The organism is Tautonia sp. JC769 (genome assembly GCF_040717455.1).
GTDB lineage: Bacteria > Planctomycetota > Planctomycetia > Isosphaerales > Isosphaeraceae > Tautonia.
Window position 1 is genome coordinate 401,494 of sequence record NZ_JBFEFH010000001.1, and the last position, 57,554, is coordinate 459,047.

The following is a 57,554-nucleotide window of genomic DNA, read 5'->3' on the forward strand; positions in this document are numbered from 1 at the left end:
TTCGAACGGATCGAGGTCGTCGCCGAGGGTCGGAACGATCGATCACCCCCCTGAGTCGCAGCGACCCTCGTGATTCCGAGGGGGTCCCGACTCGTCGTGTTTCCCTTCCCCGCGAGCCCGATATCGATGGAACAGCTCACCACCCCTCACGCCGATGTCCGGAGCCCCAGCCCGGCCGTCGCCCCCACCGGAGCGACTCCGCCCATGGCCTCCAAGCGCAGTGCCTCGTCCGACGCCGTCGCCCTGCCCGCCGCCAGCAAGAAGGTCCCCGAGGGGGTCTGGATGCGCTGCGACGGCTGCTCGGCGACCCTCTTCCGCAAGGAAGTCGAGCGCAATCGCCACGTCTGCCCCCAGTGCAGCCATCACTTCACCCGGTCGGCCCGCGACCGGATCGCCGACCTGCTCGACGCCGACACGTTCGAGGAATGGTTCGCCGACCTCCGGCCGGGCGACCCCCTGGGCTTCAACGACCGCCGGCCGTACCCGACCCGGGTCGAGGCCGAGCAGCGTCGGACGGGCCTGACCGAGGCCGCCGTGGTCGGCCAGGGGTTCATCAAGGGGATCCGGACCGTCTTCGGCATCACCGACTCCGGCTTCATCATGGGGAGCATGGGCTCGGTCGTCGGCGAGAAGCTCACCCGGGCGATCGAGGAGGCCACGCGCCTGAAGCTCCCCCTGGTCATCGTCTCCGGCTCCGGCGGCGGGGCCCGGATGCACGAGGGGATCTTCTCCCTGATGCAGATGGCCAAGACCTCCGCCGCCCTGGCGCGATACCACGCGGCCGGTGGCTTCTTCGTCAGCGTCCTGACCCACCCGACGATGGGGGGCGTCGCCGCCAGCTTCGCCAGCCTGGGTGACGTGATCCTCGCCGAGCCGAAGGCCCTGATCGGCTTCGCCGGGCCGAAGGTCATCCAGCAGACCGTCCGCGTGAAGCTGCCCGAAGGGTTCCAGCGGAGCGAGTTCCTGCTCGACCACGGGTTCATCGACCGGATCGTGCACCGCCACGACCTGCGGAGCACCCTGGCCCAACTGCTCAATTACGTCACCCCCTGACCGCGATTGACGCGGAAGGCATCGCATCCGGCGCTCACCGGCCCCTTTCCGCGACCGCTTGGGGCAAACCCCGCGGGCCGATTCGTCCCGGTCCGCCCGTTCTCTTGATCGCAGGCGAGACCGATGACAAGGCCCCGGGCTGTCCTCTTCGATTTCGACGGCGTCATCGCCGACACCGAGAATGTTCATGTGGCGTCCTGGGAACGGGTCTTCGCCACGATGGGCCTGGAGGTCACCCCTGAGCAGTGCTCTCGGGCGGCCGAGATCGACGACCGGGCCTTCCTGGGCGAGATCCTCGCGGCCAAGAAGCTGGAGGAGGCCGCGATCGACGGCTGGGTGGGGCGGAAGCAGGATCTGGCCGCGGCGATGCTGGGCGACGAACCCCGACTCTATCCGGGAGTCGTCCCCTTGGTGCGGCGGCTGGGACCGCAGGCAATACTGGCGGTCGTCACCTCGGCCCGGCGGGAGGATGTCGAGAGCGTGCTCAGGTCGGGCACGATCGCGGCGGCATTCGCCACGATCGTGTCCAAGGAAGACGTCGCCCGGACGAAGCCGGACCCCGAGCCCTACCGGACGGCCCTGGAACGGCTGGGGGTGTCCGCTCACGAGGCGGTGGTCCTGGAAGACTCGGCGGCGGGGCTCGCCTCGGCCCGCGCGGCGGGGCTCCGGAGCCTTGCCATCGGCCATCGCCATGCGAGAGGGGTCTGGGTCGGGGAATCACCCTTCCTGGACGACCTGGCCGACGTGGACGCGGTGCTGCTCGCCCTCGGCTTCGGCGACGATTGAGGACCGGGGCACGGCCTCGCCCTTCAACGAGAACGGAACCAGGAGACGAAGCGGTCGAGCCCGACCTCGAACGGGGTCGAGGGGTCGTAGCCGAGTTCGCCACGGGCGCGGGAGATGTCGGCGAAGGTCTGGCGGACGTCCCCCGGTTGCTCGGGTTGCCGGTCGATGACCGGCTCCTTGCCGAGTGCCCGGCCGAGGACGGCGATCATCTCCCGCAGCTCGATCGGCTCGGAATGGCCGAGATTGTAGATGTGGTAGCCCTTGCATCGTTCCGCGGCCCGGACGACCCCATCGACGATGTCCCCGACGTAGGTATAGTCGCGCCGGGTCGTGCCGTCGCCGAACATCGGGATCGGCCGGCCCTGTTCGATCAGGTTGGCGAACTTGGCGATGGCCAGATCCGGCCGGTTCCGAGGGCCATAGGCCGTGAAGAAGCGGAGCCCGGTCACGGGCAGGCCGTAGAGGTGGTGGAAGGTGTGGGCGATCAGCTCGCAGGCCTTCTTGGTGGCCGCGTAGGGGCTGATGGGATGGTCCACCCGGTCGTCCTCTCGGAAGGGGGCATCGGGGCGGTCGCCGTAGACGCTGGAGCTGGACGCGAAGACGAACCGGGGCATGGGGTCGAGCCGCCGGGCGGCGTCGAGGAGCGTGGTCGTGGCCGAGACGTTCACCTCCGTGTATCGCAGCGGATGCTCGATGCTCGGCCGGACCCCGGCTCGGGCCGCGAGGTGGACGATCGCCGCCGGCCGCGTCTCCAGGACGAGCCGGGTGGCGGCGTCGAAATCGCAGAGGTCCAGCTCGACCAGGCGGAAGCCGGGGTGCGACCGGGCACGCTCGAGGTTCCGTCGCTTGATCCGGGGGGCATAGAACGAATCGAAGTTGTCGACCCCAACGACCTCGACTCCCTCGTCGAGCATGCGGTCGACTAGATGCGAGCCGATGAATCCGGCCGCGCCGGTGACGAGCATTCGGGACATCAGCGTCATGATCCTACATGATTGCTCACTTAAGCTTGGCCGTCGTGCCCCACTCAGGGCGAGCCGACGACGAGCTCCCAATGAAGATACCCGTCGCGGCGATCGAGCACAAATCGCCGGCCGTTCCCGGCCGCGGAACCCTGGATTTCCGCCACACGGCGCCCCGAGTGGTCGAGGGCGTAGACCGTCGCCGAGTCGCCTCGGGACCAGGTGATCGAGGCCCGCATCGGCTCCACCCGCAGCGGGGGCCGACCGGGGTTCGCGACCTCTCGCCTCCAGGAGTCGACCCAGGTCAGATCCGTGGGTTGCACCCGAGCCACCGCCGTGATCAGGAATCGATCGGCCTCGGCGATCGCCTCGCCGGAAACGGTCGAGGCCACGACGGCCCCGACCGGCTCCTCCGACCGGATCGAGAGCCCGTCGCGCGACGCGGCAGCCCCCTGGAGCACGCCGGCCACCCCGATCGTGTGGGCGGACTCGATCGTGAACCGACCGATGCGGCGGTCCCAGTTGCCGGGGAGCGCCGAGGCGTCTGCCCCGGTCGTCCCCCGGAGCAAGAGGGCCGCGGCGTGGGGAAACAGGGCGAAGACCTGGGGGTTGCCGTTGACGATGGCGGGCAGGACGAAGACATCCTGCCCCCCTCCGGTGCCGGACGCGGCCGATCCCCAGGGGTCCGGGAGCCGGCCGACCGCCCGGCGAACCAATGCATCCCACCCCCCGGCCCGGGCGAGGCCGCTGGCCAGGAGCAGGTCGGGGCCCTCGAACGGGAGGGCCCAGGCACCTTCGGTGTACGAGGCATATTGACCGACCACGTAGGGCCGGTCGCGATCGAGCTTGGCGGTCGCCTGAGGGGTGAGCTCGTCGGTCGGGCGCCGGATCATCGAGCGCAGCTCGGGGGCGGCGAACCGAGGGGGTTGCCAGAACAGGCGGTCCTCGATCAGGTCGAGGCCCTCGGCCCGCTGGGCCGCGGCGAATTCGGGCTCGCGGCGGAAGTGGGAGGCCCCGGCGATGGGCACCCGAAGGCCCATCGCCCGGAGATCGCCGGCCAGGCTCGACCACTGGGCCGCCTCGGTCGCCTGCCAGAACGGCCGGCCCGCGCGTCGATCGGCCCGGGACCGTTCGCGGAGCGCCTCCGACTGGGTCGGGGGCAGGGCGTCCGGGTCCTCGATCAGGTTGAACAGCGACAACTCCCCGGCGATCGTGACCCAGGCGAGGACCGGGTCGTCTCGCAGCGCCAGCCCGGTCTCGGGGTTGATGCGGGTCAGCAGCGCCTCGGCCAGGCGTCGCGTGCGATCCCTAAGGTCCGGGTCGAAGGCCGCCGCGGGGCCGCCGCCGGGGGGGAGGGCTCGGCCCTGGGAGACGGGGTCGCCAGACCGGAACCGGGCCTGGCTTTGCAGGGTGATCGCCACGTAGATCCCGCGTTCCTTGAACGCGGCGATGGAGCGATCGAAGTCGGCCAGGGCGAGCGGGTCGAGCGATTGGGTTTCGTTGGCGGCGTCGTCGATCAGGCTACCGCCGGGGCCGAAGGGGGCGTCGAGGTCGCAGAGATTGACCAGATTCACGCCCGACCGGGCCAGGCGATCGGCCAGCGCCTCGATCTGGTCGGGGGAGGTGAAGGGTAAGGGGGGCAGGAGCGAGACGCCGAAGAATCGGGCCGGGGTGCCGTCCTCGAACCGCAGGTGACCCCGATCGGCGGTGACGAATCCGTGGGAGCCGGCGGGAGCCTCAAGTATGTTGGAGAAGTCGAGCGCGGAGCCTGGCTCGATCGCCTCCGCCGCGGCATAGGGGGGCCATGAGTCCCCCGCGCCCTCGACCTGAAACGGGGTCCAGGTGCGGGCCCCCAGCAGGCCGCCCTCGCCGATGACCTCGACCTCATCGACCAGGAGGGTGCCCTGGCGGTCGACCTTGGCCAGTTGCAGGACCGCGCGGACGGCGGCGGCGGGGACCGGGACGACCGAGCGATCGACCCGCCAGGGGAACGAGCCGGACCACCGGACGGCCCGGGCACCCGAGGCCGCGCCGGGCAGGGGGCGGCCGTCGTCGCCGAGGAAGAAGACCACGGCCTGGGCCCCCCCGGAGCCGCGAAGCCCGTTGCCTCGTGCTTTCAAGGAGATGGCCAGGCGGTCGAGCCCTCGGACCGGCAGGCCGATCGGCGCCAGGGCCAGGTCGCCGGTCGTCGAGAGCTCGATGGCCGACTCGGAGCGGTCGCCCGGGTGGACCCGGCGGGCGTTGCCCTCGATCACCCAGTGATCCGGCGTCAGGCCGCCCAGTTCGAAGCCGGGATTGACGATCAGGTTCGTCGTCGACTCGCCCCCGACCGGTTCCTGGGCGATGGTCAGGCCGTCGATCTCGAGGGTCCCCGTGCCCCCGAGCAGGCCGACGGTCATGATGGCGTCTCGCGTGGCGCTGGGGACGGGGACGCGGGTCACCCAGCGGACCCAGCGGCCCTCGGGGAGGTCGTCCCAGGGACCGAGGAACCCTCGGGAGGTCGATCGGAGGTTCTCGTCGAGCAGGTCGATCAGGAGGGCCGGCTCCTCGCCGACCCGCTCGCCCGGCAGGATCCGGTCGCCGACGCGACGGACCCAGACGCCGACGATCAATGCGTCCGTCTGCCGCCCGTCGACGCCGAAACCCCGGCTGATCCGGGACGGCCGGGAGGGCTCATCGGCCTCGAATCGGAGCAAGGTCGGGCCGACGATCCCCCCTTCGGGGACCAGGGTCGCGTCCCGGAGGTTGTACCACCCGTCGGGGGTGCCGTCGCCGTCGGTGTCCTCCTCGAAATCGATGAGGGGAGGGGGGCCGGGTCGGACGATCAGGCCCTCCGCATCCTGGGCGGGCGACACCCGTGGGGCGAGCATCGCGCACGCGACTAGGAGGAGCCGGACAACTACCTGGAATCGTCGAATGAGAATGTGCTCTCGGGCGGGATTCATGGATCGGCTCACGGGACGTTCGGCTCCGGGTCTTCGCCCCGGGAGCGCCGTTCGGCGGCCTCGCGCTGGGCTCGACCGGTCATCGGCACGAAGAGGGTGGGTCGGATCGCGTCTCCCACCAGCTTGCCGTCGACCTTGTCGAAGACGTAGACCTTCTGGTCGAACCGGGAGCCGATCGGGATGACGATGCGTCCCCCCTCCTTGAGTTGCTCGACCAACGGCGGCGGGATCGACTCTGGGGCGCAGGTGACGATGATCTTGTCGAACGGGGCCGCCTCGGGCCAGCCGAGGTAGCCGTCGCCGTGGCGGGTGTGGATGTTGTCGTATCCGAGTTCCTCGATGACCTTCGCCGCCTGCGTCGCCAGCGGTTCGTGGATCTCGACCGAGTAGACCTCGGCCACGAGCTGCCCGAGGATCGCCGCCTGGTAGCCCGACCCGGTGCCGACCTCGTAGACGACGTCGGTCGGTTCCGGCTTCAGGACGTCGGTCATGAAGGCCACGTCGAACGAGGCGGTGATGGTCTGGCCCTCGCCGATCGGGATCGACTCGTCTTCATACGCGAGCCGTTGATACGCCTCGGGCACGAACTCGTGCCGGGGGACGGTGCGGAAGGCGTCGAGCACGCGCTCATCCTTGATCCCTCGCCCGTCCAGATGCCGCTCGACCATCCGGGCCCGCGCCGGGGCGAAGGGGTCCTCACGAGGCTCCGGCTCGTCGGCCAGAGACGGGCCGAGAGGGCAGAACAACAGGCCGAGCAGGATCGCCAGTGGGATCGAGGGCAAATGCAATCGCATGGACGTTCTCCGCAAGCGGTGGCCGTCGCCGAGGGCTGATTGAAGGGAGGCGAAACGGGGGCGTTGCGTGCCGGCCAACCGTGGCCCCGAGGCCGGAATATGGATCACTCTACCCGGTTTGGGAACATCCGTGAAGCGGTCGTTGGGGACCGTTCCCCCGACGTTGAGTGACGCCGGGACGAGGGAAGGCATGGTGGCCCGGGTCATGGGAACCGAGGGATCGAAACATCAATGATTCGGGAAAATCAGACGCGGTCGCGTCTTGATGCTTGTCGCGGTCTGGCGGGCCTGGCAGAGTGTTCCAATTGCATGAGTGATCGGTGGTCGTCAAGGTGGATTCCTCGGTCGGATCGAGACGCCCTCGGGCGGACGGTAGGCGTTTTGCTTATCAAGGACCATCCACGCTCGGATTACAAGTGGCTGAACCGAGGGCAGCAATGACTCGTCGAAACGCGATCAGGATGATGGGTGGGCTTGGATTCTCTTCCATGGGGAGTCCATTCTGTTCCGCCCAGATTCAAGGTGAGGGGTTTCGCAACAAGGTAGCGCTTCCAATCGCGCCCCCTCGCAAACTGTCGGAAGGTGCGATCGGACGGCGGAGGTGGTATGACGTGGCGATCAGCCCGGACGGTACCTTCATCGCGGCCGTTGGAGAAGACTCGACTCAAACACAAGAAGCCTTGGTGTGGCTTTGGGACGCGGAGAGCGGACTTGGATTGCGGACGTTTTCGGGTTTCAAGGCACCGATCATGGCTGTTGCATTCGGGCCGGAGGGGAGAAGAATCGCCGCGGGAGGGATTGCCCGATGGAGGGAGGTTGATCGGGGGCTCGGGGTGACGAGTGTCGCTGAGGATGGGTCAGTTATGGTTTGGGATGTGCAATCCCGGCATGAGATTCTTCACCTTTCCCAGTCCATCAGGCCGATGCGAGCGGGGGTCGCGGTCGGCCGAGAGGTCGTAAGCATCATCGACGAAGAATATGGATGTCGATTCTCGCGTCTGGAAGATGCTCAGACCATCTTCGAGATGACCGCCCCGAGTGGCTCTCAGAAATGGGGAGGGATTTCGTTACTTCGCCGTGTTTCCTTCAGCAGAGACGCGGCGAAGGCCGTAGTCATTGCCCGTGGAGCCCCGCGAGGAATGAGCGATCTTCTTATCTATGATTTGAAATCCAGGCGACCTCGCGTTCATCGGATTGGGGCAGCAGCCTGTGTTGCCCTCAGTCCAGACGGCTCGCGATTCGTGACTGCGGGCCGAAGCGGAACATTGGTTCTGCATGATTTCGAGACTCTCGATGGTGTCCGAACATTTGACGGCTTGGCCAGACCCCTGCCCCTGATGATGGAGTTCAGCCCCGACGGGCGGCACGTCGCTTCAGGCGATGACTCGGGCCTGGTCCACGTTTGGTCAGTGAGGACGGGACAAACGATCCTGACGGTTCAGGGGCCGGGAATGTCGACACGAGCGCTGACTTTCCTTCCCGAAGGACGATTGCGCGTCGTCTCCGGGGGCATTGATCCGGGTGACGATCGTGACCCGGACACTGGCCTCAGGCTCCGAGAACCGCTCATGGTCTGGGAGGCTGATTTGGAGCAGAAGCGATAAGGTGACCTCCTGCATTACCATCTCGTTCCTCTCTGGGTGGTTTCTCGAGATTTGCTGATTCCTCCAATCGAATCCAATGCCCCTCCGTCTCATGCATGTAACCCACGCATGCTACCTCGACGACGCCAGCGGCGCGGCGGTCGCGAGCAGGGGCACGATGGGGGCATTGGCGCAGCGGGGGTTCCGGGACGAGGTGCTCTGTGGGGCAGTGCTCGACCAGGACCGCGAGGTTGATCCGGCGCATTGGCTCATGAGGCGGGGAATCGCGTTCGGGACGAGGGGAGGGGGGAGCTGGTCGATCGACGCGAGGGGGGGCCGGGCGGGGGAGCCGTGGCATTTCCGGCTGGAAGACCGGGGGGTGCCGGTGACGATGCATCGGAGCCCTTCGACGCGGCTGCATGCGCCCGGGGAGGAGGAGCGGCGGGAGTTCCTCCGCCTCTTTGAAACGGTCGCCGATCGGTTCAGGCCGGACGTGATGGTGACCTACGGCGGGGGACGGCTCGGGCCCGAACTGTTGGCGAGGGCCAAGGCCCGGGGGAGCGCCACCGTCTTCGCGCTGCACAATCTCCGGTACGATCGGCCCGAGGTGTTCGGCCATGCCGATCGGCCGATCGCCCCCTCCCGGTTCGCGGCGGAGCATTATCGGGGGGTGCTCGGTCGGGAGATCGAGGTCCTGCCGAACCTGGTCGATTGGGAGCGGGTGCGGGTCGAGCGGCCCGAGCCGAGGTATGTCACGTTCGTGAACCCGTCGGTCGAGAAGGGGGTGTATGCCTTTGCCCGGATCGCCGACGAGCTGGGTCGGCGTCGGCCGGACATCCCCTTGCTGGTCGTCGAGGCGCGCGGGACCGAGGCCGACCTGGCCGCGTGCGGGCTCGACCTGCGGCGGCTCGGGACGGTCTCGCTGATGGCGAACACGCCCGACCCGAGGCGCTTCTGGCGGGTCGCTCGGATCTGCCTGATGCCCTCGACCGTGGCGGAGACCCAGGGCCTGGCCGCCGTCGAGGCGATGATCAACGGCATTCCCGTGGTCGCTTCCGATCGCGGGGCCTTGCCGGAGACGCTGGGAGCGGCCGGGGTCGTCCTGCCGTTGCCGGGACGCTTGACCGCATCGGCAAGGACCTTGCCGGATGCCTCGGAGGTCGCTCCCTGGGTTGAGGCGGTGATTCGGCTCTGGGATGATCGGGAGGCGTTCGAGGCCCAGCGGCGCCGGGCGTTGGCCGAGGCCCGGCGTTGGTCGAGGGAAGTCCTGGGACCGCGTTGGGAACGATTCGTCCGCGAGGCCGGGGCGGTCAGGACAGGATCGAGGTGAGCACCTGGCCGTGGACGTCGGTCAGGCGGCGGTCGAGGCCGTTGTGGTAGTAGGTGAGCCTCGTGTGGTCGAAGCCGAGCAGGTGGAGGACGGTGGCGTAGAAGTCCCAGACGGTGACCGGATCGACCTCGGCGCGGCGGCCGAAGGGGTCGGTCGCGCCGTGGCTGGAGCCGCCCCGGACGCCGGGGCCCATCATCCAGCAGGTGAAGCCGTCGGGGTTGTGGTCGCGGCCGGTCGTGCCCTGTTGATGGGTGGGCATGCGGCCGAACTCGGTCGTCCAGAGGACGAGGGTCTCGTCGAGCAGCCCTCGGGCCTTCAGGTCGGAGATCAAGGCGGCGGTCGGCTGGTCGAAGACGGGGACGTGGCGTTCGTAGTCGGGCTTGAGGGTCCGGTGGGCGTCCCAGTTCAAGAGTCCATCGACCCCCGAGGCGCGGCTGGCGCAGTAGAGGTTGACGCATCGGACGCCGCGTTCGAGCATGCGGCGGGCGAGCAGGCAGTTGCGGGCGTAGGCGGCCTTGAGCGGGTTCGGGTCGTCGGTGCCGTAGAGGCGGTGGATCGAGGTCGGTTCGGAGCCGAGGTCGGTGACTTCGGGGGCCGAGACCTGCATCCGGCCGGCCAGTTCGTAGGCGGCGATCCGGGCGCGCAGTTCCTCGTCGCCGGGGCGGGCGTCGGCGTGGCGGGCGTTGAGCGTGTCGAGGAAATCGAGCGTGTCGGCCTCGGCCTCGGCGGAGATGGATTCGGGGCGTTCGAGGTTGCGGATCGGCTGGTGATCGGCCAGGACGATGGCCTGATGCCGGGCCGGGAGGAAGCCGTTCGACCAGTTCGCCTTGCCGTTGGGCGGCTCGCCGCGGACGTCGGGCAGGGCGACGTATGCAGGCAGATCCTCGTTCTCCCGGCCGAGCGCGTAGCTGAGCCAGGCCCCGGTGGCGGGGAACCCCTCGGTGTCGTGCCCGGTGTTCATGAAGACGCAACCGGGGCCGTGGGTGTTCGTCTTCGAGGTCATCGAGTGGACGAAGGCGATGTCGTCGACGTGTTTGCCCAGGTGCGGCAACATCGACGAGATCATCTTGCCGTCCTCTCCCCGGGGGACGAACGGCCAGGGGCTGCGCATCAGGTTGCCGTTCTTGCCCTGGAAGGAGAGGAAGTCTTCCTCGCCGGGGAGCGGGGTGCCGTGGCGGCGGTCCAGCTCGGGCTTGTGTTCCCAGAGGTCGAGGTGGGAGACGCCCCCCGGGCAGAAGACCTGAAGAACGCGCTTCGCCCTGGCCGGGAAATGGGTCATCCCCTGGCCGGGGACCCAGGACGGGGGAGCGTCGGCGTCGTTCGACCGGGCCGAGGGGCGGGCCGGGAGATCCTGGGCCAGCAACCCGGCCAGCCCGATCCCGGCCAGGCCGCTGAACGAGTTTCCGAGGAACCCGCGACGCGAGAGGACGCGGCCGAGCAGCGAGCGGGCGCTCGCGTCGTCGCTGGGGAGGGGCATGGCGGCGACTCCTTCTTTCGGATCGAGGGGCGATCTCGGTCCCTTCGCGTCGATCGATCGTGGTGGCGTCGATCATAACCGTTCTGGACGCGGACCGCACGAGGGATGCTCCGGTGCTCACGCTTGGCAAGTGAGTTGCTGTCTTCATCGGGGAGAGGCCCGGCGTCTGCGGCCGTCGACACGGTCGGACGCCCGGCGACTCGTCAATCGACGGGGAGGAGCCCTCGGTCATCGAGGCCGACTCCCCGGGAGCCGAGGGACACCCGATGCGCAGCCGAGCCAACTTCAAGACGCACCCGATCCATCCCATGCTGATCCCGTTCCCGATCGCCTTCATCGTCGGGGCGTTCGCGTTCGACCTGGCCGGCCTGCTCGGGGGCGGGACGGCCTGGTGGACGACCGGGGGGTTCCTCAACATCGGGGCGTTGATCACCGGGCCGCTGGCCGGACTCTTCGGCTTCATCGATTACCTGTACACGGTGCCCCCGCGCAGCTCGGCCAAGAAGCGGGCCACGAACCACGGTGTGATCAATGTGGCTGCATTGGCGGTCCTGGGATCTGCGTGGTTCTTCCGCGATGGGAGCACCTGGGAGCCGGGTTGGGCGGCGGTGGGGCTGGAGACGGCCGCCGTCGGGCTCGTGATGTGGGGCGGCTGGCTGGGCGGGACGCTCTCGTTCCGGAACCAGATCGGCGTGGATCACCGCTACGCGAACGCGGGCAAGTGGGCCGAGATCAGCGTCGACCCGAAGCCGGGCCAGGCGGTGACGGTGGCGAAGTCCGACGAGCTGGAGGTCGATCAGATGAAGCTGATCCGGCTCCCCGATGGCAAGCGCCTGGTGCTGGCCAGGGCCGAGTCGGGCTATGCCGTCTTCGACGACCGCTGCCCGCACAAGGGGGGATCGCTCGCCGGGGGCCTGATGACCTGCGGGACCGTGACATGCCCCTGGCACGGCTCGCAATTCTCGGTGACGGACGGGGCGGTCAAGGCAGGCCCCGCCCACTCGCCGATCGGGACCTACCGCGTGGAGCAATCGGACGGCGAGGTCCGGTTGATGCTCTGATCGTGCGAAAAGAGAGCGATCCGGAATTATCGACCGCCACGCGGGGCTGCAGCATCGAGCCACTCGGCGGCGTTCTGATGGAGGATCTGCGCCTTCAGGGCGTCGTCGGGGGCGAGGACCTCGATCTTGGCCAGGGCCGGGTCGGGGTACTGGAAGGGCATCCCGGTGCCGAACATCAGGCGATCGGGGCCGAGGTTGGCGATCAGCGTCTCGACCTCGTCGTTCAAATGGACGTTGAGCAGCGAGATCTCGATCCGGTAGTTCTCGGGCAGTCCGTTCTCCGGCTGCCCGAGGACCGAACCGGCGAACCCCCGTCCATTGACGAAGTGGAATCGCGCCCGGGGGCGGGCCGCGACGACGTCGGCCAGCTCGGAGACGGGCACGTTGGGGACGTCGACCAGCCAGCTCCGCTGGCGAGGGTCCTCGACGCGCATGGGGATCGAGATGATCATGCCATCATCGGTCGCCCGGTCGATCAGGTCGAGGCAAGGTTCCGACATGAGATCATAATTATGCCATTTCGGGTAGAGGCGAAGGCCCCGGAAGCCGAGGTCGAGGCACGCCTCCAGGTCGTCGGCCCAGCCGGCATAGGAAGGGTTGATGACCGCGAACGGGATGAAGCGGTCGGGGTGGGGGCCGATCTCGGCGATGAGCTCGGCGTTGGCGGGCTGGGGGTTGCGGTAGGTGATCGCGGCGGCACCGGAGACGACGGCGCGGTCGATCCCCCGGGAATCCATCAGCCCGAGCAACTCGCCGGCCGTCCGATGGCGGAGGTGGCGGAAGGCGAAGGGGCCGAGATAGGCGTTGACGTCGATGATCATGATGCTCGCCGTTTCAGGAGGGCTAGCATGTTCGTGCCGAGGATGCGTGCCTTGGCCTCGTCGTCGAGTCTGGCCGCCCGGATGCGGCCGATGCCGGCGGTCATCGACATGTCGCAGCCGAAGAGGAGCCGATCAACGCCGAGCACCTCCGCGGCCAGTTCGACGACGCCGTCGTCGATGACGCTCCCGCTCAGGTCGAGCATGACGTTCGGCGCGTGACGCAGGGCCTTGATCGTCCATTCCCAGTCGCCTCCGCCGCAAACATGCGCGCAGATGAGCATTGCTTCGGGGTAACGCCGGGCCAGGTCGGCAAGGTGGCCCCCGTCGGAGATCAGGGGTTGCTCCGGGGGTACGAAGTGCATGTGGCCGGCGTGGTGCAGGATCGGGACGCGAAGCTCGATGGCCAGTTCGACGATCGGGAAGACGACCGGGTCGGTGCATCGGTGTTCGTTGTAGAGCTTCACCCCCATGAAGCCGCGGCCCTCGACGCAGCGTCGGATCTCGTCGAGCGCCTCGGCCTGGTGCCCCGGATTGACGTAACAGTATCCGAGCACGCGATCGGGGTGGCGGCTCATCGCCTCGGCCACCCAGGCATTGCACCGGCGGAAGCCCTCGGGGTCCGCCGGTCGCCGAGGGGTCAGCATCGAGCAGCAGAGCCGGTCGATCCCGAGCCGGTCGGCGACCTCGATCAGGTCGCGATCCCGCCGTTCCCAGTCGGGCTGGCCGTGGTGGTGGAGGTGTCCATGACAGTCGATCACGATGTTCGCATGTTTCGAGGGGTCGCCCGCAGCCGCCCGGGGGGCGGCGATCTGCGAGGCGCCGACGACTGCGGCGGCCGAGGACTGCAAGAGCGTCCTTCGGGTGATCGGCGGGATCGTGCGATCGTCGGGCGGCATCGGCTCGTCCTGAATGTTCGCGTCCCGGGCTGTCCCGCGGCCCCGGCTTCTCGCCCGGTCGCCGCGAGGGAAGCCGAGGGGGCAGGCAGACGCGCGAACAAGAGAATATGGATTAATCGACGTAGATCAATTCGTTCGTGTTGATCAGGGCGCGGCAGAACGCGTCGAGTCCGTGGCGCCCGATCAATGCCAGAGACGCGGATCGCTCGGCGTCGCCCGGCTCTCGGGAGAAGGCGAGGGCGAAGGCCCGGTCCACCTGAGCAGTCGGGTCATCCCCCGCGTCCCGGCGGAGGCGGCTTGCCAGCGCCGCGGCCATGTCGAGCGTGAAGCGGTGGTTGAGCAGCGTGAGGGCCTGGAGCGGAGTCGTCGTGGCGTCGCGACTCGGGGCGGCGGAGGCGGGGTCGGGACAGTCGAAATCGGTGAGCACATCCACCCGCATCGCCCGGGCGTTCTGGTGATAGACGGCCCGGCGGTAGGTCTCGGGGCCGGGGTCATCGAGCGGGACGTACGTGGCGACATTGTCCTGGATGTAGCGGTACAGGCGGAAGCCGGGGCCACCCATCGCGGGGTCGAGCACGCCGGCAATCTGGAGGGTGGCATCGCGGATCTCCTCCCCGGAGAGCCGGCGGGCGGGGAACCGCCAGAGCAGGCGGGAGTCGCCATCGAGGGCAGCGGCCTCGGGGCGATACGCCGAGGATTGCTGATAGGCCTGCGAGGTCATGATCAGCCGGTGCATCGGCTTCAGCCGCCAGCCTTCGTCGAGGAGGCGGCGGGCCAGCCAGTCGAGCAGCTCGGGGTGGGTCGGACGACCGCCCATCACCCCGAAGTCGCTCGGGGTGTCGACGATGCCCGTCCCGAAGTGATAATGCCAGAGGCGGTTGGCGAGCACCCGGGGGGTGAGCGGGTTGTCCTCGGCCACGATCCAGCGGGCGAGGGCCAGCCGGCGATCGGCCTCGGGGGCGTCGAGGGCCATCGAGAAGCTCGAATTGAGCCCCGACAGCGCGGACAGGCCGCCGGCGGGGACCGGGTCGCCCCGGCGCTGGGGATCGCCCCCGATCAGGAGATAGGCCGGCTCGTCGGGCTGCCGGAACGAGCCGATCCACCAGTTCGGCAGCGGCTCGATGGCCGCGAGCGCGGCGTTCGCCCCGTCCCGCTGGCGAGCCAGCGTCGCCAGTTGGGCAAGGTCGTCGGGGGTGGCCTCGCGGTCGAAGAGGCGCTTCTGGCGGTGGCTCTCGTTGACCGGGAGCCGGTCGTGTGAATCGGCGACCTCGATCCACGAATCGCCGTCCGGGGACACTTCGATGCGATACTCGCTGGCGAAGGTCGCCTCGCCCAGGCCCGCGGCGGCCCCGGCCCTGTCGCTGCTGAACCAGACCCGGTCGATGGTCTCGGGGTCGGCCAGCCGGATCGTCAGGGTCGTGCCGCCGGCGATCCATCGGGAGCCGAAGCGGCCGTCGATGGTCAGGTCGGCGCTGTAGGCGTCGGCGAAATCCTCGGCGACGCGACTGGGGCCGTCCGCCTGCCCACCGTTGGCGGCGAGGGCCACGTTGCGGGGCGTCTCGTCAGCCGTCCAGACCTCGAATTCTTCCAGGCGGCAGCCGACCGATTGATCCGGGTCGGTGTCGAGCCCCTCGATGACGAGGCGGACGAAGCGGGCCTCGACCGGCCCGAATCGCTCCTCGGTCCCGGTCCGGGAGGCGGCGGGTCGGCTCCAGGTGGCCTCGACCTCGGCGGCGTCCCCTTCGGCCCGCGACCGGATGGACTCGCGGAGCGTGGCGATCTCGGCATTGAGGCGGTCGCGCTCGGCGATCAAGGGGGCGCGGCGTTCGGCGTCGAGCCGTCGCTGCTCTTCCGTGGCGACGACCCTTCCCCCGTGGTGGACCCCGGCGACCGCGGCGGAGAAGGCGTAATAATCGCGCTGGAGGATGGGGTCGAACTTGTGGTCGTGGCAGCGGGCGCAGCCGATCGTCAGGCCGAGGAACGACTCGCCGGTCGCCCGGATCATGTCATCCAGGGCATTGGCCCGGATCTGGGCGGCCTGGACCGGGTCCTGATTGCCGACATCGTCATACGGGCCGCAGACGAGGAACGCCGTGCCGATCTCGCTGCCGGGGTCGCCCGGCCCGATGAGGTCGCCGGCGAGGTGCCCGAGGGCCAGGCGGTCGAACGGCGCGTCCTCATTGAAGGAAGTGATGATGGCATCGCGGAACGGCCACACGTTATTGATCAAGACATTGCGCTCGTATCCGTTGCTCTCGCCGAAGCGGACGACGTCGAGCCAGTGGCGGCCCCATCGCTCGCCGTAGTGGGGAGACGCGAGGAGCCGATCGATCAGCCGTTCGAACGCGTCGGGGGCCTCGTCCTCGACGAAGGCCCGGACCTCCTCGGGGGTCGGCGGCAGGCCGAGCAGATCGAAGGTGGCGCGACGGATCAAGGTCCGCCGATCGGCCGGGGGAGAGGGGGATAGCCCCGCTTCAGCGAGTTTGGCGGAGAGGAACCGGTCGATCGGGTGGGTTTGCCAGGCCCCGGGGATGGTCGGCGAGTCGGGCGGTTCGACCGTACGGATCGGGCGAAACGACCACCAGGTCGAGGCGGCATCGGGCGAGAGCACGACCTCCGCGGGCCAGTCGGCCCCCCCGGCGATCCATCGGCGGAGGGTGTCGACCTGCTCGGGGGCGAGCGGGTCCCCCTTGATCGGCATCCGGGGGCGTTCCCCCCCGGCCCCGGGGGTGACGAGGGTGATCAGGTCGCTCGCGTCGGGGTCGTCCCGGACGAGATAGGCGAGGTCGATCAGATCCGCGCTCGTGGTCAGGTCGATCCCGCCCTTGCGATTCTCGGGCGTGTGACAGCCCAGGCAATGCTGTTCGAAGATCGGCGCGACGTCTCGCGAGAAGTCGATCGGCGGCGTGGCCTGATCCTCGGCAGCGGAGACCGAGGTCATCATCAGTAGCAGCATCAGCGGCAGGGCTGCCCAGCCCCAGCGGGTGGTCGACGAGGCGGCTGTGGGCATCGGATCGTTCCTCTGCGGTCAAGGGCCGGCCGATCGGAGGAGGGCCGTCGCATCACGGGGTCGCCGGCGATTCGGGGCTGGGCGGCGGGAGCCAGTCGAGCACGAGCAGGAGGGGGCGGTGATCCGAGGCCTCGGGGGCGTCGAGCGCGCGGACCTCGACGATCGACCAGCGATCGGCAGGAGCGACGAACAGGTGGTCGAACGCGGCCCGAGGGGCATCGGCCGGGACCGTGGGCAGCGGCCTGAGGCTGGCCGGCGTCCATCGTGAGCCGAGCGTCTGCACGGTCGGGCTCGCGGGGCTCGCGTTCAAATCACCCGCGAGGATCGTCGGCAGGGCGTCAGGGCTCTCGGCCAGGGTCGCGAGCCAGTCGGCGGACGCGAGGCGGTTGCGATCGTCCTGCCGGTGATCGAACTGGGTGCTGATGATCCGGATCGCTGGGCCGCCGTCCGACAACGAGACGGTCGCGCTCAGGGCACCGCGCGGCTCGCCCCCCGAGGGAGCGGGGAGCGGGTGGTTCTCATGATCGGTGATCGGACGGCGAGACAGGACCGCGTTGCCGAACGAGCCGCCGAGGAACGCGAAGTTCTCGCCGAAGGCATGCTCCATGCCCAGCCGGCCGGCGAGCAGTCGCGCCTGGTCGATCCGGCCGGTCCGGGCCATGCCGCGATCGACTTCCTGCAGCGCGATCAGGTCGGGCTGCGCGGCCTCGATCGCCGCGGTGATGCGGTTGAGGTCGATCCGGGCGTCGATCCCCTCGCCGTGATTCATGTTGTAGCTGAGCACGCGAAGCCGGATCGGTTCTTCGGCCTGGACCGAGAGGGGCCCGCAGAACGACCCCAAAACCAGGGCGGTCGCGACCCAAAACCAGGACCGAGTCATTGATTCGAACACGAGGAGCCTCCGGGCAATCGAGTGGAGAAGGTCGATGATCCCGGACTCCCGAGGCCCCGTCAAGGTTCGAGGAGTGTTCGGCGCCTGGAGCGTGGCCCAGGCGGCGCCTGGACCACGGCCCAGGCGGGGAGTCATCCCGTCAATCGAGCCGACCGGCGGCCGTGAGTGACTTGATGGCTGCGACCGCGAGCCGATCGACGGCCTCGTTCTCCGGGTGCCCGCGGTGCCCGCGCACGTGCTCGACGCGGACCTCGTGGGCGGCCACGAGTTCATCGATCCGACGCCAGAGGTCCTCGTTGCTGACCGGCTTGAGCTGGCCCCGTTCCTTGCGCTTCCAGCCGTTGCGCTTCCAGTTCGGCATCCACTCGGTGATGCCCTTGGCGACGTACTGGCTGTCGGTCACGAGGGTCACGGAGCATCGGCGTTGCAGGCTCTCCAGCCCTCGGATGGCCCCCATCAACTCCATCCGGTTGTTGGTGGTGCGGGGCTCGGCCCCCGAATCGCACCGAACGGTCCCGCTGGCGGGATGACGGACCAGGAACCCCCAGCCGCCGGGGCCGGGATTGCCGCTGCAGGCCCCATCGGTGAACAGCTCGACGAGATCGTCGGGGGCCTCGGGGCTGGCCGCATCGGGATCGAGCGACGTGGTGACCAGATCATCCGAGGAGATCGCGAAGGGGACCATCCGTTTCCTCAACGCCGGACCAGAACGAAGGACGCGAGCGGACCGGGCAGCAGGGCGCGGTCATGCTCAGGCACGCCAGGGACCCGAGCATAACCAGGAGACCACGACGCGGACAGGCGAATCCCGACGCCTCCGCGTCGAGGTCCGCGCAGCGGGAGGGCGGGCGGGGTCAGTACTTGCGGACCACGCCGACGAGGACCCCGAGGATGTCCACCTTGGTCCGGTAGATCGGCTTCATGCTGCTGTTGGCCGGTTCGAGGCGGACGCGGTTTTTCTCCTTGTAGAGTCGCTTGAGGGTCGCCTCGCCGTCGTCGTCCCGGACGGCGACGATCTGGCCGTCCCGGGCCGTCTCGGCCTTCTTGATGATGACGTAGTCGCCGTCGGCGATGTGCTCCTCGATCATCGACTCGCCGGTCACGCGGAGGGCGAACTTGTCGTCGGTCCCTTCCCAGTCTTCGAAGTCGACGACCTCGTCGGCCTGCTCGATGGCCTCGATCGGGGCACCGGCGGCAATCCGACCAAGTAAGGGAACACCACCGCCACCGACGGCCCGGGGGGCGGTCGCCGATTCCTGGAGCAACTGAATGGCCCGAGACATGTTCGGTTCCCGGGAGATCAGGCCTTTCTTCTGGAGCGCCTTCAGGTGGCACATGACCCCGTTCGGGCTCTTGATCTCGAAGGCTTCGCCGATTTCCCGGACGGTCGGGCCGTAGCCCCGGCCGTGGATTTTGCTGCGGATAAAATCGTAAATCTCGCGCTGACGGGGTGTCAGAGAATCGAGATCGGCCATCGCTTATGCCTCCACTCGCGAAAAGGGGCGCATCCTGCCTGGGTCGCCGGGGCCGGTCGGACCGTCCTTAGCGTTGCGCCCGCGAGTGAGTCGCGGCAGTCACGGCAAGCGTGGGGCAGCAACCACGACACGGACGATCACCAACTGACCCTTTGAATGGCAAGTGTACAATGGTCGTCTAGCGCACGCGAGAACATTTTCCCGATTTTTTCGACACGGCGGTCCCGAGAACCCCTGGCGTCGCCGCCGAACATGAGTCAGGATCATAGCAGCACGACGGTTCGATTCGGCTTCCAGGCCTTCTCGGAGTTGGATGTTCATCATGGCCGAGCCAAACGTTCGCGTCCTGGCGATCCACGCCCACCCGGACGACATCGAATTTCAGTGCGCTGGCACGCTTGCCCTGCTCGGGAAGGCGGGATGTCATCTGACCCTGGCGACGATGACGCCGGGCGATTGCGGCTCGGTCGAGCATGATGCCGAGGCGATTGCCGCCATCCGGCGCCGGGAGGCGAAGGAGGCGGCCGAACTCGTCGGGGCCTCGTATCACTGCCTCGAATTCCGCGACCTCTCCATCTTCAACGACGACCTCTCCCGGCGGCGGGTCGTCGAGTTCCTCCGGAAGGTCCGGCCCGACCTGATCCTCACCGCCCCCCCGGCCGATTACCTGGCCGACCACGAGGCGACGCACCTCCTGGTTCGCGATGCCTGCTTCATCGCCCCGATCCCCAACTACGCGACCCGCCAGTGGGAGCCGGCCCCCGCGCTCGACCGCATCCCCCACCTCTACCTGGTCGACCCCCTCGAGGGCAAGGATCGGGACGGGAACCCCGTCCCCCCGCACTTCTCGGTCGACGTGACCGAGTCCTGGGACCTGAAGCGCCGGATGCTCGAATGCCACGCCAGCCAGCGAAACTGGCTCATGCGTCAGCACGGCATTGATGAGTACATGAGCATTCAGGAGGAATGGTCGTCTCACCGGGGGGAGGAGATCGGCGTGGCCCATGCCGAGGGGTTCCGCCAGTACACCGGCCATCCGTACCCCCGGTCGAATCTCCTCCTCGAGTTGATCGGCCAGGACGGCCGAGGGGCGTCCTCGGCGGGTGGCTGATTCCGCCGACGTTCGGTTTGGGATCTCCTGCAGCTCGCGGCGTGAGGGCTCGAGGGATGATGGGGGCGTGGGTTCTCCTCGGCGTCATGACGCTGTGGGCCTCGCAGGAGCCGGCAACCCCGACCGATCGGGCCGACTTCGAGGAGGTCGTGCGCCGATCGCCCGTGATCCTCCCGACCGATCCCGGGGTGTCGAGCGTCGCGTTCCGGGTTGGCCTCGCGTTGCCGAGCGGGGCGATCACCATGCGAGGGGCCTTCCGGAAACCCGACGGGGTCGTGCTGGTGGTCTTCGACGACTTCGACCAGACGCCGATCGCCTGGTCCGATGGCCGATCGGTGACGGTCTACGACCCGGTCGGCAGTCGCCTCGTGCTGGGTTCGACCGCCGGAGTGGCGGTGCGGATGCTGCAAGTGGACGATCAAGGGACGTTCGATGTGTTCCTCGCCGCGACCCCCGAGGACCACAGGGCCCGGCTCGACGAACAGGGCGGGGCGTTCCTCTTCGACCTGCGATCGATCGTCGAGGCCGACCGCCGCGACCAACCGCAGGCCGAGCGGGCCGCGGGCGGATCGCTCCGGACCCGGATCCTCGCCCCTTCCGGCCGGCAGATGACCGTGACGATCGACGAGGTGGGAGACGCAACCCGATGGGCCGCCGAGTCCGCCCCCGGTCCCGACGGCTCGGCCCTGTCCCTGGCGGTCCTGGTGAATGGCCCTCCGGATGATCGGCTGTTCGAGCGCTCGGGCCAGCGCCCTCTGATCGCGGGCCTCCCGGTGGTCGAGCTGGTGGATGCCGTGCAGCCCGGCGGTCGTGCGCCGGCCGATCGGCTCGTGCCGATCACGGAGCTGGACCGGGTCGTGCTCCGGGTGGTCCAGGCTCGGGCGGCGATCCGGCAGGTCAGGGATCGCGACCCGCTGACCCCGATCATCGGCGACCTGGGCACCCAGGGGGGGCTGCGTCTGCTGCAGGATCAACGTGCCTCGGCCGGGCTCCGAGCGTTCTGGGGGCTCTCGGCCGGTCGCGTCCTCGACCCGTGAGGCTGGCTCAGCCTCGTCGGCGTCCTCCCTTCGCCTCGGGGGCGGCGGTCCACGGGTCGTCGGGCCAGGAATGGCGGGGGTATCGGTTCCGGAGATCCTTACGGACCTGGTGATAGGTCGTCGTCCAGAAGCTCCGGAGATCGTCGGTGACCTGGACCGGTCGGTAATTCGGGCCGAGCAGGTGGAGCAGCACCGGCACCCTGCCGCGAGCGAGTCGCGGCGTCTCGGCGAGCCCGAACAGCTCCTGAAGGCGGACGGCGAGGACCGGGGGGCCTTCGGATTCGTAGTGGAGGCGGTGTCGGCTGCCGCTCGGCACGGGCAAGGCGTCGGGGGCCTCGGTGTCGAGCAGGCGGAGCTGATCCGCCGTGAGACGGCCCTGGAGTAGCGGGACGATCGCCGATCGGCGCACCTCCTCCTCCGAGCGTTTGCCCAGGCAGGCGAAGTGGAGGACCTCGGCAAGGGCCTCGTCATCCATCTCCGGGAGATCGACTTCGGGCATCGCTCGGCGGAGGAAGGCGAGGCGGTCGAGCCATCGGGCCGCCGACTCGTCCGCGCGGACGATGGCCTCGGCCCGCGGGGCGAGCGCCTCGGCCAGGGCCTCGGCTGCCCGATCGGGGTCGATCGATCCGGTCGGGGCTTCCCGGAGGATCAGGTCGTGGTAGCTGACGGTCGCCAGGCCGACGACTCGGCCGGAGGAAGGATCGAACCGGACGACCTCGGAGCGTCGGGAGGCGTCGGGGAAGTCCTCCCGGAGCCAGTCGGCCTCGATCGCGCTGGCGATCCGGACCCGGAGCTCCAGCGGGCCGGAGCCCCGGCGGTCGTCCCGGGCGTCGAGCGCCAGGAACAGCTCGGCCTCCCTCACGGCCGACTCCGGGTCAAGCCGGAGGCCCCGACCGCCGACCATCAGGCCCCTCGCGTCGCCCGCGACCCGGCGGCGGGCGACCCGGTCGGGATAGGCGAGCAGCAGCGATCGCAACACCGCGGACTCGGGGTCGCTCGTCGCCCGGCCGGCGTCCTGCCCGACCACCCGGCGAGCCGAGCGGATGAGGTCGTCTCGCACTCGGGCGATCGTTCGCGCGGCCCTCGGATCGACCCGGGGGTCGATCCGCCTCCGATCGAAGGCGTTCCGCTCCGCCTCGGCCAGCAGATCGATCCGGACGAGCAGATCGGATCGAGCGTGGACCTCGGGGGATCGGGCCCCTCGATCGGGGGCGTGGCGCGGCACGAGCAGATCTTTCTCCGAGAGCAAGGCCGCCGCGGTCGCCCCGAGTTCGAGCGCCCCTCGCTCTCCGGAGGCGAGGATCAGTCGGGCCAGGCGGGGATGGACCGGGATCGCGAGCATCGCCTCGCCGAGCGGCGTGATCCGGCCCGTCCCCGGGTCGATCGCCCCGAGCTGCCCGAGCAACGCCTCGGCCGCCGCGAGGCGGTCGGGGTCGGGGGCCTCGAACCAGGAGAAGGCGCCGAGGTCGGTCGCTCCCCAGGCGTGGAGCGTCAGCACCGCCGCGGAGAGATCGACGCGGCGGACCTCGGGGGGGGCGAACGGGGGCATCCCCCTCGTCTCGCGGTCGGCCCAGAGCCGGACGCAACGGCCGGGGGCGGTCCGCCCGGCCCGCCCGGCCCGCTGGTCGGCCGAGGCTCGACTGATCCGGGTCAGCTCCAGGCGGTCGAGCCCGCGAGCCGGATCGAGCGAGGCCTGGCGCGCCAGGCCGCCGTCGATGACCGTCCGGACCCCCTCGATCGTCAGCGAGGTCTCCGCGATGTTCGTCGCCAGGACGACCTTGCGACGGGGGCTCGGGGCCAGGGCGCGATCCTGCTCGGCCGCCGAGAGGGCGCCGTGGAGCGGCAAGACCTCGATGCCGAGGCGATCGGCCGCCGGGGCGAGCGCCTGAGTCGTGCGGCGAATCTCCTCGGCTCCGGGAAGGAAGACGAGGATGTCGCCCGGGTCTTCGGGATCATTGAGCACCTCCAGGACGGTCTTCGAAACGCGGTCGGGCAGGGGGGTGCCGTCCGACGCTCGATAGGCCATCGTCACCGGGAACGTCCGTCCTTCGACCGACAGGATCGGGGCGTCGAGGAATCGGGAGACCGGCTCGGCGTCGAGCGTGGCCGACATGACGACCAGGATCAGGTCGTCGCGGAGGGCGTCGCGGACCTCTCGGAGCAGGGCCACGGCCAGGTCCGTATGGAGGCTCCGCTCGTGGAACTCGTCGAGCACGACCGCGCCGACGCCTTCGAGGCCCGGGTCGTCGAGCATCTGGCGGGTCAGGACCCCTTCGGTCACCACCCGGAGGCGAGTCCGGGGCCCGATCCGACGATCGAATCGGACGAGGTAGCCCACCTCGTCGCCGAGCGTACCGCCCCGTTCCTGGGCGATCCGGGCGGCCGAGGCCCGGGCGGCCACCCGCCTCGGCTGCAGGACCATCAGGTTGGGATGGCCCGGATCCAGCAAGCCGGAGTCGAGCAGGGCAGGGGGGACCCGGGTCGTCTTGCCCGCGCCGGGCTCGGCGACCAGCACGAGCGACCGATGCCGCCCGATCGCGTCGAGAATCTCGGGGAGTCGCGGGTCGATCGGCAGGGGACGCATCAAGGGGAGGGTTCGGTGGGGACGATGGGCAAGGCAAGGGGCCGCCCGATCACTCGGCTTCGAGCGCCTCGATCAGGCGTTTCAGGCCCTCGTCGTGCGGCTGGATAGCGAGCGACCGTCGGTAGGTTTCCAGCGCCAGATCGGGGCGGCCGAGCCTCAAGTAGCACTGGCCGAGTCCGCCGAGCGCCCCGAAGTGATAGGGGTTGAGTTCGAGCGCGCGATTGCAGTCGGCGGCGCTCTCGACGAATTCCCCGAGCACGAACGAGGCGATGGCCCGCTGGTTGTAGGCCTCGGCGAAGTCGGGGGCCTCGTCGATCAACCGGGTCGCCTGGCGCCGGGCCTCCCGGGTCAGTCCGCGGTTGTTCAACTCGACGACGAGGCGGAGGGTCGCGTTCTGCTCGTCGGTCCCGCCTCGGAACCAGACGGACCAGAGCGCCTGCACGGCCAGTTGCCTGACGACCGGGTCCTCGTCGGCCAGGGTCGGGCCGAGCACGCGGTTGGAGTCGAAACCGCCGATCAGGCCGAGCGCCGAGACGGCCCCCCGACGCGCCCGGACATCGGGCGACGACACCAGGCGCCGGAGGGTCGCCTCGGAGTAGCGTGCCTCGACACGATCCTGGAATGCGTCGAGATCGCCGTCGCGGTCGAACTGCTCGTAGTAGAACGCGAGCAGCGGCTGCCGGCCAGGCTCATTCATGGACAGGGAGGCCTGATCGGGCCGAGGGGCGAACCCCGGGCCGATCGAGGAGGCGATCAGGGCCATCGTGATCAGCAGGACCCGGGGCGGGGCCATCGGGCGACCGATCCGATCGACAGCAGACGCGAGGGGGATCACGAGGGGCTCCGTCACGAGTTTCGGGGCCGGGCCCTTCAACCATCGTGACTGAGTCTAGCAAGCGGGCCCGCCCGGTCCAAGTCCCGGGACAGGACGAAGGGGGTGGGGGCCCCTCGGCACACTCCGTGCGCCTCCCCCACCCCCTTACCGAAGCGCGACGACACCCCTCCCCAAAGGTGTCGCCACCGATGCGTCTCGCCGGCCAGAGCCGACGATTCCCGGAGCGGCGAACCGCTTCAGGGTCGGGGGCAACCAATGTCCCCGGCGACAGAACCCTAGTCCGCCGCTCATCGCTGTCAATTCGGCCGGCCGGAATCGCTCGGAATTTCCTCATCCAGCCCGATGTCGAGCGACGGGGCCGAGTGGGTGAGGGCGCCGACGCTGATCCGATCGACCCCGGTTCGCGCGACCTCGGCGACCGATCGCAGGTCGATCCCCCCGGAGGCTTCGAGCAATACCTCGGGCGCCGAGGCGTCGCGCCTGCGGACGGCTTCGGCCAGATCGGCGATGGCGAAATTGTCGAGCAGGACGATGTCGGGCCGACAGGACAGGGCCCGATCGAGCTGTCCGAGCGTGTCGACCTCCACCTCGACCACGGTGCCGGGAGGGGCGAGTCGCCGGGCCGAGGCGATCGATCGGCCGATCGGATCGCCCGAGGAGGCGAGCCAGGCGAGGTGATTGTCCTTGATCAGGACCGCGTCGAAGAGCCCGATCCGGTGGTTCACCCCGCCCCCGCACCGCACGGCGTACTTCTCCAGGAGTCGCCAACCGGGGGTCGTCTTCCGGGTATCCAGGATGGCCGCGCGTGTCCCTTCAACCGCCGACACGAAGCGATGCGTCTGCGAGGCGACCCCGGAGAGCCGTTGAAGGAAATTCAAGGCCGTGCGTTCCATCGAGAGGATGGCCCGCATCGGTCCGGAGACCCGGGCGAGGAGGGTCCCCGGGGCGATCGGGTCGCCGTCGGCTCGCTCCGCGACGAAGCCTTGCTCCAGGCCGAAGTGCCCGGCAATCAGGGCCACGACCGGCAATCCGGCGAGGATGCCCGGCTGCCGGGCCACGAACCGCGCCGAGCCGGTCGCGTCGGCGGGGATCGTGGCCTCGGCCGTGAGGTCGCCGCGCCGGCCCAGGTCTTCCGCGAGGGCCAGCGCGATCAGGGCATCGGCATTCTCGAGTTCCGCCGGGCCGAAGCCGCCGGGCGAGTTCTGGACGCTCATGCTCATGGAGGGTTTACTCGTCAGGAAATCGCGTCGCGGGGCGACGGGGCATTCCCTGAGAGCTTACTCCGAACGGGCATCCTGCCGCGATCGGACTTCCTGCTTCCGCATGGGCATCGTGTCGATGTGGTCGTACACGTCCTGCAGGGGGAAGAGCTGGTCGAACCGCCCCTTCTCCGTCCCATCCTTGCCGACGAGGATGATGGTCAGCTTGCCGAGCTCGACCTGGTACTTCGACCGGAGTTCGGCCGCGGAGTCCCGAGGGATCTCGCGGCCCTTCGCGCGACTGATCCCCTCTTCGAACACCTCGATGAGGGCGAGGTCTCGATCCTCCAGCTCGGGGACGTTCCGATTCCAGATGATCATGGTTTCGCAGTACGAGGCGTCCTCCCTCGACGGCGAGAAGACGAGCAGCGGTCGGTCCTTCCCCAGGTATCGGTTCATGGAGAAGTTGTGCAGGGGCCCGGTCTCTCGCTCGGGGGATTCTTCGGGGATCGTCACGGCCCGGCCCAGGATCACGGCCAGGACGAACGGGCTGAGCAAGATCAAGGTGCGCAGGGACACAGCGGAAACTCCTCTCGGAAATGCTCGAAGACACTCACGCGTCTGGATTTGGATGCGTGTTTTATCTCAAGAATAGGTTATGACTCGGATCACGTGCGGGAGCGGATCGGGAGGGCTGGCTTGATCGGTCGCAGGGGTGGGATCAACCGGGTTTCGGGCGGCTCCGCCCCTTCTTCGCCCCCCCTCGACGCCGAGCACCCACGGCCTGGGGGGTCGCCAGGGGGCGTTCGGGGCCGCCCTCGATCTGCGATCGCAACTGGACGATCCGATCGCGAAGCGCCGCGGCCCGCTCGAATTCGAGCGACTCGGCGGCCTGGAGCATTTCGCCTTCCAACTCGTTGAGATATTCTTCCGTGATCGCGGCGTCTTCGTTCTTGCCCACCGCCTTGCGGGCGATGGATCGGGCCTGGATCTCTTCCTCGATGCCGCGTCGGATGGCCTTGCGGATGGTCTCGGGGGTGATGCCGTGTTCTTCATTGTAGGCGAGTTGCTTGGCCCGTCTACGGTTGGTCTCGTCGATGGCGTTCTGCATGGAGCGGGTGACGGTGTCGGCGTAGAGGACGACTTCCGCGTTGACGTTGCGGGCGGCCCGGCCGATGGTCTGAATTAAGCTCGTTTCGCTGCGGAGGAAGCCTTCCTTGTCCGCATCGAGGATGCAGACCATCGAGACCTCGGGCAGGTCGAGCCCTTCTCGGAGCAGGTTCACGCCGACGAGGGCGTCGAACGCCCCTTCGCGGAGCTCCCGGAGGATCTGGACCCGTTCAAACGCGTCGAGTTCCGAGTGCAACCACTTGGTCCGGGTGCCTTGCTCCTTGAGGTAGCGCGACAGCTCCTCGGCCAGCCGCTTGGTGAGGGTGGTGATCAGGATGCGTTCGCCCCGTTCGGCGCGTCGGCGGACCTCTTCGAGCAGGGCGGGAACCTGTCCGCGGGCCGGTTCGACGCGGACGACCGGGTCGACCAGTCCCGTCGGCCGGATCACCTGTTCAACCACTTCACCACCGGACATGGTGATTTCATAGTCGCTGGGCGTGGCGGAGACATAGACACGGGGGCCGAGCTTCGTCTCCCACTCGTCGAAGCGCAGGGGGCGATTGTCGAGTGCGCTGGGCAGGCGGAACCCGTGCTCGACGAGCGTGCTCTTGCGGCTGAAGTCTCCGGCAAACATACCCCGGACCTGCGGGATTGTGACGTGCGACTCGTCGATGAACATCAAGGCGTCATCGGGGAAGAAGTCGAGCAAGGTATTCGGCGTTTCTCCGGCTTTCCGCCCGGAGAGGTGCCTGCTGTAATTCTCGATCCCCTGGCAATAGCCGACCTCCAGGAGCATCTCCATGTCGTAACGAGTCCGGGCCGAGAGCCGCTGGGCCTCGAGCAGCTTGCCGTGCTCCTTGAGCTGGTTCAGCCGCTGATCGAGCTCCTCCTTGATGGCATCGACGGCCCCCTTGATCCGTTCCTCGGGGAGCACGAAGTGCTTGGCCGGGTAAATGTAAAGATCGGGGCGCTTCTCGATGACGGCCCCTGAGATGGGGTCGATCTCCGCCAGGGTCTCGACCTCGTCGCCGAACAGCTCGATCCGGACGGCGGTCTCCTCGTAGGCGGGCCAGACCTCGACCACGTCGCCCCGGACCCGGAACTTGCCGCGCTCGAAGGAGATGTCGTTGCGGTCGTACTGGATGTCGACCAGTTTCAGGAGCATCTCGTCGCGGTCGATGATGTCGCCCAGGCGGAGGTGGACCATCATCTTGCGGTAGTCGTCGGGCGAACCGAGGCCGTAGATCGAGGAGACCGAGGAGACGACGATCGTGTCGCGGCGGCTCACCAGGGCGCTGGTCGCGGCCAGGCGGAGGCGCTCGATCTCCTCGTTGATCGACGCGTCCTTTTCGATGTAGATGTCGCGCTGGGGGATGTAGGCTTCCGGCTGGTAGTAGTCGTAATAGCTGACGAAATACCGGACGGCGTTGTGCGGGAAGAAGTCGCGGAACTCGGCGTACAGCTGGGCGGCGAGCGTCTTGTTGTGCGAGAGCACCAGCGCCGGCCGGCCGAGCCGGGCGATGACGTTGGCCATCGTGTAGGTCTTGCCGGAGCCGGTGACGCCGAGCAGGGTCTGGTGCCCCTTGCCCTCGGTCACCCCCGTTACCAGGGCCTCGATCGCCGCCGGCTGGTCGCCGGCCGGGGGAAACGGGCGTTCGATCCGGAACTCGGACATGGCGGCCTCGATGGGGTGACGCGTTCAAAGGGGGAGAAAGCGATCGGGCGAGCGGGATCGGCGTGGCGTGTTGCCTGGAATCAACGCGAAGGCCGTGCCGGCGGCCCGTCATCCGGGGGGGCGTCGACGCGAACGTACGGCCGGATTCCCTCGATCGTCGCCGGGCCGATCCCCTTCACGCGCCGGGCGAGGTCGTCGAGCGACGCGATCGGCCGCTCGTCGCGGGCGGTTTGGATCCGATGCACCCGGGTCGGCCCCAGGCCGGGCAGGGCGAGCAGGGCCAGGGGCGGGGCGGAATTGATCTCGACGACCATGAACGGCGGCGGGGCGGCATCGGGCGAGGGCGCCCCCCTCGGGGCGACGAGCCAGAGCCAGGTCGCCGGGGTCGCGGTCAGCACGGCAAGGATCCCCCGATGCCACGGCCCCCACCCCCATCGTGGCCGCTGACCAGGCATGGAACATCCCTCCCGGAGGACCGCCTACGCGTGGCCGATGAACCCGAAGTTGCTCGACAGAATTACAGTTTAGGGCCGAGGGGCGGCGGGACTCAAGCCGAGTCTTTCTGGCGAGCGGTCCGGCAGGACTCAAGATCAAATGCCGGTTGGGCCGATCCTTCCGTTGGAAACGCTCGATCGATCCTAAAATCGGGATTGACCGGGAAACCGCGGCCTCCACCGGCGTCGCGGAATTTCTCACAGCCGGAGCGATCTTGGTTCGATAACCGTTACGAGCCAGGAACCTGGGCCGGCCTCTCGCCGGAACCGACGGGGATCGTCGGAGTCCGTCAAGGCGAGAGTGGTCCCGGCGCCGGAGTCGGAGGGGTGGAGGGCCCCCCGAACGGATGGCGATTGATCCCAAGGAGGGGAAGACACAATGACCCGTTCCGCGCGGCACCGGGGCCCGCACACCCCGAAATGGGTTCGCGGCCTGTTGACGGGTGCCCTATTTCTGACAATGTCCGCCGGCATTGGCGGATGTGGCATCCCGTACGTGTTTCGGAATATCTCGCCGCTTCACCCGACCGGATGGTCGTTCGCCTGGCCGATCTTGCCTTCCCAGTCCCAGCGGCTGGAAGAAGACATCGCCAAGGAGGAGCTGGACCGGGTGCCGATCCTCGACCCGGTCCCCGGCGAATTCGCACCGCCGCCGTGCCTCGACCCGCCCAGCGAGGCGGAGATTTGGGCCAAGGTGCCCAAGTTCCGGGCCGGCATGGACCCGTTCTACACGGTCCAGCGCAACAACGCTCGCTTCGTGATCGAGAAGATCGGCGAGTCGGTCGATCCCTGCAAGGTCTATCCCCTGGCCGGGCCTTGCCAGCTGATCCACTGCCACTACAAGTGCACCGTCTACTTCGACGAGCTGTACTGGTCTGACTATCCGATCCCGTTCAATCACCGAGACGCCCGAGTCGAAGTGATTTACATCGACAAGGACTACCTCCGCCGCTGCGGTGGTCCCGAGGTCGGCACGGTCCCCGGCGGGGGCTGAGCTTACGCTCGACCGTGAGTCGCTACGATGGAGCGTCCGGGACGGACCCCTGACCCTTCCCGGATGATCCCGCCTCGGTTTGCAGCAGCCTTCCTTCCGACGACCCCCGGGTCCCTCGATCGTCTTGGTGACGGCGGGGGAGACCCGGGGGTTGTTGTTTTGGGAGGGGGAGGAGGGGGGGGCAGCCGGCTCCAGTCGGCGCGTCGCGTAGGGATCGGATGCCGGGCGCTCCCGTGGTCCGTGCCGGGGCCCCTTGGGCTCTCCCGCGTCTCGCCTTCGCGTCGGGGGATGAGGGGGAACCTCGCGACGAACCGAAGTCGGGAGGTCGCATCACGGACCGAATTTGGGTGAGTTCATCCTTCGATCCAAGGGCGTCACGCCGCGGTCGACGACGTCGCCCGGGGGTTCGACCGCGAATCCGGGCGAGATCTCCAAGAAATCTCCCCCTCCTCGGGGCCCCCATCGGGTCCGCCACCCGACCCGACATCACCCATAACCCGATCACAGCTGCGTACTTTGACCCGACCTTGTAGGCAGAATGATCAAACCGTCAAGCAATGACGAAATTTTTCGTCATTGCTCGGAATCGAGAGCCCATGAGCCCAAAAATCCTTGTACAGGGCGAGTGAAAGTCATTAGGGTGGGCCCGGCCGTTGACACGGCCTTCTGGGGAGGGACGCCCCGGTCACTTCGTCGGACTACGTGGTTCGGTCGCGTGACGGTGCCTGCCTTCCCCACTCTACTGGTTCCACCAGGAGACGACTTCATGTATATTCGAATGGCCTTCGTCGCGGCCCTCATGGGCATGGTTGCCGCCGCGACACCACGACCGGCCTCGGCCGGCTCGATCGGTTATGTGCTGGGCAACGGCGGCACCACACTGCATGCCTTCCATACCGACACCCCCGGGACGGCCACGACCATCGTCCTCGGCGGTGCCGTCAACAGTCTCGACGACATCGATTTCCGACCGCTGACCGGGCAATTGTACGGGTATGTCGATTCCTCCGACGAATACGTTATCATCGACGTGAAGACCGGCAATACGACCTTGGCCAGCTCCTCGCCGGTGGTGCCGACCAACACCAGTCGGCTGGGCATCGACTTCAACCCCACGATCGACCGGGCCCGCGTCGTCACGGAGCTGGAGACGAATATCGTCTTCAACCCCAATGACGGGTCCACCACCCTGGTCAACGACCTGTTCTACGTCGCCGGCGATCCCAACGAGGGTGCTAACCCCCAGGTGGTCGCCAATGGCTACACGAACAGCCTGCTGGGGATCATGTCCGATTCCACGGTCCAGTACGTGCTCGATTCGGATCTGGACATCCTGGCGATCCTGGGCAACAACGCCGGCACGCTGACGACCGTCGGCAGCCTGGGGGTCGACTTCACCGAGGATGCCGGATTGGACATCTTCTTCGACCCGAGCACGGGGACCAACATGGCCTTCGCCCTGCTGAACACAGTCAACTCCAACAACTCGGCCCTCTATACGATCGACCTGACCACCGGTGCGGCGACCCTGGTCGGCGATTTCGGCAGCGAATTCGGGACGATCACGGGCCTGGCCGTCACTCCCGTGCCCGAGCCCTCCACGCTGGCGATGCTGGCCATCGGTGCCGTGGCCCCGGGGGTGATGATCCTTCGTCGCCGCCGTCGCCGCGAGTCGGCCACTTGACCCGCCGATCGAACGTCCTGACCACGCACCGAACCTCGCCTTCCGGTTTGCGGGTGTGAATGATCCCTCGCCGGAACTCTGGCCTGAACGTCGATGATCGCGAGCCTTGCTCGTGCAGACCGGGATTCGTCGGAGGGTACCAGGCTCCGCGAGAGAGAGGCGAGGGGGGGTGGCTTGGGAACCGGCTGCGGGTTCCCATGCCACCTTGCTCATGATTTCCGGTTTCGTTCTCCTCCACCCGAGGGGTTACTCCTCCTCGCCGAAGAAGGGGAAGAGTCGGGCCAGTTCCTCCTTCGAGGGCTGAGAGCCGTACTCGCAGATCTCGAACGCCTCGGCGACCTTCACCTGCTCAGCGGCGTCCTCGCCGACCCATTCGGCCAGCGCGTCGCGGAAGCGATCGGCCACGCCCCCCCAGCGGTTCAGGGCCCGCTCCCGGGTCCATTCGAGCCGGGCCTCGGGAGAGTCGGGCACCTCGTCGAGGTACCCGAAAAGCCACGGGTTCCACTCGTAGAACTGCGAGCCGAGGGCGTCGATGGCGGCGACCTTCTGGTCGAGCACCTCGTCGATAGGGACGACGACGTCGGGCTGGAACGGGTTCGGCTTCTGGAAGCCGTCCTCGGAGTACATGAAGACCGGGTTCTTCCGCAGCGCCGGCACGTCGGGGCAGAAGAACGGGACGATGACCATGAAGGCCGCGTCCTGCACGAGGATCCCGGTGTAGCGGTGGTCGGGGTGGTAATCGTTCGGCCGGTGCGAGATGACGAGGTCGGCCTCCCACTCCCGGATCAGCCGGGTGATCGTCCGGCGGTTCTCGAGCGTCGGCATCAGCTCGCCGTCGTGGATGTCGAGCACCTCGGTCTCGATCCCGAGGATCTCGGCACAGCGCTCGACCTCGGCGGTCCGGCGCTGGGCGAGCGCGCCGCCGGCCATCTCGTGGTGGCCGATGTCGCCGTTGGTCGTGCTGACGAACTTGACCTTGTGGCCGAGCTTGGCCCATCGGGCGGCGGTGCCGCCGGCCTTCAACTCGCAGTCGTCCGGGTGGGCGCCGAAGACGATGATCCGGAGCGGCCGATCGGCGTCGGCGGCGTCGTCCTGGCCGGAGGCGGCCTGGCACCAGGGGAGGACGAGAACCAGCGAAAGCCATGCGAGGTGCCGGGCGGGTGAAGTCCAGGTCATCGGCGGTGGTCTCCTGTCTGATGGAGGCAGATTGAGGTCCGTGTAGCAATGGTTCTATCGCGGTCCGCGTCCCGGGTCGAGCACTCGCTGCCGGGCGCCGACAGCGGCGATCGTTCCCGGTACACTGGCAATCGGTGGGCGGAGCTCGCCCAGACGGCGTGACCGTCCCCCCCGATTCGGGGCGGATCGAGGTCGCGCATCGGGCCGTCCGATCCGCTCCCGAAGCCCCCGATCGAGCACGCAGACGCGCGAAGTATTGGTCGTCCGACGAACCCGAAACGGCCCGGAGGTCGCACCGTGATTGCCCGGAAATCGCCTGCTCGCGGACTGGCCTGCTGCCTGTGCGGCATCGGCCTGATGGCACTCGGGCCGATGGGGCTCCGAGGCGGCCAACTCCCGCCGGGGGGCCGCGAGTCGGCCGAACTGCGCGATGGCCAACGCGTCTCGGGGCAGCTCAGCACGTCCCCCGACGGCCTGATCGTCTTCCAGCCCGACTCGGGAGACTCCCCGATCCCGGTCGAACGGATTGCCCGCCTGCAAGGCCTCGGCGCGGAGGAGCCGGCCGCGCGCCGGGCGGAGGAATCGCAGCCGTTCCTCCTCTCGATCGGGTTCGATCAGCGCCTCTCCGGGCGACTGCTTGCCGTGGACGAGCAGGCGATCGCGATGACGCTCGGGCCGGACGACCAGCCGGTGACCATCGATCGCCGGGCGGTGTCGTCCCTGATCCAGCGGCCGGGAGAGGCCCAGGTCTTCCTCGATCGGTTCGAAGGGGCCGACCCGTTGGAACCCTGGACGCTCGAGCCGGGGGCGGCCGTCGCCCCGCGGGAGGACGACGACGGGTCGTTCCTGGAACTCCAGCCGGCCGGCTCGCAGGCCCGACTAAGCCTCCCGGAACCGGTCGATGCCGGTCGGTTCGAGTGTTCGTTTTACTGGGAAGGGGAGCGGGTCGCCGGCCACCGCTGGTTCGCCGATCTGATCTTCGACGGCCCGAACGGCGAGGAGGTCACGCGGGTCGTGCTCGGTTGGCGCGACGAGTTTCCGTCGGTCGAGTCGCGGGGGGGCCCGGAGATCGTGGTGCAACCCTTGATCCTCGAGCCGGGGTGGCATCGCCTCGTCGTTCGGTTCGGCCCGGGGCGAACCCTGCTGACCATCGACGGGAACGAGCTGGGCCGAGGGGGGGGGCCGAGGGGGTCGCTCCTGGCCGTCCGATTCCAGGCCGAAGCCTCCCGAGACGCAGGCGACGCGGGAGAGGTCGTCGCCCGGGTCGATGACCTCCACGTGATCCGCTCGTTCGAGCCGACGAACTCCCCCGAGATCGACCCGACCCAGGACGAGTTACGCCTGGTTTCCGGCGACCAGATCTGGGGTTCGGTCGAGTCGGCCGACGAGCGAGGGGTCCGCATCCGGATCCTCGGGACCGTTCGGGAGGCGTCGTGGTCCCAGGTGGCGGGGATCTTCTTCCGCCGCGTCGCGGTCGCCTCGGAACCGCTCGCGGGGACCTGGGTGCGGGTCGAGTGGGCGGTGGGCGACCCGGAATCGCGATCGGACCGGCTGGAGGGGATGATCGAGGGCGTCGACCGGGACGGCTACCGGATCGCGGTCCCGTATGTCGGGACGGTGACCATCCCGAGGGATCGGCTCCGCGAGCTGGAATTCCTCGGCCGGACGCGCCGGCAGGTCATCGACCCGCACGCCCGACACCTGGGCGATCAGATCATGCCCGAACTCGATCCCCCCTTGCCCGATGCCGACGAGTACGAGGTGACGTTCCCGATCGAAGCGATCCCCGAGGGGCCGATCTCCCTGGTGATCGATGCCGTGCATGTCGAAGGGGAATTCGAGGGCGGGCGGTTCGCCGAGGAGCTCCGGGCCGGATTCCAGCGGACCATTCTGCGGATCAATGGCGAGGAGTTCGACGCCCTGAATCGCCACGTCCGCGACCCGAATCGGACCCCACGCCGGCTCCGGATTCCGATCCCGTTGGATCGGCTGCAGCTCGGCGAGAATCGGCTTCGTTTCGAGCAGCTCGGCCGGGAACAGGACGAGGACTATCGAGACGATCTCGGCGTGCTCCAGATCGCCCTGGAATGGGGAGAGCCGGAGCAGGCCGAGTCGGACTGAGCTCGGGGCGTGATTGCCCCCCGGGCGGGCGGATCAGTCGTCCTGATCGCGGAACGAATTGATGTAGCTCTGGACGTGCTGCTCGATGTGCCGGGGCACTTTCTGGTTGGTCAGCGCCTCGGCCTGGGCGGCGGTGCTGGCCTCGGTGACGGCCTGGGCCTCGATGATGCTCTCGCCGATCGTCTGGGCATTCGGGGGGCCGAAGCCTTCCTGCACCGCCTTCCCCCGGCCGAGCTGCTGCTTGACCTGGGTGTTGAACGTGCTCGTGTTGTCGGCGGCGATCGGACGATCGCCCTGACCGCGACCCTGGCCCAGCCCGTTCCCGGGGTTGTTCCCCATGTTCTGCCCGAAGGCATTCATGCCGCTTAGGCGGTCGCCCATCTGGTTCAGGCCGTCGCCGCCGGTCATGCCGTCCTTGGCCATCTCCAGGTCGGCCATGGTGGAGTCGAGCATCTCCAGTTCCGCCAGGTCGCTGGCCATCTGCTGGAGCTGCTCCTGGCTCATCCCGAGCGCATTGGCCGCTTGCTGGAGATCCCCCTCGGAGAGCTGTTGCTGCGCCTGGCCGAGCTGCTGGGCCAGTTGCTGGAGCTTCTGCAGGTCTTCGGCCTGGTCGTTGAGCCGGGCCATCTGCTGCTCGAACTGTTCCTGGCTGATCGCGCCCCGGTCGCGGGCCTCTTCGAGCTGCTTCTTCCGCTCGTCGAGGTTCGCGAGTTCTTCGAGCTGCTGCTTCATCTCGCCGAGCTGCTCGCGGAGATCCTGCTTCTCCTGGTCGGACATCGAGCCGGAGAGGAGCTTGTCGCGCAACTCGTTCACCTTCTCGGCGGCCTGCTGGAAGTCCCCCTTCGCCAGCTCTCGGGCGAACTCGTCGGCCGGGCCGTCGGAGGTCATCTGGTCGAGCTGCTGGAGCTTCTTGCTGACCTGCTGGGAATCGCCGATCTGCTTCTGTCGTTCTTCCAGCGCATTGGTCAGGGAGTTGAGCTTGACCAAGGCCTCATCCTTCTCGCTGGGAGGGGCCTTGGACAGGGCTTCCGCGGCCTTCTCGATCTCGACGAGCAGCTTGTCGCTCTCGGCGAAGGCGGCCTGATCGAGCTTCTGCCGGGTCTCGGCGATCCTCTTGTTCAGGGCGTCGGCCTGCTTGGCGATCGCTTCGAGCTGCTCCGGATCGATCGGGTCGGCCTGGGTGGTCGTGGCCCGTGAAAGCTCGGGTACGAAGAGGAGACCCACGGCCAGGAGCCCGGTCGCCACGGGGAGCCAGGCCGCCCGGGGGACCTTGGGGCCGAACGGGCCGGCGACGTCGAGCGAGTCCAGATGCCGCTTCGTGTCCTCGATCAGGGCACGCCCGGCCGGCGTCTCGAGCAGGTCGGCCGGGAGCGTGAGGGCGGTGCCCAGTCGCTCGTTCAGGTGGAAGGCGCGGTCGATGGCGACGGCGGCGTCGAGCCGGCTCGGCCCGCCGAGCACGGCAATCAGGAGGGCGAGCGTGACCCCCGCCCCCCCGGCGGCCGCGAACAGGAGCGGATGGCTCAGGGGGAGCGGCTCGGCCATGATCTTCCCGACGCCGATGGCGACCGCCGTCAGGAACAGGGCTGCCCCCAGGCACCAGACCAGGGCCGAGAGGAACCGTTGGAACCGCAATCGCCGCCAGACCCTGCCGATCTGCGAGTCGAAGTCGCTCACTTGCCTTGCTCCCTCGTCTGGACCTGCCGGGCAATTTCTGGATGGGCCGATGGCCTGTTACGAGTGTACGAAGCGGGCGCCTCGCCTTCAAGTCTCGGCGCCGAAGGGTTTCGGACATCGGCGGGGAAATTCCGGCCCAGGATACCTTGAACCGGGGGCGGTGCTCAGGCCATAATCATGGTTTCTCGCCCCTTCGAACCGGGTGGCGGTCCAGATCGACACGGGAAGCCCTTGTCATGAAGAAGAAGACGAAGCATCGCAAAAGCTATGCGTGGCGGAAACGAGCCGACAGCTCCCCGGTGGCCAAGGGTCGTCGTCGGAAGCGGATCGGTGTGCGGAACCCGAGCAAACTGCGATTCGCGGGCGGCAAGAAGAAGTCCTGACGCCGCTTCGAGTCTCGGTGACGAAGCCTTGCTTGAAAACGGGGCCGGGCGTCGACCCATTTTGACATGGGTCGACGCCCGGCCCCGTGTCTTGCGCGTGACGAGTCAGTGGCCCTTGAAGGCCGAGAACCCACGCGACACGATCGCAACGCAGCGGTCAGAACATCCCCAGCTCGTCCCGGGCGTCTTCCGACATGCGGTCCGGGGACCAAGGGGGATTCATGACCAGCCGGACGTTGGCTTTCGAGACCCCCTGGAGCGACTCGATCACCTCGGTGGCCTCCCGGATGATCTGGGGGCCGGCCGGGCAGGCCGGCGAGGTCAAGGTCATCTCGACGTCGACCTCGCCCTCTCGGCTGGCGACCGTGTAGACGAGGCCGAGGTCCACGATGTTGACGCCGATCTCGGGGTCCTTCACGGCCTTCAACGCGGTCAGGACGACCTCCTGATCGGGGCCTTGACCGGCGTCGAGCGGCGGAGACGATTCGGGCTGGGGCGTGGCGGAGTCGGTCATGGCGAGGAAATCCAGGAAAAAAAGGCGGCGACGATCGGACTTGCGGGACGAAGGTGGGGTCGGTCCTCAGCGCTCCGGGGCCTGATCGGGCTCGCTCGTCGCCTCGGTGCGAGCCACCATGGCCTTCAGCCGGTAGAGGACGCCGGAGAGGCCGGCCGTGCGCTGCATGCCCAGCAGCTCGGCCATGCCGGACCGCTGGATCAGGTCGTTCGGGACGCTCAGGACGTCTTCGACCGAGGCGCCGTCGAGCCCCCGGACCAGCAGGCACACGAAGCCCCGGACGGTCGGGGCCTCGGGCGGGACGTCCGCGAAGAGGTGGACACGAGGCCCTTCGCGTTCCAGGAAGAGGAAGACCGGCGACTGGCACTCGGGCACCCGGTGCTCCTCGTCCTTCTTCTGTGAGAGCCGGTCGGGGAGCGGCGGCAAGTCGTTCGCCAGGTCGATCAGGAGTTCGATCCGCTCCTGGCGATCGGCCTCGCGCAGTTCCTCGACGAGTTCATCGAGCGCAGGGGGCAACGGTCCATCTCCCTCGGGTTCGGGGCCAGTCGGTCAGAGCGGTTCCGAGACGAGGCGCCGGGACTTATTCGGAGCCTCGGGCAACAGGAACGCCGACGAGGTTCCCCCATTCGGTCCAGGAACCGTCATAATTGCGCACCTTGGGATAACCGAGCAGGTAAGTCAGGACGAACCAGGTCAGGCTCGACCGCTCGCCGATCCGGCAGTAGGCGACGACCTCGTCCGCCGAGTTCAGCCCGGCTTCCTGCTCGAAGATCGCCTTCAATTCGTCGGCCGACTTGAAGGTGCCGTCCTCGTTGACCGCGCGGGACCAGGGGACGCTCTTCGCGCCGGGAATATGGCCGGCGCGGAGCGAACCCTCTTGCGGGTAATCGGGCATGTGCAGGAGTTCCCCGGTGTACTCGCCGGGGCTCCGCACGTCGATCAGCTTCTTGCCGGCCTTCTGGTGGGCGAGCACCTCGTCGCGGAAGATCCGGATCGCCGAGGGGTCGCTCCCCTTGACCGTGTAGTCGGTCCGGGGATAGCTGGGAGTCTCCTTGCTCAGCGGCCGGTCCTGGTCGATCCAGAGCTTGCGGCCGCCGTCCATGATCCGGCAGTCATCGTGCCCGAACAGCTTGAAGGCCCAGAAGGCGTAGCAGGCCCACCAGTTCGACTTGTCGCCGTAGAAGACGACCGTGGTGTCGTTGGCGATCCCGCTTCGGGAGCAGATCTCGGCGAACTTCTCGGCGTCGATGTAGTCTCGGATCAATTGGTCCTGGAGGTCGCCCTGCCAGTCGATCTTGACGGCGCCGGGGACGTGGCCCATGTCGTAGAGCAGGATGTCTTCATCGCTCTCGACGATCCGGACCCTGGGATCGTCGCGGTGTTGCTCGACCCAGTCGGCGGAGACGAGGATTTCGGGATGTGCGTATTCGGCCATGGTCGGGGGGATCCTGGATTCGATCACGAGGGATTCAACGATCCCCGATCGGCGCGAACGCCCTTTGGATCGGGGAACGCCTGAGCGTTCGAGGGAGACTGAAGAGCGACGGGGGCGGGGCACCTTGCCTCAGGAGTCTGCCGCCTCGGCCAGGCTGAGCGAGGACGAGCTGCCATGGCCGAGTTTCTGGGCCACGGCGTCGGCCAGGGTGTCTCGGACCGGTTCCACGCTGATCCGGTCGTAGACGTTGGCGAAGAACCCTTCGACGATGAGCCGCGTGGCCGAGGCGCGATCGACCCCCCGGGCCTGGGCGTAGAAGACCATCTCCGGGTCCACCGGGCCGGCGGTCGCCCCGTGCGTGCATCGGACCTCATTGGCCTCGATCTCGAGGCCGGGGATCGAGTCGGCCCGGGCGTCCTCGTCGAGGACGAGGTTGTCGTTCTTCTGGTAGGCGTCGGTGTGCTGGGCGTCCGGCTCGACCTTGATCATCCCCCGCCAGACGAGGCGCGACTTGTCCTTCAAGCCGCCCTTGTACAGCAGGTCGCTCGTCGTGTGCGGCGCCACGTGGTCTTGCCGGGTGATGTAGGTCAGGTTCTGACGCCCCGAGGTGAACATGACGCCGTTGACCTGAGCCCGGGCCCGCTCGCCCACGAGCGCGACATCCTGATTGACCTTGGCCAGCCGCGAGCCGAGCCCGCCGACGGTCCATTGCAGGGCCGCCCCGGCCCCCACGACAGCCCGCTCGCGGCTGAAATGCCAGGTGGCATCGTCCCAGTTCTGCACGTTCACGAACCGCAGCCGCGAATTGCTGCGGAGGATCAGTTCGACGCCGCCGACGTGCAGGCCGGGCTCGTTCCCGCGGCGTGCTCCGGCGGTTTCCTGGACGAGTGTCGCCTCGGCCCCCTCGTCGAGCAGCACGAGGGTGTGATTGAGATCCGTGGTCCCCTCGGGCGAGAGTCCGACGAGGTGGAACAACGGCACCTCGACCTTGACCCCCTTCGGCACATACAACACGACGCCGCTGGTCCAGAAGGCCGCATGAAGTGCAGCGAAGGCGTCGGCGTCGACCTGGAACGCCTCGGTCATCAAATGATCGCGGAGCAAGTCGGGGTGCTCCTTGATCGCGGAGGCGAGGTCGAGAAAGACCGCCCCGCCGAGCCTCTGAGCTTCGGCGAGCCGAGTGGGAAACCCATCGACCTGGGCGATGCCGGTCCCATAATGGGAATCAAGACCGGAGGCTGCCGGTTCGAGCGCCTTCCGGGCCGCCTCGGAGGGCTCGCGAGCAGGAGGGGGGGCAAACCGGTCGAGCTTGAGCGCACGGATGTCGGTGCGTCGCCATTCCTCGTCCCGAAGCGTCGGGAGTGGCGTGGCCTTGAACCGCTCGAACGCCGATCGTCGGCGGTCGAGTAACCAGCTCGGCTCGTCGCGAGTCTCGAGGAACGAGGTGAAGGTCGCGTCGGTGAAGCCGCCGGCGGCTGGGGTCGTGGTGGCGCTGCTCATCGCATTTGGTCTTGATGTCTTGGGTCGCAGACGGACAGATTCAATCGGCCGATACGTCGGGGCGGGCTCGACCGGCGCAAGGAGGCGCGGGAATCCGCGGACGAAGCACGATCGGTCGTACGGGGTGCCGACCGGGGCATGGAGGAGGCAACAGATCAACGCCATCGGTCCCCGGGCGGGGCGGGCCGGGAACCGATGGTCGGGGCGTGGCAAGGGGTGCTGATCAGCCGACCGAGCCTTCCATCTGGAGCTGGATCAGCTTGTTCATCTCGACGGCGTACTCCATCGGCAGCTCCTTGACCAGGGGCTCGATGAAGCCGGAGACGATGAGAGTGCTGGCCTCGGCCTCGGAGAGCCCCCGGCTCATCAGGTAGAAGAGCTGCTCCTCGCCGATCTTCGAGACGCTGGCCTCGTGGCCGAGCTTGACGTCGTCTTCCTCGATCTCGATGTAGGGGTAGGTGTCCGACCGGCTGATCGGGTCGAGGATCAGGGCGTCGCAGACGACGTTCGACTTCGAGCCCTTCGCCCCGTCCATGACCTTCAGCAGGCCCCGGTAGCTCGACCGGCCGCCGTTCTTCGAGATCGACTTGGAGATGATCCGGCTGGAGGTGTAGGGCGCCTCGTGGACGACCTTGCCGCCGGCGTCCTGGTGCTGGCCCTTGCCGGCGAAGGCGATCGAGAGGATCTCGCCGCGGGCCCCCTTGCCGCGCATGTGGACGGCCGGGTACTTCATGGTCAGGCGGCTGCCGAGGTTGCCGTCGACCCACTCCATCAGGGCGTCCTCGTGGGCGACGGCGCGCTTGGTCACGAGGTTGTAGATGTTGTTCGCCCAGTTCTGGATGGTCGTGTAGCGGCAGCGGCCCCCCTTCTTGACGATGATCTCGACGACGGCCGAGTGGAGGCTCTCGGTCGTGTACATCGGGGCGGTGCAGCCCTCGACGTAGTGGACCTGGGCCCCTTCCTCGACGATGATCAGGGTGCGCTCGAACTGGCCCATGTTCTCGGCATTGATCCGGAAATAGGCCTGGAGCGGGATGTCCACCTTCACCCCGGCGGGGATGTAGACGAACGAGCCGCCCGACCAGACGGCCGTGTTCAGGGCGGCGAACTTGTTGTCGTCGTGCGGGATGATCGTGCCGAAGTACTCTCGGACGAGGTCCGGGTACTCCCGGATGGCCGAGTCGGTGTCGGTGAAGATCACGCCGAGCTTCTGCAGGTCCTCGCGGAGGCTGTGGTAGACCACCTCCGATTCGTACTGCGCGCCGACGCCGGCGAGGAACTTCTTCTCGGCCTCGGGGATGCCGAGCTTGTCGAAGGTCCGCTTGATGTCGGCCGGCACGTCGTCCCACGACTTGCCTTGCCGGTCGGCGGCCCTCATGTAGTAGTAGATGTCGTTGTAGTCGAGCTCCGAGAGCAGGCCGCCCCAGTTCGGGGTCGGCTTCTGCCAGAAGACCTCGAGGGCCTTCAGGCGGATCTGCCGCATCCAGTCGGGCTCTCCCTTCATCTCGGAGATCTGGTTGACGACCTCCGCGGACAGGCCCTTCTGGCTCTTGAAGTTGTAGTTGGCGTCCGAGTCGCGGAAGCCATACTTGTACTCTTCGTTGATGCCCTTGACCTGGGCGTTGAGGTCGGTTGCCATGCGGGATTCTCCACCTTCGGGCGATGATCTGGGGCGACGCGGGCGAACACTCGGGATGATTGCGAGGCCTTGGGCTGCCAAGCTCAGAAGGCCGAGGACGAGGTCAGGCCGGCACGCTCCTCCAACTCGTCCTCGTCCCTGGCGGCCTCGGGATACTTGGCCCGGATCCAGTCGTAGCCCTCGCGTTCCAGTTGATCGACCAGTTCGGGCCCGCCGTTCTCGACGATCCGGCCGCCGAAGAGGATGTGCACGAATTGCGGCTTGATGTAGGTGAGGATGCGTTGATAGTGGGTGATCACCAGCACGCCCGTCCCCTGGCGTTCGGCCACGCGGTTCACCCCCTCGGAGACGATCCGGACGGCGTCGATGTCCAGGCCGCTGTCCGTCTCGTCGAGGATGGCGAACGAGGGTTGGAGCATGGCGAGCTGGAGCACCTCGGCCCGCTTCTTTTCACCCCCCGAGAATCCTTCGTTGAGGTAGCGGCGGGCGAACTCGGGGTCCATCCCCAGCTCGTTCATCACGCCGCGCATGTCCTTGCGGAACTCGCGCATCGGGATGAGTTCCTCCCCTTCCTTGCGGTCGGGGTTCCGGACGTTAGTCACGGCGTGCCGGAGGAAGTTGGCCACGGTGACGCCGGGGATGGACGTCGGGTACTGGAAGGCGAGGAACAATCCCGCCTTGGCCCGCTCGTCGGCCTCCATCTCCAGGAGATCGACCCCGTCGATCGTGGCCGATCCTTCGAGGATCTCGTAATTCGGGTGGCCCATCAGGGCGTAGCTCAGCGTGCTCTTGCCCGAACCGTTGGGGCCCATCAAGGCGTGGACTTCCCCCTGGCGGAGGGTCAGGTCGACCCCCTTGAGGATTTCCTTGCCTTCGACGGCGACGCGAAGGTTCTTGATCTCCAGGACTTTGCTCATCGTTCGGTGGCCTCGGTGGCTCTCGTCGCGGGTGCTGCCGGCCGGCGCGGGGTCCGACCGGCATTCAGTTCCAGTGAATCCGGGCAATCGGGGCGGGCCGGGCATGGGTGACCGCAAGCTCGGTCAACTGGCCTGGGCCCGAGAAGGGTCGGGGGTCGGTGTCGGTGTCGGGGTCTGAGGCGGGGTGGGGGTCGGCTTGGCCTCGAAATCGCAGGACCGGTGCCCGTCGAGTCGGCACTGGCTGAGGCGGAGCCCCTGGCCGAGGACCTTCTCGAACATCTTGCGTTCCAGGGCGCAGATGTCGCGGTCGGCCTCGGCCAGCTCGAAGTAGGGGCAGGAGTGGAGCTCGAGGACCGGCATGGCGTCGCCCCGCTGGGCGACCTCGGTCTCGACCCCCCGGCCGTGCAGGACGGTGCCGAGCTGCTCGAGTCGCTCTTGCCAGCCCCGGCCGCGGACCTCGGCGCGGTAGAGGTCGGCCAGGCGGTCGGTGATCCGGGCGAACAGGATGCGCCTGAGCTTCCGGTCCTCGACGTTGCGCATCAGCTCTTCCCAGAGCGCGACGGCGAGATCCGCGTAGTTCTGGCCGAGCCGGCGGTGGGCCTCGACGCTCGCCTGGTAGACGTGCCGCGGGCGGCCCCTGCCGACGTGCTCGGCCCGACGCTCGACCAGGCCGGCCCCGCAGAGCCGGATCAGGCGATTGCGGACGGCGGTGGCCGTGACACCCAGTTCCGCGGCCATCTCGGCGACCGTCAGCGGGCCCCGCCGCCGGATCAGATCCAGCAGCGGGCGGTCGGAGCTGTCCGCCTCGAAGCCGTGGCGGTCGAACTGGGTGGTCATGGTCAATCGCCCTCCCCCCTCTCATGCGTCACGAGAATGATTCTAAACGGGAGCGGGGGGGATCGTCCACGAATTATTCGATTTTTCCGCAAAAAATAGTGTGAAAAATCGCGGGAGGGGCGGGCGAAGGCGAGGAGGCGCGCGGATCGGACGTCGCGTCACAACGGGTCGACCGTCGGCGTTTAATCAGGAAAGCGGAGGGGTATGGCGTGCTCCATCAGCAGGGGGTACGATCGATCCGGGAAACATCCATGACGAAAATGGGAAACCAGGATATGGATGCAACGCCCGTATCTTCATAGAACTCACTGGCTGATCCAACCTTGATGCAATCCTGACCCGCAACCAGGCGTCATCGACGGGCGATGGCGTGGGTGAAGCGAGGTGGCTTCCACCGGAGACGGTGAGGCTCCTGGCCTCTTGACAACCATCCACGGATTTCTAATTTAACCAACTTAGGCCGCGGTTCGGCTGCCGTGCCGGCCCCGAGCGGCGTTGCTTCGGGAGGTCCCCCGCCGGGGTTCTGATTGTGGCACGAAAGAAGACCTCGCATTCCCGCCTCAAGCTCAAGACGGTGATCTCTCACCGCTTGAAGGAGGTCCGCCAGGAGCTCTTCGGCGAGCATGGCGGCCCCGAACTGGCGAGGCGGCTGAACCTGCCCGCCCGCACCTGGTACAACTACGAAACCGGCGTCACCGTCCCGGCCGAGGTCCTGCTCGCCTTCATCGACCAGACGGGGGTCAACCCCGTCTGGCTCCTCTCGGGCGAAGGGCCCCGCTATCGTCGAGGCCTGGAAGACCAGGTCCTCTCCGACCTGACCCCTCAGGAGTTGATCCGGCGCGGCCTGGAGAAGCTCGAAGAGCGCGATCCGGAGGCCCTGGCCGTCGACCACGACAACGCCGAGCCGGCCGAGGAGTTCGTCACCGTCAGCGTGGTCAATTCCGAGGACCTCGCCGGGGACGTGACCCCCCTGCGGGCGGTCGATTCGATCCTGGTCTATCACGGCTGGCTGAAGCACCCGAAGTCGACGGTGGCCCTCCGGGTCGAGGACGACGCGATGCACCCGATCCTCCCGATCGGCTCGATGGTCGCCGTCGACTGCGCCGTCCGGGGCGCGGAGGACTTGCAGGGACGCATCGTCGCGGCCCGGGTCGAGGGCCGGGCGGTGATCCGATGGCTCGAGCTGAGCGGTCGGCACCTGATCCTCCGGCCGAACCGATCGAGCCCCAACACGCCGACCGTGGCCATCGAGCCCGCGGCCGTCGGGCAGGGCTCGGGGCCGATCCTGGGCCAGGTGGTCTGGTCCTGGAGCCGGTTCTCCTGATCTGTCGCGCCCGAATTTCGGAATCGGGCGTGGTCGGTGCTTGCATCGGACGCCTCCGCGACCGATCCTGATCGCTGCTTGCGATCTCGCCGGCAGGCGTGGGCCTCGGGCGGCGACGCCCGTCGATGTCGGCAGAGCTCATCCCCTCGATCGTGCCGGCCCTCATGGCAGCAGTCCGATCCTCGGGCCCCAGGCGCCCGGAGACATTGTTGCAACTCTCCGGAGAACCGGTCTTCCTGCTCGGACCGACCGGACGCTTCCTCTACGTCAATCCCGCCTGGGAGGAGCTGACCGGCATCCCCGCCTCGACGGCCCTGGGACGCTCCGACGACGCGGCGGACCGGCACCTCCAGCACTCCGAGACGCTCGACGGCTTCCAGCCTCCCATCGAGGTCATCGACGGCGTCGCGGTCTCGACGATCGTCCGGATCCAGCACCGGGATGGCGACGCCCGCCATCTCCGCCGGCTCGAATTCTGGCCCCATCACGACCGAGACGGTCGCGTGCTGTTCATCCTCGGCCTGGTCCGGCCGATGGACGAGGCGTCTCTCGCCCCCGAATCCCCCGGGGCTCGCCTCCGCGCGGAACTCTGGATGCTCCGCGAGGCGTTCGAGCGGCGATTCGGCTCGGATGCCCTGATCGGGTCCGGCCCGGCTCATCGACGGCTGATCGAGCAGATCGAGGCCGCCTCGCTGGCGAAGGCCCCGGTCCTGATCGTCGGGCCTCCCGGGTCGGGGAAGCACCAGGTGGCTCGGGCTCTCCACCGGCGGGCAGGGCGGTCGGATGCCCAGTTCGTCGTGATCGACTGCGCGGCCCTCCCCGCCGAGGTGCTCGACCGGGAGCTGTTCGGCGATCCGGTGGCCCGGCCCGAGGGGGCCCCTCGGCTTCGATTCGAGCCCGGGGCGACCCTGGTCCTGGGAGACGTCCTGGAACTCCCCAGGGATCTCCAGGCCCGGCTGCACGAGGCCCTGACCCTCCCCGACGCGGCCCAGCTCCGCATCCTCGCCATCTCCGGCGGCGATCCGGAGGCCGCGGTGCGAGAGCAACGGCTCAGGTCCGACCTGTACTACGCCCTCTCGGCCCTGGTGATCCGCCTCCTGCCGCTCCACGATCGGCTGGAGGAGCTCCCCGTCCTGGCGCAGCACTTCCTCGATCGGGCCAACCGGAGGACCGGGCTTCGGCGCCTCGGCTTCCGCCCCGAGGCGATCGAGACGCTCGAGCAGTACGATTGGCCCGGCAACCTGAGCGAGCTCGCCCGGGTGGTCGAGTTCGCCCATCAACGGGCCGACTCCGAGACGATCGGTCCCGAGCACCTGCCTCCGGACATTCAGGGGCATCTCGGCGGCGCGTACTTGCCCCCCGCCCAGGCGCAGGAGCAGCTCCCGCTCGACGCGATGCTCGAACGCCTCGAACGCCGCCTGATCGAGCGAGCCCTGCGATCGGCCCGGGGAAACAAGTCGCTGGCCGCCAAGATGTTGCACATCTCCCGGACTCGGCTGCATCGTCGGGTCCAGGAACTCGGCCTGGCCGGCGATCCGGAGGACGAGGGGGGCCAGGGTCCCCCCCGGGGCGATGCCGACCGCGAGGAATCGTGCCGCTGAGGGATCCCGGAGAACCCCCTCGCCTGGGCTTCACCCGCCGGCGGTCCTCTGCTAGCCTGCGGCAAAGGGCCAAAAGGATTGGCCTGCGACCGTTGCATGGAGGCGAGCGTCGCACAATGCGGATCTTCATCTCCTGCGGTGAGCCGAGTGGCGACCTGCATGCCGCGAACCTGATCCGGGCGCTCCGCCGCCGCCTGCCCGGCGCCCGGTTCGTCGGCTTCGGCGGTCCCCGGATGACCGAGGCCGGGGCCACCTTGCTCTACCCGCTGGTCAACCTGGCCGTCATGTGGATCGCCCAGGTGATCGCCAATCTCCACGTCTTCATCGGCCTGCTGCGCCAGGCCGGGCGATCCTTCCGGGAGGAGCGGCCCGACGCCGTCGTCCTGATCGACAACCCCGGCTTCAACTGGGGAGTGGCGCGCCGGGCCAAGGCGCAGGGGATCCCGGTCATCTATTTCGTCCCTCCCCAGCTCTGGGCCTGGGCCGGCTGGCGGGTGGTCAAGGTCAAGAAGTACGTGGACCACGTCCTCTGCACCCTCCCCTTCGAGCCGCGTTGGTACGAGGAGCGAGGGTTCGGGGGGGCCGAATACGTCGGCCACCCTTACTTCGACGAGCTGGCGGGCCGCGTGCTCGACGACGCCTTCCTGGCCGAGCAGCGGGCCCGATCCGGCCGGGTCGTGGCCTTGCTGCCGGGTTCCCGGACGCAGGAGGTCGAGCGGAACTTCCCGATGATGCTCCGCGCCGCGGCGACCGTGGCCCGCGCTCGTCCGGATGTCCGCTTCGCCGTGGCCTGCTTGAACGACCGCCACCGCGACCGCTGCGCCGAGATGATCGCCGCCGAGCCCCTGGTGTCGGGGTGCTCGATCGAGCTCTTTTCCGGCCGGACTCCGGAACTGATCCGCCTGGCCGACCTCTGCTGGGCCGTGTCCGGTTCCGTGAGCCTGGAGCTGATGACGGAAGCCTTGCCGACGGTCGTCGTCTACAAGCTCGGGGCGGCCCATCTCTGGCTGGCCAACAAGATCGTCCAGGTCCGCTACATGACCCTGGTCAACCTGCTGGCCGATGCCGAGCTGATGCCCGAGTATCCCACCTCGGGCGACGTCTCTCACGAGATGGCCGACCACGCCCTCACGTGGCTCAACAACGAGGCCGAGCGGCTCCGCGTCTCGGAATCGCTGGCGGCCCTGCGTGATCGGGTCGTCGTTCCGGGGGCGACCGAGCGGGCGGCCGATCGGATCGCCGCCCTGCTGACGACCGCCGATCGCCCGGGCCCTCGCGGCCCCCACCGGCCCTTGCGGGCGCCGAGCGGCCAGGACGAGCGTGTCGAGCAGGCCGGTTGACGCGACCCTCGACACGACCGGGAGTCAGCGCGACTCCCGGTCGTTGATCCACTGGCGGAGCGTATTCGCCGGGATCCCGAGGTCCTTCTCGGCCGGAGACGGGCCGCCGAGCCAGCTCACGGCGAAGCATCGCCAGAGGTCTTCCCAGAGCGGCAAGGGCAGGGGGGCCTGCCCGGCTTTCCAGTCCCGGCTCGCCTGGACGGCGTCCCAGGCCGCGGGGAAGCGTTCGTCGAACAAACTATCGAGGACCGCCCGGGCCTCCTCGGGATCGAGCTCCACCCCCTTGGAGAGGATCTTGGCGGCGAGGGCCCGCAGGCGGCGTTGCCAGTCGTTCTGCGCCGCAGTCGAGGGGGGGCGGGGCGCCGCCGTCGGTGTCGAGGTCGCCGGCGGGGGGCCGGCTGATCGGAGGCTGTCGGAGGCGAACGGCTCAATCTGGCTCCATTCGAGCTGGTCGGCCTCGCGATAGTGGCGATAGATCGACCGCTCGATGACGTTCCGAAGCTCCCGGCTGTTGCTTTCTTCAAACGCGAGCGACTGGAGGCGAGCCACGGCGTCGTCGGTCAGCTCGAGGTCGGCCCCCAGCTCGCCCGAGAGGGTCCGCGTGAGCCAGCGGGCCTGGGCCTCGATGTCTCCCGGACGCTCGCGAAGCGGGGGGACGGCCACGAGCAACCGCTCGACCCGGGCCAGGAAGGCGACGGGCAGCTCGCCCGACTGCCGACGCTCGCGCCAGGGGCCGGTCTCGACCGTCAGGACGACGGCGCACTCGGCGCGCCGTCGGGTTTCCTCCTCGCCCAGCCGGCCGTATTCCCCGTCCTCGAGGAACGAGTGCAGGATCGCCGAGCAGGCCGGGGGCAAGCGGTGCACGTCGTCGAGCAGGAGCACCCCTTTGCCCGCCGCCGAGACCAGGCCGGGCCGATCTTCCCGGGCGTCGGTGAAGGCGCCTCGCTTGTGGCCGAAGAGGATGCTCCGGAGGAGGGTCTCGTTGGTCAGCTCGCTGCAGGACGCGATGACCAGGGGGGCGGATCGCCGGTCCGAGGCCGCGTGGAAGAGTTCTGCCAGCCCTCGCTTGCCGGTGCCGCTCTCGCCGTCGATCAGGAGGCAGGGCAGCGGGCGCCTCGTCCGACCGCTCGGCGGCAGGTCGGCCGACCCGATCAGCTGGGCCAGGTCGAAGAGCTGCGCGACCACCGCGCCGAACTCGTCCGACTGATAGACCAGGCCGCGGTCGCCGACCTCCTGGGCGAACGCCCGGGCCGCCGGGATCGCCAGGTGCCGCTCGACGGCCCGCACGACCTGCTCGGCCAGGTCGTCGGCACCCCCGGCGCCGCCGGCCCCCTTGCGGATGAACTGCTCGCTCGGGAAGTCGTCGGGCCGGGGATAGGCGGAGTAGAGCAGCCCCTGGACCTCGGGGTGGACCCTCGCCGCCTCGGCGACGAAGTACTGGCCGGCGCGCTGGCCGCCCGCGTCGTCCGAGAATCGCTGATCCGAGACCACCGCCGCGAAGGTCTGCTGATTCAACAAGCGCCGGGCCAGCTCGAACGATCCCCCCCGTTCCCGGACGAGGTGCAGGTGGACCTCGAACGGCGGCCGGTAGCGGTACGACTCGACCCGGTTGCTCTCGAAGCCGTGGGCGCTGACCTTGATCCGCACCGGCCCCCGGGCGTCGTCGGGGGCGGCCCCGCGCCGGAGCAGCCCGGCGATCTCCCGACTCTGCGAGAGGCTCCGCCCCAGTTCCTGCACGAAGCCGGGGACGAGCGATTCGAGCACCCTCGGGTCGTCGTCGAGGATCATGACATGGGGGATCCAGGGCATCGGCGGGACCTCGGCCGGGGACATCGGTCAATTTCGCTCCAATTTACCAGACCGCTGCGCCCCTGTGCGACCCGGGGGGCGTGTCACGGGGGCGGGCCGACCGCGTTGAAGCATCGAGACGCCCGTCTCGATCGACCGCGATGGTGGACACTTGCAACCTGGGCGCCGGGTGGTACCATCCGATCATGAACAAAAGGGCCAAGGGCGATGGAGCCGGCCTGTCCCGGCGGGGTCTGACATGCTCGCCAAGCTCGCCTCGTACACGCTGATCGGGATCGAAGCCGAACCGGTTGAGGTCGAAGTCGACGTTTCGTCCACCCCGGTGCCGAAGACGGTGCTGGTGGGCCTGGCCGAGGCCGCCGTCCGCGAGAGCACCCACCGGGTCGAGCGGGCGCTGGTCAACTCCGGCTACCGTCGCCCTTCAGATCGTGTCGTGATCAACTTGGCACCCGCTGATCTCAAAAAAGACGCCGGCGGCTTCGACCTGCCGATCGCCCTCGGGCTCTTGCTCGCGAGCGGCCAGGTCGGCCTGGAACGGCCCGGGACCTTCGCCGTGGTGGGCGAGCTGGCCCTGACCGGCGAGACCCGGCCGATCAAGGGGGCCTTGGCCATGGCCCTCCGCGCCCGGAAGGAAGGGCGGACGGGCCTGCTCGTCCCCGCCGCCAACGCCTCCGAGGCCGCCGTGGTCGAGGGGCTCGACGTCTTCCCGATCGGCAGCCTTGCCGAGGCCGTCGGCTTCCTCTCCGGCCAGCTCGACACCGAGCCGACGGCGGTGGATGTCGATGACGTCTTCCACCAGGCCGCCCACTACGAAGAAGATTTCTCCGACGTGAAGGGGCAGGACGGTGCCAAGCGGGCCCTGCTCATCGCGGCGGCAGGTTCACACAATCTCCTGATGATCGGCCCTCCCGGCACGGGCAAGACGCTCCTGGCGCGTCGCCTGCCGACGATCATGCCCCCGTTGACCCCCTCGGAGAGCCTGGAAACGACCCGGATCTACAGCGCCATGGGATTGCTCGGGTCGCAACCCTTGCTCGGCGTCCGCCCGTTCCGGTCGCCGCACCATTCGGTGAGCGACGCCGGCCTGGTGGGAGGGGGCAGCACGCCCCAGCCGGGGGAGATCTCGCTGGCCCATAAGGGGGTCCTGTTCCTCGACGAGCTTCCCGAGTTCAACCGCAAGACCCTGGAAGTCCTCCGTCAGCCCCTGGAAGAAGGCTGCGTGACGATCAGTCGCGCCCTGCGCAGCGTCACCTTCCCGGCCGATTTCGTGCTTGTGGCGGCGATGAACCCGTGCCCGTGCGGCTATCGCGGCGACCCGAGGAAGGCCTGCGGTTGCTCCCCTCCCCAGGTCGAGCGCTACCTGGGGAAGATCAGCGGCCCCTTGCTCGACCGGATCGACCTGCACATCCACGTCCCGGCGGTCCCGTTCACCCAGCTCGCCGAGGCCCCTCCCGGACCCAATTCGGCCGAATTCCTGGAGAAGGTGCTCGATGCCCGGGCCCGGCAGCTCGACCGCTTCGGCCCGTCGGGTCCGGGGGTGAACGGCCGGATGACCCCGCGCCAGGTCCGGAAGATCTGCACCCTGAAGCCCGAATCGGCGGCATTGCTCAAGGGGGCGATGGAGGAACTCGGCCTCTCGGCCCGTGCCCATGACAAGGTCCTGCGCGTCTCCCGGACCCTCGCCGATCTGGAAGGGACCGACGCCATCGAGCCCCAGCACGTGGCCGAGGCGGTCGGCTACCGATCGCTCGACCGGAGCGTCTGGGCTTGAGTGTCGAACCCTCGTGACAAGGAATCGAAGCCGATGAAAACCTTCATCCTCGCCGCCGCCGCGTTCTCCGGTCTGGCCCCGCTTGCCCCGGCCCAGGGAGGGCGGACCGCCGAGGTCACCGCCGACCTCGTCTACACGACGGTCGATGGTCGGGACCTGAGGCTCGATCTCGCCCAGCCGGCCGACCGTTCCGAGCCCCGTCCCGCCATCGTCGCCATTCACGGGGGGGCCTGGAGGGCCGGGGACAAGGGGGACCTGCGCAATCTCCTCGTCGAGTTCGCCGAGGCCGGCTATGTGGCGATCTCTCCCGAGTACCGCTTCTGCCCCGAGCACACCTTCCCCGCCCAGATCCACGACGTGAAGGCCGCCGTCCGCTGGCTCCGGTCGAACGCCGAGACGTACGGCGTCGACCCCGACCGGATCGGAGCGGTCGGCTTCTCGGCCGGCGGGCACCTGGCGTTGATGCTCGGCCTGACCGACCCGGGCGACGGCCTGGAAGGGCCGGCGGCCGAGGACGCCCCCCCCTCGAACGTCCAGGCCGTGGTCAACTTCTTCGGGCCGACCGACCTGGCGGCCGACGACCTGCCCGCGATCTCGATCCCCTTGCGCAACGATTTCATCGGCGGGACGCCCGAGGAGAAACCCGAGGCAACCGCTGCGGCATCGCCGCTGACCCACGTCTCCGGAGGTGACGCGCCGATCCTCGTCTTCCAGGGGACGGCCGACCCCCTCATCCCGACCACCCAGGCCACCGCGCTGGCCTCGGCCATGGCCGAGGCCGGGGTGCCCGGGCGTGTGGAACTGATCATCGGCGCCGGGCACGGGGTCAGCGGTCCCGAACTGCCTCGGACCAGGGAGGCGACCTTCTCGTTCTTTGATCGCCATCTCAAGGCCGGGGGAGTCGTGCCCGAATTCCTCCAGCCGTGACCCTCGGCTCGCCTCGGCTCCCGGGCATGGGCGGGCCGAGGCGTTTCCGCCACCGATCCGGGGTCAATCGATCATGCCGGGGAGAACGGTGCACACGGCCTGGGGTGAATCTCAGGAGTTCGGCCGGCCTGGAGGACTTTGATTTCCTCCTCGACCGTGGCAACCTCCCCGGCCGAGCCGAGCAATTCCAGGGAGAGCTCCGCCACGTGCGACGCGCCGGGCTTGAGCTCCACGAATCGGCCGTGCTGGCGCTCGAACGTCTTGGGGTTGGGATAGTTCGTGGCGGGTTCGAGGCCGGTCACATACCCTTCATTCGGCCCCATCGTGTTCTTCCAGAGGGTGAAGCACGGCAGTTCCGACGTGGAGAACCGGAGCACGAACGCCCTGTCCCCTTGCGCGTTCCGGAGCATGACGGCGGTCTGCCCTCGCGGGCCGTCCCCGATCAATTTGTAGAGGTACACCTGCTCGGCAAAGCCGGGTTCGGGCGGACCGAAGGTGTCGTAGTGCCCGATCCCCTCGGCGGCTCGGGCCGTCTGCGGCACCACGGTCTCGGCGGCGGCGACGACCCGGGCGCCGGCATCGAGGTAGGGCGGGCCCAAATTCCAGTGGTAGAGGATCACCAACGGGGCCGGCCGGTCGCCGAGGTTGACGAATTCGTCGCGGACCGTCAGGCGATTCGACCCCGGGGCGGTCGCGTACCGGGTCTTCATGCGCAGATTCGGCCCGAACAGGCGGGCCTCGTCCACCTGCCCCGACACCGCGAGTTCATGGGGCGCCGCCTCATCGACCTCGATCGCAACCCGATGGGCGGGGATGTTCTGGATCCGGCCGTGCAGGCCATGGGCGAACGGGCCGTCCTGGCCCGGCGGGCCGTTGTGCTCCAGGCCGCACCGGGCGAGCAGCTCGTCGAAGCCGTCGAGCCAGCCGAAGCCTCCCAGGCCCGCCAGGTTGACGAGGGCGGGATGGACCGGCCCGTCGCTCACCGGAGACGACCAACCCACGGAGTCCCCCTGAAATTGACCGCGCCAGAGGCCCATTCCCCGCGTCGGTACAATCTCAAATGACAGTGTGCCGTTCTCGACGCGGATCAGCTCGACCCCGTCTCGGCGGCCTCCCCGGAGCGTCCGGGTCGTGATCGACCACGGGGGGGTCGGGGGAAGTCCGACCGATCCCGGGGTGATCGTCACTCCGTCGCGGTGTCGTTCGCTCCGCGGGCCATCCAGTTCAATCAACACCAGGAAGACTCCCGTGTGGTGGCTTGCCGAGGGGCCTCGGTTTCCCGTCGAGTGTGCGAGGGATTCGACCCACGCCCCCGCCCCGTTCACAGACCCTCGACCCAGAGGCTAACGCACCGCATTCCTCCAGAAAAGGGGACACGCATCGCGCGATCATGTTACGTTAGCTGCACCGGACGTCTCGCGTGATGACTGGGGTGGAACAACCGGGAGGGGAGACCTTGGACCTGCTCGGCCGCGCAAAACGATGGGTCAAAGGCATGGCCCCCGCCCCTCCTCCGGAGGTCCAGACCTTCCGGGTGAGCTGTCCCGAAGGTCACGTGATCCGCGGGCGACGACTCGAAGGCTATCAGGCCCTCCGGTGCCCGGATTGCGGGCTCGGGGTGTTCGTCCTGCCGAGCAGCCCCTTGCCCATGCCCCCGCTGCCCTCCTCCCGGGTCGATCCGAACCGGATGGCGGCGGCAGGCGGCGACGACGCGCCCATCCCGCTCTCCGAGCATGTCCCCGAGCCGCTCCCCGATCCCTCGGACATCGATTGGCTCGAGCCGGTCGATCCGACCGGGGACCCCGCGCCCGGGCCATCACCCGACTATGACCCGGTCGAGGCCGCGGTTTCCGAGCTGCCGACGGCCGAGCGGCGGCCACCCGCTGCCGGTCGACAGCCGCCGACCGGCGCCCGGCAGCCGTCCTCGCGTCCGTCCCATCCTGCGGATCGGGGGCGAACAAATCCGAGGGGGCCGGGCTCGACGGCCGCCTTCGACGACCGGCAGATCCTCGTCCCCGTCCGGGCGGGCCTCGGCGATCGGCTCCGACGGAACCGGCCGCTGCTCGTCGCGGGGTTGGTGGTCCTCGTCCTGGCCGGGACCGTGGCCTGGACGATGGTGAGGAATCAGCGGAGGAACGCGCCGATCCTGGTGCAAGAGGGCCGCGAGGAGGGGATTCCGGCGCTCGATCGTGGCGATTTCGACCAGGCCCATCGCATCCTCTCGCGGGCGGCGGCGGCGGTCGAGTCGCTCAACGGCCAGATTCGAGGGGCCGACGAGATCCGCCAGGCGGCTCGCGAGGCGGTCATCTTCGTCGACCTGATCCCCGACCGCCTGGAGATGATCCTCGATCGGCGGGCGCGATCGAGCGACGAATCGGAGTGGCAACGGCTCTTCGAGGGGTCGTACCGGGGACGATCCGTTTTGATCTCGGCCCAGGTGACGGCCACCCCGGCCGATGCCGCGGGCCGTTACGAGCTGAACTACCGGATCCTCTCCGAGGGCCCGATCGCCCCTCGCGAGGCCCGCATCGACTTCGAGGGCTTCCGCCTGTTCGAGGCCAGTGAGCCGCAGAAGGGCTGGCAAATCCTCTTCGGCGCCCGGCTCTCGGCCGTGGAAACGGAGCCGAATGGCTGGCGGTTCCGGCTCGAGCCCGACAGCGGGGTGACGATCACCCACCAGGAGGCGATCCGATCGCTCGGCTGGACCCCGGTGGAAATCGCCTCGGGTCCCCAGCAGCACCCGATCATGGGCCTCCCCCGCGCACCGATCCTGCTCACGACCCTGCTGACCCCTCCGATCCGTCAGGACCTGAAGGGGGAGACCCCCGATCGGATCCTCCAGCGGCTCGGGGCCCCTCAATCCTTCGCGAGGTCGGCCTCTCAGGGCGAGTACGTCGAGCAGTGGATCTACAACGCCCCCTCGGGCGCCCGGCAGTACCTCAATTTCCTCCGGTCGACCGGGCGCAGCGGTCCGGCCATCGTGGACCAGGATTTCTACCTCCGGTGAGGCCCCGGTCCCGATCGGAGGCGTTTGTCCCTTCCAGTCCGGGCATCCCCCCCGCTCTCTGCGACGCCGGTCGATTCGAGACGACTGGCGAGCGGTGTCGCCCCCTCGGTCGGCCGTCCGACGCACCAGCACGATTTTCGAGGACCTCGACGAACGATCGTTCGTTCGCCCCGGGGCGGGCAGGCGTCGAGAGATCTTGGCATTGGGTTTGCGTGGAAAGGGTCGGCTCATCGCTTCGAGGGCGTGAGCCTTTTGGGCGCAGCGCGTGTCCCAACGGCGTGTCGAGTCCGCGGGGAAAGGGGTGTCCGGGTCCTGATCGAATTTTTTCGGCGAATCCATCAAACCTTTCGCCTGTCTGGGCGTACTATTCTACACAGGTGACATCGAAGGCTCTGGCATCTTGCCCTTGGCGCATAATGTGCTAGGCTTCGCCACGCGGACGACGATCCTCACCTGAAGGTTTTTTCAGAAGGGACGGGAGTTCTGCTGGATTCGAGGCGCCGGCTGGCGAATGACTGATCGTTGCCAGTTCCGCCCGAACCCGTGGATCCGGTCCTTCACGAGGGTTTGGTCATCTCTGTCCGGCTTTTCGGACAGGATGTTGCACATCGTCCCGCCCGCTCGCGACGAACATCTGGAGGTGTGTCATGGCTCGTAAAGACGCGCTGTTTCGTTTGCACTCGCGATTGGTCGCCCGTCGCGACGCCTTGCGGAAAGCATTGGCCGGTGATCTTGATTCGCTGAACGACCTGCGGGCGATGAACGACGTGGGGGATAGCGTCGACGCGGCCGTCGACTCGGCCAACGATGAAATCAGTTCGCAAATCGCCCAGATCGAGAGCCGGGAACTCGGCCAGATCGAGCATGCCCTGGACCGCATGGCCGAGGGCACTTATGGCCAGTGCGAACATTGCGGCGGCAAGATCGCCGTGGCTCGCCTCAATGCCCTGCCGTACACCTGCACCTGCATCGACTGCCAGCGAGAGCAGGAGCGGATGGGGCACACCGGCATGAGCCAGGCCATCGACTACCGCTGGTCCGAGATCTCCGATCGTCACTTCGACGAGAACGACCGCCAGATCAACCTCAGCGATTACGAGATGGATATGAGCGAGTCGGGCCGCTGAGACCCCTCGGCCCCCCATCGCTCCCGACTCACCCGCAGGCCATCCCGCGAGGCGGAACGACGTCACCACGTCGTTCCGCCTCCTTCGTTTTGAGGGAGGACCCGCGGGGGGAGATTCCGACGTTCACCCAGCTTCGCTGCTTTGACTCTGGCAAACGGCGAGGCATATACTCTACGGGCGATCACGAATCGTCGGCGAGGGAATGTCGCCACCCGTGGCATGTCCGTCGGTACGGGCATGGCCGGGCTCTTGATCTGGTCTCCTTCGACGAGTGGAGCGCAACTTGATGGCACCGCGACCCTCCACCGCCCTGATGCTGGCCGCGATCGGTTGCATCGGCCTCGGTTTCGGCCTGGGATCGGTCGTCGATCGAGGCGGCCGGCTGGTCGCCGATCCCGCCCCGGCCCGTCCCAGCGACCCGGACCGGGTGGCCGAGCCCGCCGGACTCGACCACTCCGACGAGGCGATCTACCAGAGCCTCGCCAGGCAGTACGAGCAGTTCTATCAGGTCAACCGGACGTTCGAGCTGGTGTCGAAGGTCGTCTCCCGGACCGTCGTCCACATCGTCGCCCTGAAGCGGGCCGAGGAGCAGGAGGGCCGCACGCGACGGACCTTCGAGGAGAGCGGGTCGGGCGTCATCGTCC

The 57,554-nt window shown here is 68.4% G+C and carries 47 protein-coding genes (2 of these 47 only partly in view); 20 read left to right on the plus strand and 27 right to left on the minus strand.

All coding sequences use genetic code 11. The annotated features are described in order from the left end of the window. The 3 genes from AB1L88_RS01645 to AB1L88_RS01655 all read left to right on the plus strand — a co-directional run. Positions 1 to 54, plus strand: the final stretch of a protein-coding gene (locus AB1L88_RS01645; RefSeq protein ID WP_367094881.1) for a histidine phosphatase family protein. 537 nt of this gene lie to the left of the window's left edge; 54 of the gene's 591 nt are visible here — the last part of the coding sequence; the start codon falls outside the window, past its left edge; it ends in the stop codon at positions 52 to 54. Between the two features lie 150 nt (positions 55 to 204). Then, complete coding sequence (gene accD / locus AB1L88_RS01650) at positions 205 to 1,053, plus strand: acetyl-CoA carboxylase, carboxyltransferase subunit beta (protein WP_367094882.1); 849 nt, start codon at positions 205 to 207, stop codon at positions 1,051 to 1,053. Positions 1,054 to 1,176: 123 nt separating this feature from the next. Beyond that, positions 1,177 to 1,839, plus strand: coding sequence for an HAD family phosphatase (locus AB1L88_RS01655; protein WP_367094883.1), 663 nt, complete (start codon positions 1,177 to 1,179; stop codon positions 1,837 to 1,839). A gap of 23 nt (positions 1,840 to 1,862) precedes the next feature. Here AB1L88_RS01655 and AB1L88_RS01660 read toward each other — a convergent pair whose 3' ends face one another. The 3 genes from AB1L88_RS01660 to AB1L88_RS01670 form a co-directional block, all read right to left on the minus strand. Further along, the gene (locus AB1L88_RS01660; RefSeq protein WP_367094884.1) at positions 1,863 to 2,813 is read right to left on the minus strand and encodes a GDP-mannose 4,6-dehydratase; all 951 of its coding nucleotides are present in this window, start codon (positions 2,811 to 2,813) and stop codon (positions 1,863 to 1,865) included. Positions 2,814 to 2,866: 53 nt separating this feature from the next. Next, positions 2,867 to 5,671, minus strand: coding sequence for a hypothetical protein (locus AB1L88_RS01665; protein ID WP_367094885.1), 2,805 nt, complete (start codon positions 5,669 to 5,671; stop codon positions 2,867 to 2,869). 83 nt (positions 5,672 to 5,754) lie between these two features. Further along, complete coding sequence (locus tag AB1L88_RS01670; protein ID WP_367094886.1) at positions 5,755 to 6,540, minus strand: protein-L-isoaspartate(D-aspartate) O-methyltransferase; 786 nt, start codon at positions 6,538 to 6,540, stop codon at positions 5,755 to 5,757. Between the two features lie 488 nt (positions 6,541 to 7,028). Between AB1L88_RS01670 and AB1L88_RS01675 the strand changes: the two genes are divergently transcribed. Further along, positions 7,029 to 8,144, plus strand: coding sequence for a hypothetical protein (locus AB1L88_RS01675; protein WP_367095046.1), 1,116 nt, complete (start codon positions 7,029 to 7,031; stop codon positions 8,142 to 8,144). Positions 8,145 to 8,235: 91 nt separating this feature from the next. Further along, a complete protein-coding gene (locus AB1L88_RS01680) occupies positions 8,236 to 9,453 on the plus strand; it encodes a glycosyltransferase (RefSeq protein ID WP_367094887.1) in 1,218 nt (405 codons plus the stop codon). Here AB1L88_RS01680 and AB1L88_RS01685 read toward each other — a convergent pair. Next, a complete protein-coding gene (locus AB1L88_RS01685) occupies positions 9,434 to 10,930 on the minus strand; it encodes a DUF1501 domain-containing protein (RefSeq protein WP_367094888.1) in 1,497 nt (498 codons plus the stop codon). The genes AB1L88_RS01680 and AB1L88_RS01685 overlap by 20 nt on opposite strands. A 266-nt stretch (positions 10,931 to 11,196) precedes the next feature. On the opposite strand from AB1L88_RS01685, the gene AB1L88_RS01690 reads away from it, so the two are divergent. Further along, on the plus strand, positions 11,197 to 11,991 hold the full coding sequence (locus AB1L88_RS01690; RefSeq protein ID WP_367094889.1) for a DUF2231 domain-containing protein: 795 nt from the start codon (positions 11,197 to 11,199) through the stop codon (positions 11,989 to 11,991). Between the two features lie 26 nt (positions 11,992 to 12,017). Here the strand turns inward: AB1L88_RS01690 and AB1L88_RS01695 are convergent, their stop codons facing one another. From AB1L88_RS01695 to lexA, 6 genes are all read right to left on the minus strand, one after another. Beyond that, the gene (locus tag AB1L88_RS01695; RefSeq protein WP_367094890.1) at positions 12,018 to 12,812 is read right to left on the minus strand and encodes an amidohydrolase family protein; all 795 of its coding nucleotides are present in this window, start codon (positions 12,810 to 12,812) and stop codon (positions 12,018 to 12,020) included. Further along, a complete protein-coding gene (locus AB1L88_RS01700) occupies positions 12,809 to 13,708 on the minus strand; it encodes an amidohydrolase family protein (RefSeq protein ID WP_367094891.1) in 900 nt (299 codons plus the stop codon). The genes AB1L88_RS01695 and AB1L88_RS01700 overlap by 4 nt, the downstream gene beginning before the upstream one ends. 112 nt (positions 13,709 to 13,820) lie before the next feature. Beyond that, a complete protein-coding gene (locus AB1L88_RS01705; RefSeq protein ID WP_367094892.1) occupies positions 13,821 to 16,718 on the minus strand; it encodes a DUF1553 domain-containing protein in 2,898 nt (965 codons plus the stop codon). A 52-nt stretch (positions 16,719 to 16,770) separates the two neighbouring features. Continuing rightward, a complete protein-coding gene (locus AB1L88_RS01710; protein ID WP_367094893.1) occupies positions 16,771 to 17,598 on the minus strand; it encodes an endonuclease/exonuclease/phosphatase family protein in 828 nt (275 codons plus the stop codon). Positions 17,599 to 17,749: 151 nt separating this feature from the next. Then, a complete protein-coding gene (rnhA, locus tag AB1L88_RS01715) occupies positions 17,750 to 18,295 on the minus strand; it encodes a ribonuclease HI (protein ID WP_367094894.1) in 546 nt (181 codons plus the stop codon). Positions 18,296 to 18,464: 169 nt separating this feature from the next. After that, on the minus strand, positions 18,465 to 19,085 hold the full coding sequence (gene lexA, locus AB1L88_RS01720) for a transcriptional repressor LexA (RefSeq protein WP_367094895.1): 621 nt from the start codon (positions 19,083 to 19,085) through the stop codon (positions 18,465 to 18,467). Positions 19,086 to 19,407: 322 nt separating this feature from the next. Between lexA and AB1L88_RS01725 the strand changes: the two genes are divergently transcribed. Both AB1L88_RS01725 and AB1L88_RS01730 read left to right on the plus strand, forming a co-directional pair. Next, positions 19,408 to 20,196 carry a PIG-L family deacetylase gene (locus AB1L88_RS01725; RefSeq protein ID WP_367094896.1) on the plus strand — a complete coding sequence of 263 codons (789 nt, stop codon included), beginning with the start codon at positions 19,408 to 19,410 and terminating at the stop codon, positions 20,194 to 20,196. Between the two features lie 56 nt (positions 20,197 to 20,252). Next, positions 20,253 to 21,233, plus strand: coding sequence for a hypothetical protein (locus AB1L88_RS01730; protein ID WP_367094897.1), 981 nt, complete (start codon positions 20,253 to 20,255; stop codon positions 21,231 to 21,233). A 7-nt stretch (positions 21,234 to 21,240) separates the two neighbouring features. Here the strand turns inward: AB1L88_RS01730 and hrpB are convergent, their stop codons facing one another. The 6 genes from hrpB to AB1L88_RS01760 form a co-directional block, all read right to left on the minus strand. Then, positions 21,241 to 23,817, minus strand: a complete 2,577-nt coding sequence (hrpB, locus tag AB1L88_RS01735) for an ATP-dependent helicase HrpB (protein ID WP_367094898.1) — start codon at positions 23,815 to 23,817, stop codon at positions 21,241 to 21,243. Between the two features lie 49 nt (positions 23,818 to 23,866). After that, on the minus strand, positions 23,867 to 24,610 hold the full coding sequence (locus tag AB1L88_RS01740; protein ID WP_367094899.1) for a tetratricopeptide repeat protein: 744 nt from the start codon (positions 24,608 to 24,610) through the stop codon (positions 23,867 to 23,869). 338 nt (positions 24,611 to 24,948) lie between these two features. Beyond that, positions 24,949 to 25,866 carry a carboxylating nicotinate-nucleotide diphosphorylase gene (nadC, locus tag AB1L88_RS01745; RefSeq protein WP_367095047.1) on the minus strand — a complete coding sequence of 306 codons (918 nt, stop codon included), beginning with the start codon at positions 25,864 to 25,866 and terminating at the stop codon, positions 24,949 to 24,951. A gap of 63 nt (positions 25,867 to 25,929) precedes the next feature. Then, the gene (locus AB1L88_RS01750; protein WP_367094900.1) at positions 25,930 to 26,430 is read right to left on the minus strand and encodes a DUF4174 domain-containing protein; all 501 of its coding nucleotides are present in this window, start codon (positions 26,428 to 26,430) and stop codon (positions 25,930 to 25,932) included. Between the two features lie 142 nt (positions 26,431 to 26,572). Beyond that, positions 26,573 to 28,636 carry an excinuclease ABC subunit UvrB gene (gene uvrB, locus AB1L88_RS01755; protein ID WP_367094901.1) on the minus strand — a complete coding sequence of 688 codons (2,064 nt, stop codon included), beginning with the start codon at positions 28,634 to 28,636 and terminating at the stop codon, positions 26,573 to 26,575. Positions 28,637 to 28,716: 80 nt separating this feature from the next. Next, a complete protein-coding gene (locus tag AB1L88_RS01760) occupies positions 28,717 to 29,034 on the minus strand; it encodes a helix-hairpin-helix domain-containing protein (protein ID WP_367094902.1) in 318 nt (105 codons plus the stop codon). Positions 29,035 to 29,626: 592 nt separating this feature from the next. Between AB1L88_RS01760 and AB1L88_RS01765 the strand changes: the two genes are divergently transcribed. Continuing rightward, positions 29,627 to 30,124: a hypothetical protein gene (locus tag AB1L88_RS01765; protein WP_367094903.1), complete on the plus strand. Its 498-nt coding sequence runs from the start codon at positions 29,627 to 29,629 to the stop codon at positions 30,122 to 30,124. Between the two features lie 766 nt (positions 30,125 to 30,890). Next, positions 30,891 to 31,808, plus strand: coding sequence for a DUF4394 domain-containing protein (locus tag AB1L88_RS01770; protein WP_367094904.1), 918 nt, complete (start codon positions 30,891 to 30,893; stop codon positions 31,806 to 31,808). Between the two features lie 246 nt (positions 31,809 to 32,054). On the opposite strand, the gene AB1L88_RS01775 is transcribed toward AB1L88_RS01770, so the two are convergent. Beyond that, positions 32,055 to 32,984, minus strand: a complete 930-nt coding sequence (locus tag AB1L88_RS01775) for a PIG-L family deacetylase (protein ID WP_367094905.1) — start codon at positions 32,982 to 32,984, stop codon at positions 32,055 to 32,057. Between the two features lie 297 nt (positions 32,985 to 33,281). Here AB1L88_RS01775 and AB1L88_RS01780 point away from each other — a divergent pair, with 297 nt between their 5' ends. After that, complete coding sequence (locus AB1L88_RS01780) at positions 33,282 to 35,105, plus strand: hypothetical protein (protein ID WP_367094906.1); 1,824 nt, start codon at positions 33,282 to 33,284, stop codon at positions 35,103 to 35,105. Positions 35,106 to 35,138: 33 nt separating this feature from the next. Here the strand turns inward: AB1L88_RS01780 and AB1L88_RS01785 are convergent, their stop codons facing one another. Beyond that, positions 35,139 to 36,779 carry a hypothetical protein gene (locus tag AB1L88_RS01785; protein WP_367094907.1) on the minus strand — a complete coding sequence of 547 codons (1,641 nt, stop codon included), beginning with the start codon at positions 36,777 to 36,779 and terminating at the stop codon, positions 35,139 to 35,141. A gap of 236 nt (positions 36,780 to 37,015) precedes the next feature. Here AB1L88_RS01785 and AB1L88_RS01790 point away from each other — a divergent pair, with 236 nt between their 5' ends. Continuing rightward, positions 37,016 to 37,162, plus strand: a complete 147-nt coding sequence (locus AB1L88_RS01790; protein WP_367094908.1) for a hypothetical protein — start codon at positions 37,016 to 37,018, stop codon at positions 37,160 to 37,162. Positions 37,163 to 37,319: 157 nt separating this feature from the next. Here the strand turns inward: AB1L88_RS01790 and AB1L88_RS01795 are convergent, their stop codons facing one another. The 7 genes from AB1L88_RS01795 to AB1L88_RS01825 all read right to left on the minus strand — a co-directional run bounded on the left by AB1L88_RS01795 (position 37,320) and on the right by AB1L88_RS01825 (position 44,004). Next, positions 37,320 to 37,676, minus strand: a complete 357-nt coding sequence (locus tag AB1L88_RS01795) for an iron-sulfur cluster assembly protein (protein ID WP_367094909.1) — start codon at positions 37,674 to 37,676, stop codon at positions 37,320 to 37,322. Positions 37,677 to 37,742: 66 nt separating this feature from the next. After that, positions 37,743 to 38,192: a SufE family protein gene (locus AB1L88_RS01800; RefSeq protein WP_367094910.1), complete on the minus strand. Its 450-nt coding sequence runs from the start codon at positions 38,190 to 38,192 to the stop codon at positions 37,743 to 37,745. A 64-nt stretch (positions 38,193 to 38,256) separates the two neighbouring features. Continuing rightward, complete coding sequence (locus AB1L88_RS01805) at positions 38,257 to 39,111, minus strand: sulfurtransferase (RefSeq protein WP_367094911.1); 855 nt, start codon at positions 39,109 to 39,111, stop codon at positions 38,257 to 38,259. Positions 39,112 to 39,240: 129 nt separating this feature from the next. After that, positions 39,241 to 40,611 (minus strand): Fe-S cluster assembly protein SufD, encoded by a 1,371-nt coding sequence (gene sufD, locus AB1L88_RS01810; RefSeq protein ID WP_367094912.1) that lies wholly within the window; start codon positions 40,609 to 40,611, stop codon positions 39,241 to 39,243. 223 nt (positions 40,612 to 40,834) lie between these two features. After that, the gene (sufB, locus tag AB1L88_RS01815; RefSeq protein WP_367094913.1) at positions 40,835 to 42,250 is read right to left on the minus strand and encodes a Fe-S cluster assembly protein SufB; all 1,416 of its coding nucleotides are present in this window, start codon (positions 42,248 to 42,250) and stop codon (positions 40,835 to 40,837) included. 83 nt (positions 42,251 to 42,333) lie between these two features. Next, on the minus strand, positions 42,334 to 43,167 hold the full coding sequence (gene sufC, locus AB1L88_RS01820) for a Fe-S cluster assembly ATPase SufC (RefSeq protein ID WP_367094914.1): 834 nt from the start codon (positions 43,165 to 43,167) through the stop codon (positions 42,334 to 42,336). A 123-nt stretch (positions 43,168 to 43,290) separates the two neighbouring features. Continuing rightward, entirely contained in the window at positions 43,291 to 44,004 is a 714-nt protein-coding gene (locus tag AB1L88_RS01825; protein ID WP_367094915.1) for a MarR family transcriptional regulator, read from the minus strand. 529 nt (positions 44,005 to 44,533) lie between these two features. Between AB1L88_RS01825 and AB1L88_RS01830 the strand changes: the two genes are divergently transcribed. From AB1L88_RS01830 to lpxB, 3 genes are all read left to right on the plus strand, one after another. Further along, positions 44,534 to 45,328 (plus strand): S24 family peptidase, encoded by a 795-nt coding sequence (locus AB1L88_RS01830; protein ID WP_367094916.1) that lies wholly within the window; start codon positions 44,534 to 44,536, stop codon positions 45,326 to 45,328. A 164-nt stretch (positions 45,329 to 45,492) separates the two neighbouring features. Then, positions 45,493 to 46,929 (plus strand): sigma 54-interacting transcriptional regulator, encoded by a 1,437-nt coding sequence (locus AB1L88_RS01835; protein ID WP_367094917.1) that lies wholly within the window; start codon positions 45,493 to 45,495, stop codon positions 46,927 to 46,929. 116 nt (positions 46,930 to 47,045) lie between these two features. After that, a complete protein-coding gene (gene lpxB, locus AB1L88_RS01840; RefSeq protein ID WP_367094918.1) occupies positions 47,046 to 48,269 on the plus strand; it encodes a lipid-A-disaccharide synthase in 1,224 nt (407 codons plus the stop codon). Between the two features lie 24 nt (positions 48,270 to 48,293). Here the strand turns inward: lpxB and AB1L88_RS01845 are convergent, their stop codons facing one another. Continuing rightward, positions 48,294 to 50,078: a sigma 54-interacting transcriptional regulator gene (locus AB1L88_RS01845; RefSeq protein ID WP_367094919.1), complete on the minus strand. Its 1,785-nt coding sequence runs from the start codon at positions 50,076 to 50,078 to the stop codon at positions 48,294 to 48,296. Between the two features lie 238 nt (positions 50,079 to 50,316). Between AB1L88_RS01845 and AB1L88_RS01850 the strand changes: the two genes are divergently transcribed. Together AB1L88_RS01850 and AB1L88_RS01855 are read left to right on the plus strand one after the other, a co-directional pair. Beyond that, positions 50,317 to 51,849 carry a YifB family Mg chelatase-like AAA ATPase gene (locus tag AB1L88_RS01850; protein ID WP_367094920.1) on the plus strand — a complete coding sequence of 511 codons (1,533 nt, stop codon included), beginning with the start codon at positions 50,317 to 50,319 and terminating at the stop codon, positions 51,847 to 51,849. 33 nt (positions 51,850 to 51,882) lie between these two features. Continuing rightward, positions 51,883 to 52,776, plus strand: coding sequence for an alpha/beta hydrolase (locus tag AB1L88_RS01855; protein WP_367094921.1), 894 nt, complete (start codon positions 51,883 to 51,885; stop codon positions 52,774 to 52,776). A 71-nt stretch (positions 52,777 to 52,847) separates the two neighbouring features. Here AB1L88_RS01855 and AB1L88_RS01860 read toward each other — a convergent pair whose 3' ends face one another. Next, a complete protein-coding gene (locus AB1L88_RS01860) occupies positions 52,848 to 54,101 on the minus strand; it encodes an aldose 1-epimerase family protein (protein WP_367094922.1) in 1,254 nt (417 codons plus the stop codon). A 170-nt stretch (positions 54,102 to 54,271) separates the two neighbouring features. Here AB1L88_RS01860 and AB1L88_RS01865 point away from each other — a divergent pair, with 170 nt between their 5' ends. The 3 genes from AB1L88_RS01865 to AB1L88_RS01875 form a co-directional block, all read left to right on the plus strand. Then, on the plus strand, positions 54,272 to 55,783 hold the full coding sequence (locus AB1L88_RS01865) for a hypothetical protein (protein ID WP_367094923.1): 1,512 nt from the start codon (positions 54,272 to 54,274) through the stop codon (positions 55,781 to 55,783). Between the two features lie 647 nt (positions 55,784 to 56,430). After that, the gene (locus AB1L88_RS01870) at positions 56,431 to 56,910 is read left to right on the plus strand and encodes a TraR/DksA family transcriptional regulator (protein WP_367094924.1); all 480 of its coding nucleotides are present in this window, start codon (positions 56,431 to 56,433) and stop codon (positions 56,908 to 56,910) included. A gap of 286 nt (positions 56,911 to 57,196) precedes the next feature. Beyond that, positions 57,197 to 57,554 carry the 5' portion of a trypsin-like peptidase domain-containing protein gene (locus AB1L88_RS01875; RefSeq protein WP_367094925.1) on the plus strand. Its footprint extends 890 nt past the window's final position, so 358 of the gene's 1,248 nt are visible here — the first part of the coding sequence; the start codon lies at positions 57,197 to 57,199; its stop codon lies off the right edge, out of view.

Coding starts and splice junctions, on each gene's coding strand:
- accD (WP_367094882.1), top strand. CDS start 205: ATGGCCTCCAAGCGCAGTGCCTCGTCCGACGCCGTCGCCCTGCCCGCC.
- AB1L88_RS01655 (WP_367094883.1), top strand. CDS start 1,177: ATGACAAGGCCCCGGGCTGTCCTCTTCGATTTCGACGGCGTCATCGCC.
- AB1L88_RS01660 (WP_367094884.1), bottom strand. CDS start 2,813: ATGTCCCGAATGCTCGTCACCGGCGCGGCCGGATTCATCGGCTCGCAT.
- AB1L88_RS01665 (WP_367094885.1), bottom strand. CDS start 5,671: ATGCTCGCCCCACGGGTGTCGCCCGCCCAGGATGCGGAGGGCCTGATC.
- AB1L88_RS01670 (WP_367094886.1), bottom strand. CDS start 6,540: ATGCGATTGCATTTGCCCTCGATCCCACTGGCGATCCTGCTCGGCCTG.
- AB1L88_RS01675 (WP_367095046.1), top strand. CDS start 7,029: ATGGGGAGTCCATTCTGTTCCGCCCAGATTCAAGGTGAGGGGTTTCGC.
- AB1L88_RS01680 (WP_367094887.1), top strand. CDS start 8,236: ATGCATGTAACCCACGCATGCTACCTCGACGACGCCAGCGGCGCGGCG.
- AB1L88_RS01685 (WP_367094888.1), bottom strand. CDS start 10,930: ATGCCCCTCCCCAGCGACGACGCGAGCGCCCGCTCGCTGCTCGGCCGC.
- AB1L88_RS01690 (WP_367094889.1), top strand. CDS start 11,197: ATGCGCAGCCGAGCCAACTTCAAGACGCACCCGATCCATCCCATGCTG.
- AB1L88_RS01695 (WP_367094890.1), bottom strand. CDS start 12,812: ATGATCATCGACGTCAACGCCTATCTCGGCCCCTTCGCCTTCCGCCAC.
- AB1L88_RS01700 (WP_367094891.1), bottom strand. CDS start 13,708: ATGCCGCCCGACGATCGCACGATCCCGCCGATCACCCGAAGGACGCTC.
- AB1L88_RS01705 (WP_367094892.1), bottom strand. CDS start 16,718: ATGCCCACAGCCGCCTCGTCGACCACCCGCTGGGGCTGGGCAGCCCTG.
- AB1L88_RS01710 (WP_367094893.1), bottom strand. CDS start 17,598: ATGACTCGGTCCTGGTTTTGGGTCGCGACCGCCCTGGTTTTGGGGTCG.
- rnhA (WP_367094894.1), bottom strand. CDS start 18,295: ATGGTCCCCTTCGCGATCTCCTCGGATGATCTGGTCACCACGTCGCTC.
- lexA (WP_367094895.1), bottom strand. CDS start 19,085: ATGGCCGATCTCGATTCTCTGACACCCCGTCAGCGCGAGATTTACGAT.
- AB1L88_RS01725 (WP_367094896.1), top strand. CDS start 19,408: ATGGCCGAGCCAAACGTTCGCGTCCTGGCGATCCACGCCCACCCGGAC.
- AB1L88_RS01730 (WP_367094897.1), top strand. CDS start 20,253: ATGATGGGGGCGTGGGTTCTCCTCGGCGTCATGACGCTGTGGGCCTCG.
- hrpB (WP_367094898.1), bottom strand. CDS start 23,817: ATGCGTCCCCTGCCGATCGACCCGCGACTCCCCGAGATTCTCGACGCG.
- AB1L88_RS01740 (WP_367094899.1), bottom strand. CDS start 24,610: ATGGCCCCGCCCCGGGTCCTGCTGATCACGATGGCCCTGATCGCCTCC.
- nadC (WP_367095047.1), bottom strand. CDS start 25,866: ATGAGCGTCCAGAACTCGCCCGGCGGCTTCGGCCCGGCGGAACTCGAG.
- uvrB (WP_367094901.1), bottom strand. CDS start 28,636: ATGTCCGAGTTCCGGATCGAACGCCCGTTTCCCCCGGCCGGCGACCAG.
- AB1L88_RS01770 (WP_367094904.1), top strand. CDS start 30,891: ATGTATATTCGAATGGCCTTCGTCGCGGCCCTCATGGGCATGGTTGCC.
- AB1L88_RS01775 (WP_367094905.1), bottom strand. CDS start 32,984: ATGACCTGGACTTCACCCGCCCGGCACCTCGCATGGCTTTCGCTGGTT.
- AB1L88_RS01790 (WP_367094908.1), top strand. CDS start 37,016: ATGAAGAAGAAGACGAAGCATCGCAAAAGCTATGCGTGGCGGAAACGA.
- AB1L88_RS01795 (WP_367094909.1), bottom strand. CDS start 37,676: ATGACCGACTCCGCCACGCCCCAGCCCGAATCGTCTCCGCCGCTCGAC.
- AB1L88_RS01805 (WP_367094911.1), bottom strand. CDS start 39,111: ATGGCCGAATACGCACATCCCGAAATCCTCGTCTCCGCCGACTGGGTC.
- sufD (WP_367094912.1), bottom strand. CDS start 40,611: ATGAGCAGCGCCACCACGACCCCAGCCGCCGGCGGCTTCACCGACGCG.
- sufB (WP_367094913.1), bottom strand. CDS start 42,250: ATGGCAACCGACCTCAACGCCCAGGTCAAGGGCATCAACGAAGAGTAC.
- sufC (WP_367094914.1), bottom strand. CDS start 43,167: ATGAGCAAAGTCCTGGAGATCAAGAACCTTCGCGTCGCCGTCGAAGGC.
- AB1L88_RS01825 (WP_367094915.1), bottom strand. CDS start 44,004: ATGACCACCCAGTTCGACCGCCACGGCTTCGAGGCGGACAGCTCCGAC.
- AB1L88_RS01835 (WP_367094917.1), top strand. CDS start 45,493: ATGGCAGCAGTCCGATCCTCGGGCCCCAGGCGCCCGGAGACATTGTTG.
- lpxB (WP_367094918.1), top strand. CDS start 47,046: ATGCGGATCTTCATCTCCTGCGGTGAGCCGAGTGGCGACCTGCATGCC.
- AB1L88_RS01845 (WP_367094919.1), bottom strand. CDS start 50,078: ATGCCCTGGATCCCCCATGTCATGATCCTCGACGACGACCCGAGGGTG.
- AB1L88_RS01850 (WP_367094920.1), top strand. CDS start 50,317: ATGCTCGCCAAGCTCGCCTCGTACACGCTGATCGGGATCGAAGCCGAA.
- AB1L88_RS01855 (WP_367094921.1), top strand. CDS start 51,883: ATGAAAACCTTCATCCTCGCCGCCGCCGCGTTCTCCGGTCTGGCCCCG.
- AB1L88_RS01865 (WP_367094923.1), top strand. CDS start 54,272: ATGGCCCCCGCCCCTCCTCCGGAGGTCCAGACCTTCCGGGTGAGCTGT.
- AB1L88_RS01870 (WP_367094924.1), top strand. CDS start 56,431: ATGGCTCGTAAAGACGCGCTGTTTCGTTTGCACTCGCGATTGGTCGCC.